We start from the raw sequence: 56,162 nt of genomic DNA, 5'->3' as shown, positions 1-56,162 counted from the left end.
CGTTTCGCCGTGGGCACGTCCATCGCCACGGATCCCGCCGACAGGGGGCCGCTCGTCGTCGCGGCCCGCCGCTGGCACAAGGGCTTCCTGCTGCTGACCCTCGAGGGGGTCACCGACCGCGACGTGGCGGAGGAGCTGCGGGGCACCATGCTGGTCATCGACTCGGCCGAGGTGGCGCCGTCCGACGACCCCGACGAGTTCCACGATCATCAGCTCATCGGCCTGACGGTGGAGACCGCCGCGGGGGAGCCCGTGGGCGAGATCACCGACGTTCTCCACCACGGCCAGGACCTCCTGGTGGTACGCAGGATCGGGGCGGACGAGGCGCTCATCCCGTTCGTCAAGGAACTCGTGCCCGAGATCGACCTGGAGGGCGGTCGGCTGGTCGTCGACCCGCCAGAGGGCCTGCTGTGATGCGGCTCGACATCATCTCGATCTTCCCCGAATACTTCGCGCCGCTCGACGTCTCGCTCATCGGCAAGGCCCGCGAGCGCGGCACGCTCGACGTACGCGTACACCAGCTCCGTGACTGGACCCACGACGTGCACAAGACCGTGGACGACACCCCCTACGGCGGGGGGCCGGGCATGGTCATGAAGCCCGAGGTGTGGGGCGAGGCCATCGACGACGTGACCGGGGACGGCGCGCCGCGGCTGATCGTTCCGACGCCGAGCGGGCGGCCGTTCACCCAGGAGTTGGCGCAGGAGCTGGCGGGGGAGCCGTGGCTGCTGTTCGCGTGCGGGCGGTACGAGGGCATCGACTCGCGGGTCATGGAGGAGTACGGCTCCCGGCTGCGGGTCGACGAGGTCGGCATCGGCGACTACGTGCTGGCCGGGGGCGAGGTGGCGGTGCTGGTCATGGTCGAGGCCATCGGGCGGCTGCTGCCCGGTGTGCTGGGCAACGCCCAGTCGGCCGTGGACGACTCGTTCGCGCCCGGTTCCATGCAGAATCTGGTCGAGGGCCCCGTCTACACCAAGCCGCCCGTCTGGCGGGGGCATGAAGTGCCTGAGGTGCTGCTGTCCGGGCATCACGGAAAAGTCGCCAGATGGCGGCGTGACCAGGCGCTGCGCCGTACCGTACGGAACAGGCCGGAGCTGGCGGCGGCGCTCGACCCGGACACGCTCGACAAGCACGACAGGAAGCTCCTTGAGGAGCTGTCGTTTCGCGTCGAGCGCGAAGATATGGCAAACTGAATCGCTGCCAACCGTCATTTGGTTGGTCTGTCATGCCCGGGAAACGATCCCGGGTTCATCACATCAGCAGGCGTGTCCGCCGCGAGCCACGGCCGGGTGGACCTCCGCGTGCTCGCGAGGACTTGAGGACAGCTCTCATGCACACGAAGATCCAGGAGCTCGAGAAGGCGACGCTGCGCAGCGACGTGCCGAGCTTCCGCCCCGGTGACACGCTCGAGGTTCACGTTCGAGTCGTCGAAGGAAACCGCTCCCGTATCCAGGTCTTCAAGGGCTTCGTGCTGCGCAGGCAGGGCGCCGGCGCCCGTGAGACCTTCACGGTCCGCAAGGTCAGCTACGGCGTCGGCGTCGAGCGCACCTTCCCCGTGCACAGCCCGGTCATCGAGAAGATCGTGCTCGTGACCCGCGGCGACGTGCGCCGGGCCAAGCTTTACTACATGCGCGACCTGCGCGGCAAGGCCGCCCGTATCCGCGAGAAGCGCGAGACGACGGCCGCCAAGTAGCCCGGTCTTTTCGTGGCCCGCGCACTCGCGCGGGCCATTCGGCTTTACAGGGCCGTTTCCTTTATGTGGAGCGACTCGTGCATGGGTGTAACGTCGGTCGAGGCTTGTCGAGCCGAAGCATCATCTAGGCTCGTCAGCGATGACTAGCGAGAGCCAGGAGCACGGCGCGGCGCGCCGCCCTGTCGAGGACGAGGTGGACGTGGTCGCCGAAGAGACTCAGAAGCCAGCAAAAGGCGAGAAAAAGGAGAAGAAGGGGTCGTTCTGGAAAGAGCTGCCCGTTCTTGTCGTCGTGGCCTTGGTGCTGGCCCTGATCATCAAGACGTTTGTGGTCCAGGCCTTCTACATTCCGTCGGAGTCGATGGAGAACACCCTGTTGAAAAACGACAGGGTTCTGGTCAACAAGCTCGTCTACCACACGCGCGACATCGAGCGCGGAGACGTGGTGGTCTTCTCGGGAGTCGACTCCTGGGACGGTGAGTTCCAGATGGAGGAGCCGTCCAACCCGGTCGCGGCCTTCTTCCGCTGGGTCGGCACGGCGTTCGGCATCGTGCCCGGCGAGAAGGACTACATCAAGCGGGTCATCGGCGTCGGTGGCGACCACGTGAAGTGCTGCGACTCCAAGAATCGCATCACGGTCAACGGCACGCCCATCGACGAGGAGAGCTATCTCTATCCGGGCAACGTGCCGTCCGACAAGTTCTTCAACATCACGGTGCCTGAGGGGCGGCTGTGGGTGATGGGCGACCACCGGTCGGTCTCGCTCGACTCCCGATCCCACACCGGTGACGCGGGTGGTGGCTCCATTCCCGTGAGCCAGGTCATCGGGCGGGCCTTCGTGATCGTCTGGCCGTTCAACCGGGCGACCTCGATCGATATTCCGGACACGTTCTCGCAGCCGGCGCTTCAGGCGCTCGGTGGCTCCGTACCGCTGGTCGCCGGGTTCGGGCTGGCCGTACCCTTGGTCCTGGTTCGTCGCCGCTGGAAGGGGAAGAGGCGCTGATGGCCGTCACCAAGAAGGCGGAGGGCGTGGGGAAAGAGAAGAAGAAGGGCGGCTTCCGCGAGACGGTGCTGCTGCTGGTCCTGGGCGTGGGCATCGCGCTGCTGCTGCAGGCGTTCGTGGTCGGCTCGTTCTACATCCCGTCCGTCTCGATGGAGAACACCCTGCTGGTCAACGACCGGGTCTTCGTCAACAAGCTGGCGGGCAAGCCCGAGCGCGGCGACATCGTGGTCTTCAAGGGCTGGAACACCGGCGAGGACACCATCAAGCGGGTCATCGGCGTCGGCGGCGACAAGGTGGTGTGCTGCGACTCCAAGAAGCGCATCACGGTCAACGGCACGCCGCTGGAGGAGACTTCCTACCTCTACCCCGGCGATTACGCTTCCGGCGATAAGTTCAACGTCACCGTGCCGCCCGGAAAGCTCTGGCTGATGGGCGACCACCGCAGCGCCTCGGCCGACTCGCGGGCCCACATGGACGAGGCCGGAGGCGGGTTCATCTCGGAGAACGACGTGATCGGCAAGGCCGTGGTGCGCTACTGGCCGCTGTCCCGGGGGTATCTCTTCTCCCGTCCTGACACTTTCGACAAGGTCAAATAGCGGTCGCTTTCGGTCGCGGTTCGCGGCGTTTGGGGCGTACGCTGCCTCTGTCATGACAGTTGCGTTCCGCCCTCGGCCAAGCGTCGTCCGGCGCGATTCCGGACTCTACGCCTATGAGCGGGCGCTCGCCCGCCGCGGCCTCACCCCCATCGCGGGCGTCGACGAGGCCGGCCGCGGCGCCTGCGCGGGGCCCCTCGTCGTCGCGGCCGTGATCCTGCGCAGGCAGATCGACGGCCTCGGCGACTCGAAGCTGCTGTCCCCGGCGGTGCGCGAACGTCTGTACGACCAGATCGTCCGTGTCTCCCACATCGGATTGGTGATCATCCCGCCGGGGGAGATCGACGCTAAAGGTCTTCACAAATGCAACGTTTCAGGAATGCGGCGGGCTGTCGCACAGTTGCCTTGTGACCCGGAGTACATCCTGACGGACGGCTTCCCGGTGCCGGGCCTCCCGGCGCCGTCGCTGGCCGTGTGGAAGGGGGACCAGGTGGCCGCATGCGTGGCGGCGGCGTCGATCGTGGCCAAGGTGACTCGAGACCGCCTCATGGTCGCGCTCGACGGGCGCTACCCGCAGTACGGTTTCGCGGTGCACAAGGGGTATGTCACACCAGGACACCGGCTGGCGCTGGAAACGCACGGGCCGTGTCCTGATCACCGATACTCCTTCGTCACGGTGGCGAGGGGGATGGGTGAAAATGAAATGGGGGCCGGGGTTGCCTGAGCAGGCGAACCGGGGGACCGGTACGACAGGAGGACCGCGATGAGCGCAGAAGATCTCGAAAAGTACGAAACCGAGATGGAGCTGCAGCTTTACCGCGAATACCGGGATGTCGTCGGTTTGTTCACGTACGTGGTCGAGACTGAGCGTCGGTTCTATCTGACCAACTCGGTCGACCTCGACGTCCGTACCGCGGAGAACGGCGACGTCTTCTTCGACGTGAAGATGCAGGACGCCTGGGTGTGGGACATGTACCGGCCGGCGCGGTTCGTGAAGAACGTTCGGGTGGTCACGTTTAAAGATGTGAACGTGGAAGAACTGGCCAAGGCGGACCTCGAGATGCCCAAGGAGGGGTTCTCGGGGTGACGAGGCGGGGGCCGTACCCTCTCGCAGCTTGACCGGCCGCTGGCGGCATGCCTCTGGACGGGCTCAGCCAGCACGCGCCCCACAACCTCACCACCAGGCGCCACAGACACGCCTCGCGGGCCACACGCGTGCTTCCCACCGAGGAACCGTCGCCGTGGACTGTAACCGCATGTCGTCACCGTGGGACTGCAACGGCGACCCATCACCGTGGGACTGCAACGGTCAGCCGCTGCTGAGGGTTGCAACGGTCGGCCACTACTGAGGACTGGAACGGTCAGCCGCTGCTGTGCACTGCCCCGGCAAGCCGTCACCGTGGGCCGTGCGAGGCGGCCAGCGCCGCGTACCCACGCTCACCGCGCCTTATGGCGCCCCAGAGCGGCCCTATGCCGGCGCTGTGGCGCCCGGATGGCTCACCGCGGCGTACAGCCCCCAAACCGCCACCCGCATCGACCTCTGTGAGCCAGCCGCTAACCCTGGTGCGCCGGTCAGGTCGACTGACGCCGCTGACCACTCCTACGAGCGTCATCCCTCAGGTCCCCAAGCTGCCGTCTTGCAGCGGCCGTTGCGAGCCACTGCTGAGGCCCCTCGTCGCTCGATGAGCGACGCAATCCACCGCCACAAGCCGCGATAACGCACAGCCGCGGCAACCCACGCATGCCCGCAGGCCTGCCCACACCACCCACGGCACCGGGTCGCCCACGGCCCCACGCTGCCCCATGGCACGGTGTCGAGCCATGCCACCGTGCCCACAGCCACACCACCCATGCCCACATGCGATCAGCTGGCCGAAACGCCAGCCACCACAGCCATCGGCACCGCAAGCCCTCACCCGCGAACCGGACCCGCGGCCCCAGCCCGCGGCCCCAGCCCACGGCCCCAGCCCGCTGGCCAGGACCGATGGCCAGGACCGCTGGCCAGGACCGTCGGCCCTCAGCCCGTCGGGCCCTGCCTGACCCGAGCCTCGTCCACGGACCCGTGCCCCCACCGCGTGAGGCCCGTGCGACCGAGCCACTCGCCGACCAGCACCGCCGAGCCTCAGCCCCTCACCCATCCCTGGACCCAGAACCCCGCCCGTCCGCAACCGCGCCCGTCCGCAACCCCGCTATCCACAACCGAGCTCTGACCCACCCCCACCATCCCCAGAACCCCATTCGGCCCCACCCCCACCACCCCTCATCCAGGAAAGTCGGTGCCCGGACCAGCACCAGACCGACGACGGAGGTGGCACATGGCCGCGAAACACGACCAAGACCTCGGCAAACAAGGCGAACAGGTAGCGGTGACCTACCTGGAGGCCGAGGGGATGCAGATAATCGCCCGCAACTGGCGCTGCCGCCACGGCGAGATCGACATCATCGCCGAAGAGGGCCCCACCCTGGTCGTCGTCGAGGTCAAAACCCGATCGGGCAGATCTCACGGCACAGCCCTGGAGTCCGTGAGCCCGGTCAAGCTGGCCAGGCTGAGGATGCTCGCGGCCAAGTGGCTGGCTGCGCAGCCGCGCACGTTCCGCACCGTACGGGTGGACGTGGTCGCCCTTGAGCGTTTCGCCGGTGACTTCGCCCTGAGTCACGTACGGGGGGCGATCTAGATGGCCGTGGCCCGTACGCGCAGCGTGGCCGTGATCGGAGTCGCCGGCCGCACCGTCGAGGTCGAGGCCGACGTGGGCAACGGCCTGGCCGGCATCCACCTCATCGGCCTTCCCGACACGGCGCTCAGCGAGGCCCGAGATCGGGTCAGGTCCGCGATGGTCAACAGCGCCTATCCCTGGCCCGACGCCCGCATCATCGTCAGCCTCTTCCCGGCCAGCCTCCCCAAGCGCGGTTCTCAGTTCGATCTCGCCATAGCCGTGGCCATTCTGGGCGCCGCGGGCGTGATCCCGGCCGAGCGCATCGCGGAGCCGTTCTTCCTGGGTGAGCTCGGCCTCGACGGCCGCATCAGACCTGTGCGCGGCGTTCTGCCCTCCATCCTCGGCGCGGCCAAACATGGTGACGTCACCGTCGTCGTCCCCGCCGCGAACTCAGCCGAGGCCGCCCTGGTGCCCAACGTCAAAGTGATCCCGGTTTCACATCTCCGCCAGCTCGTGGAGTGGCTGCGCAGGGGAGACGACGAGCCCGAGCCCCGGGTCGAGGAGTGCGCTGAGTTGCCCAAGTCCACCGACGGCCCGGCGGTAGATCTTGCGGACGTCGTGGGCCAGCCGGTCGCCCGACGGGCTCTGGAGGTGTGCGCGGCAGGCGGCCACAACCTCTGGATGCTCGGCCCGCCGGGCACCGGCAAGACCATGCTGGCCGAACGCCTCCCCACCCTCCTGCCGGACCTGGAGCTCGACCACGCCCTGGAGGTCACGGCCATCCACTCCGTCGCGGGCGCCCTGCCGCCGAACGCTCCCATGATGAGCAGACCCCCGTTCGTCAGCCCCCACCACACGGCGACATCCGCCGCGATCATCGGCGGAGGCAGCGCGATCGTACGTCCAGGAGCCGTCTCCCTCGCCCACAGAGGCGTCCTCTTCCTGGACGAGGCCCCCGAGTTCCCCCGCCACGTGCTCGACGCCCTCCGGCAGCCTCTGGAGTCCGGCCGCGTGACGGTGTCGAGGTCCGCGGGCTCGGTCACGTTCCCGGCCAGGTTCATGCTCGTCCTGGCCGCCAACCCCTGCCCGTGCGCCCAGGCCGAGGACCAAGGGGATACCTGCAAATGCACCCCCACGATCAAGCGCCGCTACCTGGGCAGGCTCTCCGGCCCGCTCCTGGACCGCATAGACATGAAGGTCACCGTGGTCCGGTCGTCCAGACGCGAACTCCTGGCCGACCGCCAGTTCGTAGAAACGAGCAAGACAGTGGCCGAACGCGTCCTCCTGGCCCGCGAACGCGCCGCCAAACGCCTGACCGGCACGCCCTGGCGCACGAATGCCGAAATCCCCTCCTCCCTGCTCCACTCCGACTACCGCCCGTCCAACGAGGCCATGAAACCCATGACGTCCTGCCTCGACTCCGGCACCCTCACCGCCCGCGGCCTGGACCGCGTCGTACGCGTCGCCTGGACCCTCGCCGACCTGGCCGACAAGGACACCCCGGAGGAGGACGAAACAAATGCCGCCCTCAGCTTCTGGCTAGGAGTGAAGTCCTAACACCCACCCCAAACCCAACCCCACCACCCCAAACCCACGCCGGGCCGCATGCAGCACCGCGACGTGCTTTGGGCACTATGACGTGCTCCGGCACCGTGACGTGCTCCGGCACTATGACGTGCTCCGGCACCGCGACCTGCTCCGCCACCATGACCTACTCCCGCACTACGACCAGGTCCTCATCCCGTTCAGCTCTCACCACCGCCCACCCCCATCCATCCAGGAACCCTCATGCCCAGCTCAATCCCGGAAGAAGCTGTGGCCACCACTGCCACGATCACCACCTCGCCCACGACCACTACCTCGACTGCGGTCGCCACCTCGCCCGCCATTAGCCCCTCGGCTAGGGTCGCCCCCTCGGCCACTACATCGACCTCGGCCTCAATCTCGGCCAGGAGCGAAACTGAGGCCAGAGCCGCGCTCATGAGGGCGGCGGACGTCGGCGACCCCATCATGGGCCGTCTCGTGATGCAGTACGGGGCCTCATCGGCAGTGGAGGCGATCCGCGCCCGCACTCTGCCACCAGAGTTCGTAGCCCAGGAGGTCAAGCGGGCTCAGGAAGCCCACCAAGATCGTCCCCCCGACCTCACCGCCCGTCTCAACGCCTGGCACGCCCGCCTGGCAGCGGCCAACCCAGCAGCAGACCTCGAAAACGGAGAAAGGTCCGGAGCCCGATTGGTCACCCCAGGAAGCCCGGAATGGCCCACCCAACTGGACCAGCTAGGCCCCGGCCGCCCTCTTGGTCTGTGGCTCCATGGCACGGCCGACTTGCGCTTCTCCTGTCTCAAGTCGGTGGCGGTCGTAGGAGCACGAGCCGCCACGTCGTACGGCACCCACATTGCTGCCGAGTTCGGCGTCGGTCTCGGCGAGTCGGGCTGGACCGTCGTGTCAGGCGGTGCCCACGGTGTGGACGGTGCGGCTCACCGAGGAGCCCTGGCCGCCGACGCACCAACGGTGGTGGTCCTGGCCTGCGGTGTGGACATCTGCTACCCGGCGAGCCACGAAGTCCTGTTCTCCGCCGTTAGAGATCGGGGCGTCGTGATCAGCGAATGCCCGCCCGGCGTCCACCCCACCCGAGCCCGCTTCCTCATCAGAAACCGCCTGATAGCCGCCCTGTCGAGGGGGACGGTAGTGGTCGAGGCAGCCCTACGCAGCGGAGCTCTCAACACAGCCGCCCACGCCGTATCGCTCAACAGACACCTGGCGGCAGTCCCTGGCCCGGTCACCTCGAGCATGTCGGCCGGCTGCCACAAGCTTCTCCGCGACCGCAAAGCCGTATGCGTAACCTCTCCGGAGGAGATGGTCGACCTGGTCGGCGTAATAGGCGACGACCTGGCCCCTCAATCCCGAGCACCTGCACTCCCCAGAGACAAACTCAACGAACCTACCCGAAAGGTCCTCGACGCGATCCCCACCCGCGGCGGCGCAGGTCCTGCGTCCATAGCGGTCGCCGCAGGGCTGAGCCTGGACGCCACCCTGAGCGCCTTGGGCGGCCTAGCAGCCGCGGGCTACATAGAACGAACCACAAACGGCTGGCGCCTCCGCAAACAGTTCGCCTCCTACCCCAAAGCCCCCGATTCCGCGGCCCTAGAACCCCCAGCTACCCCCGAGCCCGACGCATCCGACGACCCCCCGTTCCCAGACGACGACTTCCCCCTCGAACCCGAGCAGCACGGTTGGCGCTGAGGCACAAACAATCCACCTCTGAAGGCACTCGGACCGAGCCAATGCGACGGCCGCTATGGGCCGAGAAACTGCTGCCCGATCGGTACAGAGTCCTCGGGCAGGGAATGGCCCGTCAGCTTGGGCAGGGAATGGCCCGCCAAGCCGCCCAGCCATGCGCCAACAGCCGGCCGTGATGTACGGGGATGGCGTCCGACACGACAGAGCCTTGGGAACTGGGCAACGACTTGTCACGTGGGTAACGGCCCGCCATGCTCTGGTCGGCGGTCGGCGGTCGGCGGTCGGCGGTCGGCGGTCGGCGGTCGGCGGTCGGCGGTCGGCGGTCGGTGTGTCGCCATCTGACGGACAACTCCGGTCCGACAAGACCGCCGAGTTCGTCTATGCGGTGGACGGGTAGGGACAATTGTCTGACCTGCCAGGACCGTTTGGTACGAGGCGAGGGTGCCCGTTCGGGCGATGCCATGAGTCACCGTCACTGAGACGTGGAGGCAGGCGAACATACTCCTCTAAGCCGGCCTCTGCGGGACGTAACCCTGCGCCCCGGGCCGCCGCCACGCATTCGAGCCCCGCCCCGCCCGGCGTTCTTGTTTTCGAGGAGCGTACGGGTGCTCCAGAGCGCGTCGTTTCTGAAGCGCTCTCAGCCTTCGGCGACACCCACCGCTGTGTGCCCTCCCCGCCTCAACCACATCATCCTCAGACCGCGCGTCCGCTGGTCCCCGGAGGGGGCGCCCGGCGTCCAGGAGTCGGTGGACGCAGCGGGGCTCAGGGAGGTTTTCTCCATGCTCAAATGTCGGCCGCTTCAACTGGTGAATGTCAGCGGAACGACGAAGATGTCAGTGAAATCAGGGATGTGAACGGCTTTGTCTGTGCTGGTCAGAGCATTGATCACGGGCTGCGACAAAGTCGGGGTTACCGGTTGCGGATCCCCTTCGCGAACCACCGCTCGCGGGGCAGACTGATGTCTGCGGCCATCGCTTTGCTCTCCTTCGGTCTCGACTTAGGCCCTCGAAGGATCAAGCGATGGCCGTCACCATTTCCCAACTCCTCGCTCTTGAACTTCCAACTCCACGCTCGTGAGCGGTCGTCCGAGTTCGCTCGGTCCTATGGCGCAGACCACGATCAAGGCGAGGCGGCACTGCGCCTGTTGCTGTCATGGCCGAAAGGGTCCAGGGCGAAGATGCGCGGCCAGGCGGTGTGACTCCACTCCATGGTGCTGGGTCGGCTCAACGCGGGAAGGCAACGTGAACCGCCCCGACTTTGATGGAGACCTTGGTGTGCCCTGACTCTGGTGGAGTCGTGGTGTGCCCCGGGTTGAGTGGAGGTGGTCCATGCCAGGGTGGAGGGAACCGAGGTCGTTCACCACGGCACCTACGAGAACCTGCAACCTGGCTGACTTCGAACAGGTCTCCGAAGTGCCGTTAACCCGGGCGGGCGGCTGGACATCTGCGGGCCCCGGTCGAGGGCCTGGCCTGGCGCGCAATGGGGTCCTGGGCGCCTCCAGGGCTGGCGAACCTGACGCGAAATGGCCTGAGACAGGGCAGACCAGGTGCTGGTTGACCACATGCAGGGTTGGTTCGTGGTTGAGAGGCGCGGTGTTGTTCTGACTCCGGTGGTTATGTGTTGTTCCTGGGATGGGGTTGAGCTTGAGTGGGGTGGTGAAGTTTTTCCTGCCTGTTGTGACATGGCAGCTACTGGGAGGGATCGGAGTGGGGGTTCTGGGATGAGTGGGGGTGTCGTCGGTCGTGAAGAAGTGGTGGGGGAGTTCGGGCGGCATCTGCGGATTGAGCGGGATCTTTCGCAGCACACGGTGCGGGCCTATCTGACTGACGTGAACTCCTTGCTTGATCATGTGGATGGGCGGCTGGAAGGACTAGACATCGGGGTGCTTCGTGAGTGGCTGGCTGGGCAGTATCGGGCCGGCAAGGCTCGGGCCACGCTGGCGCGGCGGACCGCTTGCGTTCGTACCTTTACCGCCTACTGCTATCGCCGCGGCTGGCTTGCGGCCGATCCGGGGTTGTTGCTGGGCAGCGCGAAGGCGGCTCGGCCGTTGCCTGCTGTTCTAGCTCAGGAGCAGGCGCAGGCCGTCCTGGAGATGCCCTCGGCTGGGGAACCGAAGGAACTTCGAGATCAAGCCCTTCTTGAGTTGCTGTACGCCACCGGTGTGCGGGTGAGCGAGTTGTGCGGGCTCGACGTCGATGATGTGGATCGGGATCGGCATGTCATCCGGGTCCTGGGAAAAGGGCGCAAGGAACGGTCTGTGCCGTTTGGGCTGCCTGCTCTTCGGGCGGTGGACAAGTGGTGCATTCACGGACGGCCGTTGTGGGTTCGGGCGCGGTCAGGGGCTGCGCTTTTCCTTGGGGTGCGGGGTGGCCGAATCGATGCGGGGACCGTTCGGCGGGTCGTGCATGCGCGGCTGGCTCAGGTGGACGGGGCTCCGGACATGGGGCCGCATGGGTTGCGGCACAGTGCGGCAACTCACTTGCTTGAGGGTGGTGCGGATCTGCGGAGTGTTCAGGAGCTGCTTGGACATGCGTCTCTGAACACCACGCAGATCTATACGCATGTCTCGATCGAGCGGCTGCGGGCGGCTTACCGACAGGCGCACCCGAGGGCCTGATGAGAGATAGCGATGATCAAGTACGCGGGTAGGTCGATGGTTGGCTGAATGCGTCGTCGGATGATCTTCTAGTTTGTGTCGGTCGCGGATTTGCGGTGGCGGCCGGACTTCGCGTTGGTGGTTGTGGGGCGGCTGGGCGCTGGGTGCTTCTCAACACGGTGTCGGGCGCCGGTGTTCGCGGGCCCTTGCTCTTCTCCCGTGGTGGCGCGGTGCTGGCCCCTTCGTCGGGGACGGCGGTCTGTTCGAGTACGTCTGTGGCTGCGCAGGGCTGTGATCAGGAGACCTATCCCTAGCAGGGTGCTGAGGCCAATTGCCGATGTCGTGGTGGTGGTCGAGGCCGAGCGGGTCAGGAAGTCGAGCGCCGGGGTGGAGAGAGCGGGGTGGTGTCTCTGGCGTGAGGTGGTGGGAGCGAAGGAGCTGGCGGCTGCCAGGGGGTGGCGTTGGCTTGGCGTGCTGTCGTGACGGCTTGGCAATGGGGTGTCCCGGGGCAGGCTGTGGGTCCCGTGCTTGATCAAGGTGAGGGTGAGTGGGGTGGCGGCCGGGGCCCTTGGCGTTGCTGGTGGTGCAGGGTCGAGGTCGGCTGGGGATCTTCGTGGCTGTGTGGTGAGCGGGCTGGTGGTCTCTCCGACTGGTGGTTGGAGGAGGTGCTCGTGCTCGTCGACATCCCGTTGAGAGTGCTCATGCGGGAGCGGGTTCTCGTCTTCGTGCCAGAAGGGGAGGAGGCGGATGGTCGCCTGGCCCAGGAGCAGGAGGGGATCGAGGTAATGGGTGCCGCGTCGGAGGCCCCAGTGCAGGCAAGATTCCCGGCAGTGGCCTGATGAGGCTTCTACGACGCCGAGCCTGGATCCCGGGGCGACGGGTTCGCCTCGCCGTACGGACGCTTTGACAGGGAGGTACGTCGTACGGAGGCCGCTTTCGTGCTCGACGGTGACCACGCCTTTTCCGGCTACGGGGCCGGCGAAGCGGATTGTGCCGGTGCCGGCTGCCAGGACTGGGGTGGATGGGGCAGCGGCCAGGTCGATGCCGCGGTGTCCGGCAAGCCAGGGCTCGGGCGGTGGGGTGAAGCGGCGCAGCACGCGGGGATGTCCGTCCAGTGGCCAGCGCCATGTGGGTGGAGATGCTCTCGCTGAGGGAGCGGGGAGAAGAAGGATCGCGGCGGCCGCGAAGAGCAGTGTTGTCAGGGCACATTGGGCTGCCGTGAGGGCACGGCGAAGGTGGGGCGACATGGCTTTTTGCGTGGGTGTGGGGGCCTGGCCAGTACGGGGAGGTGTGGGTTCTTGGCTGGGTGTGAGGGCTTGGTGAGTGTGAGGTGGTTCGTCTCCTCGGGGTGGGTTGAGGGGGTGGTGGGGTGGAGATGGTGCGGCATCTTGGGCCGGTTTGGGGAACCGGTGGGTGGGCGGTGGTGGGGTGCCCTGTGTTGCCTTGGGTGGGTAAGGCGTTCTGTTGGGGTGGAGTGTTTGGTGGAGGCAGCCCAGGGTGGGGGCGGCGATGGGGTTGTGGGTGTCGGGCTCTGTGGGGTGGGTGGACCTTCCATGGGTTGTGAGGGTGGTTGTTGATGCTGGTGGGTGGGTTGCCGGGGTGGGAGGGAGAGAGGTCATGGCGCGAGTTTGGTTGAGCGCGCCGGGGTGGTTGGGAGGCGAACGGGGTTCTGGGGATGGAGCGGGCGAGGTGTTTGTGGGCTGTGGATAACCGGCCCGATGGTGGATCGGGGTGGGATGAAGCGCTGCGATGATGGGGCTGCCGGTTCTGGCCTTGTGTAGGTCAGTGGGAGGGGACACGCGCGGGCGGTCCTGGTCGGGCGCGTGTGTGGGGAACCGGCGGGGTTTTACCGGGGCGACGGTTGCCGGGTGGATCGCAGGTGCTGGATCGTCGGCGGATTGCGGAAGGAAATGTGCCGCATTGGCTCCTAGCGTGGCCAACACTTCAAGCCGACAAGGAGCGTCAGATGAAGATTCGGCCGTTCACCATCGCTGTCCCTCAGCCCGACGTCGATGACCTGAAAGTCCGGTTGGCCCGGACTCGCTGGCCGGACGAACTGCCCGGCATCGGGTGGAGCCGCGGGGTGCCGCTGGAGTTTCTGAAGGAGCTGGTTGCGTACTGGGCTGAGAGTTACGACTGGCGCGCTGCCGAGGCGCGGCTCAACGAGTACCCACAGTTCACCACCGAGATCGATGGGCAGCGGATCCACTTTCTGCACGTCCGATCGGGCAACCCCGACGCTCTGCCGCTGGTGCTCACTCACGGCTACCCCAGCGCGTTCGCCGAGTTCACCATGCTGATCGAGCACCTGCGGCAGGACTTTCACGTGGTGGTCCCGTCACTGCCCGGCTTCGCCTTCTCCACGCCGGTGGGCGAGACGGGCTGGGCGATGGCTCGTACCGCTCGGGCCTGGATAGAGCTGATGCGGCGGCTCGGCTACGACCGATACGGTGTCCACGGTGGCGACATCGGCGCCGGCGTCTCCGGTGCGGTGGCCGGCCTTGACGGCGAGCATGTCGTGGGCGTTCATGCGGTGACCGATCCGTACACGGCTGCGGCCACGGCCACGTTCCTGCCCGGTATGGCCGACAGGCTCGACCCGGCGGACCCGGTCGGCCAGTCGGCCCTGGAGCGGATGGCCGAGTTCCGCGCCGACGGCACCGGTTATCTGGCGATCCAGAACACCCGCCCCCAGAACATCGGCTACCTGCTCAACGACTCGCCCGCCGGGCAGCTCGGTTGGATCGCAGAGAGCTTCGAGCGGTCGACCGACCTGCCCTATGACCGGGACCAGCTGCTCACGATCGCCAGCCTCTACTGGTTCACCGGCTCTGGCATCTCCGCCGCTCGATTCCTGTACGAACAGGCCCACTCTTCCGACTGGGGTGCGCCACCGGCCGTGCCGCAGGGGTTCGCGGTGTTCAGCGCTGATCCCACCGTCCGCAAGCTCATCAACCCGCCCGCCGAGGCCCACTGGACGGAGCATGAGCGGGGCGGACACTTTCCGGCCATGGAGGCACCGGAGATGCTGGCAAAGGATCTGCGGGTCTTCTTCGGGGGGTTGAAGTGATCAAACGCCTCTGACTCGACCGCACTTTCGCCCGCCATCTGTTGGTTTCGGAGCTCGGGTTGGGCTTCGTCTGAGGGGTGGCGGGTCAGCGAGGAGCGTAGCGTTTGCAAGCGATCAAGGAGTTCATGGTTTGGGATGGGGGCGGCTCGCTGCTGGGTTTCGCCAGGCGAGTGGGGCGTGGGTGGCGGTGAGGGCGTAGGGGAGATGTCCAGATCCAGATGGCGCTCAGGGCTATGCCTGCTGCGCAAATGAGGATGACCGCGCGTAGGCCGATGAATTCGGCGAGGATGCCGCCGGTTATGCCGCCGAGGGCCAGGACGCCTTGCACTGCGAAGGTCATGGTGGCGTTCACCCGGCCGCGGAGCTCTGGGGAGGTTGCGCGCAGGGTGATGGCGCCCATGCAGGTGGCGAAGGCTACGACGATGCCGCCTGTGATCGTTCCGGTTAGGGCGAGCAGTGAGAGTTTCCACCAGAGGGGGCCGGTCAGCAGGCCTACCGCGAGGATTTCGATGGGGAAGAAGAGCACCGAGACGAGCAGGATGCGGTTCTCGCCGTAGCGCTTGGACAGGCGGGCCGTGATCCAGGCGCCCAGCATGCCGCCGATGCCGCTCAAGGCGATGAGGGCGCCTATCAGGGGCTTGGGGATGTTGAGCGTGTTCACCATGTAGAGCATGTAGATGGCCGTGTACGCCATGGCGAAGAAGTTGATCGTGACGCCTGCACCCAGGAGAGCGCGGAGTACGGGATGAGTGACGCTGGTTCGCAGGCCCTCCATGACGTCGTTCCACATGCCTCGGGAGGTTGCCGGCTCGTTCTTCTCCGGGGTGCGGATGGCGCGGAGCAAGAGGGCTGAGGTCAGGAACGACAATGCCTCCGCCAATACGGCCAGCGGGGCCGTGAAGAGCTGAACCAGGAGACCGGCCAGGCTGGGGCCGCTGACGGACGCCACCGAGTAGGAGGCGTGCAAGCCGGCCATCGCCTCGGTTCGCTGGGGCGGGGCGGCGACTGCTGCCAGGTAGGGGAAGTTCGCCGCCCTGAAGAGTACGCCGGCTGTGCCGATCACCAGGGCCACGGTGATCAGCCATGCGACGCTGAGGAGGTCGAGGAGCCAGGCCAGGGGGACTGTGGCGGCGGCTGCGCATGAGACGAGTTCGCAGGCGATCATGAGGGGGCGGTGCCGGGTGAGCCGGTCCGCGATGGCGCCTGACTGCAGGCCGAACACGAGGGCGGGCACCGAGGCGGCGGCCGTCAGCAGGCCCATCTGGGAGGGGGAGGCGGCCAGCAGGGTTACCGCGGTCAGGGGGATGGCCAGCTTGGATACCTCCGAGCCGGTGACGGAGATCGTTCGGGCGGCCCAGAGGAGGCGGTAGTCGCGCTGTTTTCTGAGGGGGATGGGCGCGTCTGAGCTGCGGTCATCGTGATTGGGGTGATTCGAGTGGGAGGTGCCATCACGAGCTACGTGGTTGGGGCGGTTCGAGCTGGAGGTGCCATCACGAGCTACGTGGTTGGGATGGTTCGAGCTGGGGCTGGGGCCGTTGGAGGTGTCGTCGGGAGCTGCGTGGCTGGGGTGGTTTGAGCTGGAGTTGCGCTCGTGGGAAGTGGCGTCGGGAGTTGCATGGTGGTGGCTCGAACCGGCGGTGGGGTCGTCGGAGGTGCCGTCACGAGCCGCGTGCTTGGGGTCGGGGGTGTGGCGTTGGGGGATGTGGTGCGCACTGGCGGCGTGGTTGTGGTGAGGGGCGCGGTTTTCGTTGGTGAGGTTGCGGTCAGGCATTTGATCCTCGGTCAATGGCGTGGCGGTCTCGGTCATGGCGCCTGCAGCCTCGGATGTGGCCGGCTGGAGGGGTGGACTGAGCTGGCTGGGGTCGGGCTTGGGCGCCGGCCTCGTGGCTGTTACTGGGGTACGCGGCGCTAAAGGGCCGGGTGGGTTGATGGTTGTGGGCGTTTGGGCTTATGTGCGGGGTTGGCGTTTGGTGGTGCTGGGCTGAGCGGGGGTTGGCCTGGTCGTCGGGCCTTTTGGCTGGTTATGGGTTGCGGGGGATGTGGTCTGGGTCGCCGTTGGTTGTGGGGTGCCCAGGCCGTGGGCCCGGGCGAGCGTCGGGCCGGTGGGTTGATCGCGGGTGGTGGGAGCGGCTTTGGCGTTGGTGTTGTGAGGGTGAGGGACGGGGTGCTGGACGTACTGGTTGGCTGTGGGCGTGGCTTGGGGTGATTGACGAGCGTTCTGGCTGGTGCGGGGGGCATGGTGGAGTTGTGAAGGGAACGCTTCATAACTGTGAAGATATCCCTTCATAGTTATGAAGGCAATGCTTCATACCTTGGGGCGGGTAATCTTGGCGGCATGAGTGAGGGGCTCAGTGATCCCAGGGCGATGCGGGCGCTGGCCCACCCGGCGCGCCTGATGATCCTTAATCGGCTGGGTCTCGAGGGCAGTGCCACTGCCACCGAGGTGGCGGAGATCGCGGGGATCACGCCCAGTGCCGCGAGCTATCACCTGCGCATGCTGGCCAAGTACGGGTTCGTGGAGGACGCGCCGCCGCGTGGCGACGGCAGGGAACGGCTGTGGAAGAGCGTGAACAAGCCGATCAGCGTCGGAGTCAAGCCGGGCGACCAGCCGGACGTACGGGATGCCAAGATGGCGCTGATGCTGGCGTTCCGCCGGGAAGCGCATGAAGAGGCGGATCGCGCTATGGCGGCCGTTGAGGGTGAGCCTGATGAGTGGCGGGATGTCACCCGGTTCAACCGAATGCGGATCAGGGTCGACCCGGAGGAGCTGGCTCAGCTCAACGAGTCGATCGAGAAGCTGGTCGAGCCGTACCTCATTGCCAATCGCGATGAGAAGGCCGCGCCGAGCGGGGCCAGGATCGCCGAAGCGCAACTGAACCTTTTCCCGGTCGCGAAGAGGCCGACGCCGGGGCTGCCTACCGAGGATCACGATGCGGCCGGCTGATGTGGAACCGGCAAGGGTGGGCGGAGAGCCTGGTTGAGGCGGTGGTTGACGTGCGGGATTGTGCTCTGGTCCGCGGCTGAGGCGTTGGTTGACGTGCGGGACCGTGTTCTGGTTCTCGATAAGGGTGGGCGGAGGGCCTGGCTGAGGCGGTGGTCGACGTGCGGAATCGTGCTCTGGTCCGCGGCTGAGGCGCGGGTTTGGCCGGGTGGTTTGTGGGGGTGAACTGCCCTGTGCTGGTCGAGTTGCAGGAAGCGGCCGATGGTGGCGCGGTGCATGTCAGATGTTGATGGTGTTTGGTGCCTGGATGACTGAGTGATCACGATGGGGGTGGGTGTGGGGGGAGAGAGCTGGATGTCTGATTGACCGTTGACGGTCAGGCTGGGCTGGTGCGGGAGGTAGACTTTTCGGTGGCCTGTGACCACAGGCCGACTTCGCATGCCCCACTGCGGACCGCGCCATCGGTCCGGGCCATGGGCCCGGCTGGCGGGGTTTCGGGGCATCAGGGCGGCAGACGACGCGCTGCTGCGGCACAACCGAGAACCGCGCCCTTCCGCAGGGCGCCAAGACCTGGAGGACCAGCACATGGCCCCCGTCGTCACCATGCGACAGCTGCTTGAGAGCGGCGTTCACTTCGGTCACCAGACCCGGCGCTGGAACCCGAAGATGAAGCGATTCATCTTCACCGAGCGCAACGGCATCTACATCATTGACCTGCAGAAGTCGCTCTCTTACATCGACCGCGCGTACGACTTCGTCAAGGAGACCGTCGCCCACGGCGGCACCATCCTGTTCATCGGCACCAAGAAGCAGGCTCAGGAGGCCATCTCCGAGCAGGCTGCCCGAGTCGGGATGCCGTACGTCAACCAGCGCTGGCTGGGCGGCATGCTCACCAACTTCTCCACCGTGCACAAGAGGCTTCAGCGGCTGAAGGAGCTCGAGGAGCTCGACTTCGACAACGTCGCGGGCTCGGGGCTCACCAAGAAGGAGCTCCTCATGCGCCGTCGCGAGAAGGACAAGCTCGAGCGCACGCTCGGCGGTATCCGTGACATGGGCCGCGTGCCCAGCGCCGTGTGGGTCGTCGACACCAAGAAGGAGCACATCGCGATCAGCGAGGCCAAGAAGCTTGGCATCCCTGTGGTCGCGATCCTCGACACCAACTGCGACCCCGACGAGGTCGACTACCCGATCCCGGGCAACGACGACGCCATTCGCGCCGTCGGTCTGCTGACCAGGGTCGTCGCCGACGGTGTCGCGGCCGGTCTGATGGCTCGCTCCGGCGCCGCCCGCGGCGACGAGAAGCCGGCCGCCGCCGAGCCGCTGGCCGAGTGGGAGCGCGAGCTCATCGAGCAGGGCACCGGCGAAGCAGCCGCTGAGGCGCCGGCGGAGGCTGAGGCGCCCGCCCCCGCCCCCGCGGCCGAGGCTGCTCCTGAGGCTGCCCCGGTGGCTGAGGCTGCCCCCGCTGAGGAGGCTGCTCCTGAGGCTGACGCCGAGCCGCAGGCCTGACGTCAGCGCTCAGGTACCCGGGTTTCCCAGGTACGGGCCCGTCCCGGTCGGGTGGGTGAAGAGTCCACCAGGCAGGGCGCGCGCCTTGCTCCGGCGAACGGAACGGAACGGCAGGACGAGGGATGTCCCTGGTCCTGCCGTGACCGGGCAAGGAACGGGCCACGAAGACAAGTGAACGGTTGAGCGAGGGGCCGCGGCCTCGCCGGGTGAGCGATCGCCAGGCGAGGACGCTTCCCAGCCAGGCAAGGACCAAGAGCCGGGCTGAGATCAAGGTTCAGGGCCGAGGCTGAAGCTGAGGCTGTGAGCCGGGATCTGGGCCGTAGGTCAAAGGCCTGGGTCGCGGTTCAGGGCCGGGCCCGTGAGGTCATGGTTCAAGGGCTGTGGTCCAGGGCCAGGCCCGTGGGGCCATGGTTCAAGGGCTGTGGTTCAGGGCTGGGTCCGTGAGGTCGCGGTTCAAGGCCCGGGGCCGAGGCCCTGAGCCGGGGTTCGGGCCGGGGCCTGAGGTCTGGGTCGCGGGCTGAGGTTGTGAGCCGAGGTCTGGGTTGCGATCCAGGGTTGGGTCGCAGGCCGGGCCGGTGGTGAGCCGGGCCGTTCCGGGTGACCGGGCCGGGTTGGACCGGGTAGTTCAGCGGGCCAGGGTGGTCGGCCGGGCCGGAGAGGGCGGGTTTGCCCGAACCGGGCGCGGCGGGTCGGCCGGGTGGCGTCGGTGCTGGCTGGTGATGGTCCAGGATGGTAAGCCAGGGCGAGGCTGGGCAGTATGCCAGGCGAGCCGGGCCCCGAAACGCAAGACAGAGGCTGACGCAAGACAAAGGCTTCCGTACGGCAAGCGCCCGCCGTACGAACCAAGGGTGAGCAGGCGTGCCGTTGCCCACCTGATCCACGACGACGACGAAATCCCACAAGGAAAAGCAATGGCTTCCGTGAACATGGCCGATGTCAAGCGGCTTCGCGAAATCACCGCTGCCGGCATGATGGACTGCAAGAAGGCGCTCGAGGAGTCCGAGGGTGACTTCGACCGCGCTATCGAGCTCCTGCGCCTCAAGGGCGCCAAGGACGTAGGTAAGCGCGAGGCCCGCACCGCCTCCAACGGCCTGGTCGCGCTCAAGCAGGACGGCGACTCTGCCGCCGCGCTGCTCGAGCTCAACTGCGAGACCGACTTCGTGGCCAAGGGCGAGCGCTTCCAGGAGCTGGCCAGCCAGGTTGTCGAGCACATCCTCGAGACCAAGCCCGCCGACGTGGCGTCGCTGCTCGAGTCGTCCTTCGACGGCAAGACCGTCAAGGAGCACCTCGACGTCGCCAACGCCGCGCTCGGCGAGAAGATCGAGATCCGCCGGTTCGCAGTCCTCGAGGGCGGCTACATCGGTGCTTACATGCACAAGACCGACCCGGCGCTGCCGCCGGCCGTCGGCGTGCTGATCCAGCTCGACAAGCCGAACGCCGAGGTCGCCAAGGACATCGCGCAGCACGCCGCCGCGATGGCCCCGCAGTACCTCAAGGCCGCCTCCGTCCCGGCCGACGTGGTCGAGAAGGAGCGCAAGCTCTTCGAGGAGATGACCCGCGAGGAGGGCAAGCCCGAGGCTGCCATCTCCAAGATCGTCGAGGGCCGCGTGAACGGCTGGTACAAGGACTTCACCCTCCTCCAGCAGGCCTTCGTCAAGGACAACAAGAAGAGCGTGGGCAAGTACGCCGAGGAGAACGGCGTCGAGGTCCAGGCCTTTGTCCGCTTCAAGGTCGGTCAGGCTTAGGCTTAGGCAAGCAACCGGCCAGGCAGGCCCGCCGCTCAAGGCGGGCCGCCCGGCCAAGGCAAGAAGCTAGCCGACAGCCTGAACTTGATTCACCGAACGAAGGAGGCCGCCGCCGTGCAGGACCACCGGGAGCCAGCCCACGAATCCACACGGACGGCGGCTTCCTCATCTCAAAATCCGCACAACCCGCTCAGATGGAAGCGGGTGATGCTGAAGTTGTCAGGAGAGGCGTTCGCCGGCAGCGAGCCGCTGGGCATCGATCCGGTGATCGTCGATCATCTGGCCGATTCGATCGCCGAGGCCGTCAAGGAAGGCGTACAGGTCGCGGTCGTGGTCGGCGGCGGCAACATGTTCCGCGGCGCCACCCTGTCGCAAGGAGGCATCGACCGCGCCAGAGCCGACTACATGGGCATGCTCGGCACGGTCATCAACTGCCTGGCCCTGCAGGACTTCCTCGAGCGGCGGGGCGTCGAGACGCGCGTCCAGACCGCCATCACCATGCAGCAGGTGGCCGAGCCGTTCCTGCCGCGCCGCGCGATCAGGCACCTCGAGAAGGGGCGCGTGGTCATCTTCGGCGCGGGGCTCGGCTCGCCGTACTTCTCCACCGACACCGCGGCGTCCCAGCGGGCCCTGGAGATCGGCGCGGAGGCGCTGCTCAAGGGAACGCAGGTGGACGGGATCTACGACTCCGATCCACGCAAAAATCCGGATGCGGTCAGGTTCGACCACCTTGATTACGGCGAGGTGCTGCTCCGCGACCTCGCTGTCATGGACGCCACCGCGATCAGCCTGTGCAAGGACAACGACCTGCCGATCGTGGTCTTCGACCTCATGGGCGAGGGCAACATCCTGCGAGCGGTACGCGGTGAGAAAATCGGCACGCTGGTGAGTCCCGCAGGCAAATGAGGGAGCGAGCCCGACACCGCCAGCTAGAAGACAGGGAGCCGCTGTGATCGACGAAACCCTCCTCGAAGCCGAGGAAAAAATGGACAAGGCCGTCTCGGTCGCGAAGGAGGACTTCGCGACCATCCGTACGGGCCGCGTCACCCCCTCGATGTTCAACAAGATCAACGCCGAGTACTACGGCACGCCGACGCCGATCCAGCAGCTGGCGTCGTTCCATGTGCCGGAGGCGCGCATGGTGCTCATCCAGCCTTTCGACAAGAGTTCGATGGGCGCCATCGAGAAGGCCATCCGCGATTCCGACCTCGGTGTCAACCCCACCGACGACGGCCAGGTGATCCGCGTGACGTTCCCGGAGCTCTCCGAGGAGCGGCGCAAGGAGTACATCAAGGTCGCCAGGAACAAGGGCGAGCACGCCAAGGTGTCGGTGCGCAACATCCGCCGCTCCGCCAAGGAAGTCCTCGACAAGATGATCAAGGACGGCGAGGCGGGGGAGGACGAGGTCAGGCGGGCCGAGAAGGAGCTCGACGACCTCACGCAGAAGCACGTCGCGAAGATCGACGAGCTGCTCAAGCACAAGGAAGCCGAGCTGCTCGAAGTCTGAGCGGCGCGCCGCACGGCGGACCGCGTGCCCAGGCAGCAGGCCTACGGTAGTCGCGTTGGGCCGGCCGCCGCAGGCAGCGGTTCGCACCTACGGCGGGTCGTCGCAGGCAGTGGTTCGCACTTGCGCGGGTCGTCGTGGGTGACGGTTCGTGCCTGCGGCGGGTTGTCGCGGGCGGCGGTTCGCACCTGCGGCAGGTCGTCACGGGCGGCGGTTCGCATCTACGGCGGGTCGTCGTGGGTGGTGGTTCGTGCCTGCGGCAGGTCGTCGCGGGTAGCGGCTTGGGCCTACGGTGGTCGCGTTGGGCGGGCCGCCGCAGGTAGCGGGTCTTGAACGGCCCTCGCCCCGAGTGGCGGGGGCCGTGGCTCTTGGAGAAACTCTGTGGAAGAACGTACGGCTGACACCAGCTCGAGCGGCGGCGGCCGTACCGGAAGGAACCTGCCCGCCGCGATCGCGGTCGGTGTGGTGCTGGGCGCGCTGGTCATCGGCACGATCTACACGATCAAGGAGCTGTTCCTCCCGGTGGTCGCCGCTGCCGTGGGCGTCGGCGCGATGGAGCTGATCAAGGCCTTCGCCACCCGTGGGATCAAGGTGCCCGCCGTGCCGGTGCTCGCGGGCCTGGTGGCGATGCATGCGGGCGCGTACTGGGGCGGGCCGACGTGGCTGCTGGCCACGTTCGCGGTGTTCGCGTTGGTGCTCCTGGTCTGGCGCATGTTCAGCGACGGGACCGACGGTTATGTACGGGACGCGTCGGCCTCGGTGCTCACGCTGTTCTATCCCGCCATGCTCGCGGCGTTCGTGCCCATGATGCTGCGGCTCCACGACGGCGACCACCGGGTGCTGATCTTCATCGCGGTGACCGTGGCCAGCGACATCGGCGGCTACTTCGCGGGCGTGCTGTTCGGCCGGCACAAGATGACGGCGATCAGCCCGAAGAAGACCTGGGAAGGGCTCGCCGGATCGGTGATCGCGTGCACGGCCGTCGGGGCGTGGCTGGTGGTCTGGCTGATGCACGGCGCCATCTGGCAGGGCGCGCTGATCGGCGCGCTGGCGGCGGTCCTGGCCACCGTGGGCGACCTGATCGAGTCGATGATCAAGCGGGATCTCGGCATCAAGGACCTGGGCACCATCCTGCCCGGCCACGGCGGTCTGATGGACCGACTCGACTCGCTGGTGACGACGCTGGTGCCGGTCTGGCTGCTGATGACGCTGTTCTTCTAGCTACCGCTGCTGAGCCTCCAGCGTCTCGGTGGTGACCGGTGAGAGCCAGAGCCACCGTACGGCCTCACCCCCGAACGCAAATCCCGACATGTCTGGCATGTGGGGTGCGTTGGCCAGCATCAGGACCCCCGAATACCGCGGCCCCAACGGGAACGTCGAAGGCTCGTGATACCACTTCGCCGTGTGCCCGTGGCCGAGCCACGTGACCGAGTGCCACGGATACTGCGACAGCCACACCAGCAGCAGCGCCGCGTCGCGCGGGTCCTCGCGGGTGGCCACGGCCAGCTCGATCCTGGCGTACGCGCCCGGCTTGTCGATCCACTGCTCGACCGTGGGCATGCGCTGGCAGCTCATCCCCACCGTGGACAGCACGGTGTAGGCGCGGCCCTGATGCGGCGGCCGTTCGGTGATGCCGACGGTGGGCAGCCGCTCGCCGCTGGCGTCCCAATAGCGCCCCGCGGGACCGAGCGCCCCGTCCAGATGACCCATCACGAACTGCTGGAACGACGGCCATGACCCCTCGCTGTGCCGCCAGCCCCAGTAGGACCTGGCGTTGGAGAGGCGGGGCTGCAGCCCTTCGAGAGCCTCCGACAGCGCCCACGCGAACGGCGACTCGCCCACCGCGTCGCGGGCGTAGCCGGGCATGCCCCTGCTCATGTCGGCCCAGCCGGGGATGACCGCCAGCAGCTCCTCGTCCTCGTACAGGGCGACCCCGTCCCCCTCCTCGAACCACAGCGCGGTGAGCTGCCCGAGCGGCCTGCGGCCGTCCGGGTAGAGGGTGTTGGCCCTGGGCATCAGCGGCGGCAGGCCGGCGTTGATGCGGGCCAGGTCGACCACCGCCGGGGCGGGGCGATGGTTGGCCAGCCAGACGGCGCCGTGCACCGTGCCGTCGGGCGAGCACAGGTAAGCTACCGAGGAGTCCTCGTCACGCTCGACCACGAGCGTCCGGCTGCCGTACGGGTTACCGGCGGCGAGAACGACCTCGGCGCCACCCTCGCCAGATGCCGACCGAAAAATCGCCATACGTGATGACTGTAGATCCGGTGGCAGCCACGATGCGAGCCGTACCGTAACCAGGAATGCCACCTCCGATCCGAACGTTCATTACCCTGATTGACAGCCACTCAAAGCAAAGGCAGGAACGTGTCCCAGCCCCCAGGCCAGCTCACCTTCGTCGCGCCCCGGCGGGCCAAGCCCGCACGGCACCTGGCCGACCTGTCGATGGCCGACCGGCGGGCCGCGGTCACCGAGCTGGGGGAGAAGGCGTTCCGCGCCGACCAGCTCTCGCGCCACTACTTCGAGCGGCTCACCACCGACGTCGGCGCGATGACCGACCTGCCGGCTGCCTCCCGCGAGAAGCTGGCCGCGCTCCTGCCCGACCTGCTGACCTCGGTGAGGGAGATGACCACCGACCGGGGCACCACGCGTAAGACGCTGTGGCGGCTGTTCGACGGGGCGCTGGTCGAGTCGGTGCTCATGCGCTATCCCGACCGGGTCACGATGTGCGTGTCCTCGCAGGCCGGCTGCGGCATGAACTGCCCCTTCTGCGCCACCGGCCAGGCCGGCCTCACCCGCAACATGTCCACCGCCGAGATCGTCGAGCAGGTCGTCGCCGGCGCCCGGGCGCTGGCGGCCGGTGAGGTCCCCGGCGGGCCCGGCCGGGTGAACAACGTCGTGTTCATGGGCATGGGAGAGCCGCTGGCCAACTACAAGCAGGTCATCGGCGCGGTGCGGCGGCTGGTGGAGCCCGCGCCGCACGGGCTGGGCATCTCGGCCCGGGGCGTCACCGTCTCCACCGTCGGGCTGGTGCCCGCGATCGGCAAGCTCGCCGACGAGGAGCTGCCCGTCACGCTGGCGCTGTCGCTGCACGCGCCCGACGACGAGCTGCGTGACACGCTGGTGCCGATCAACACGCGGTGGAAGGTGGCCGAGGTCCTCGATGCGGCCTGGGCGTACGCGGCGAAGACCAAGCGGCGGGTCTCGATCGAGTACGCGCTGATCAAGGACATCAACGACCAGGAGTGGCGGGCCGACCTGCTCGGCAAGCTGGTCCGGAACAAGCTCGTGCACGTCAACCTGATCCCGCTCAACCCGACCCCGGGGTCGAAGTGGACGGCCTCCCGGCCCGAGGACGAGCGGGCGTTCGTACGGCGGCTGGAGTTCCACGGCGTGCCGGTGACGGTGCGCGACACGCGCGGCCGCGAGATCGACGGCGCCTGCGGCCAGCTCGCGGCCGCCGAATAGCCCACCCGCCGCGCGTTCCCCGGCCGGAACGGGGCTAGTGAGGTGCGATCGAGCGGGCGGCGAAGCCCTCGATCAGGTCGGCGATCATGGCGGCGCCTCTGCTGTTCAGGTGGATGTTGTCCGTGGTGAGCTGGAGGCCGCGGCCCTTGGAGATGGCGTCCAGGCTGCGGCCGAGCAGGAAGTGCTGCATCGCGGCGGTCTGTGCCAGCCGCCCCTCCGCCTGGTAACGGATGCCGGGACCCCGGCCCTGCTCCTCCAGGTAAGCCGTCATCCGCTCGTTGAGCGGCAGGTACGTGACGCCCTCGGCCGCCGCGACCCGCCGGACGATCTCGCTGTACTCGGTGGCCCGCCGCACCGAGACCGAGTCGAGCTCCTCGCCGATGACGGGCAGGGAGAGCATCGCCACGCGGGCCATCGTCTCGTCCTGGAGGCGGCGGGCGATGGTGGTGAGGTTGGCGGCGTAGGCCTCCGGGGTGGGGTCCGCGGAGAGCTTCCAGCGCTTGCGCAGGGTCTTGGCGAGCGTCCCGCTGAGCGTGGAGTTCGCGTCGTTCGTGCCGATCAGTACGGTCACCACGTCGGGGTCCTGGCCCACGACGTCGTCGAGCCGCTTGACCGTCTCCGACGACGGCTCGTAGTTGACCCCGGCGTTGATCACGGTCGCCTCGGGCAGCCGGGAGCGGAGCATGGCCACGTAGTCGGCGCTCACCTGTGCGCGGGTGATGCTGTCACCCAGGCAGATCATTTTCACCGTTGTCTCCTCTAGGGTGAGTGAGTGCTCACTAACCTACCCTACGCCGGAGCCACACGTACGCCCCCAGGCCGATCAGGCACCAGACCAGGGTGATGGCGCCGAGCTCGGGGAGCTGGTCGAGGAGGTGGCCCCCGTTCGCCGCCTTCATCCAGGCGATGAGCGGGACGGTGAGCCAGTGCAGGGGCGAGGAGCTGAGCAGCAGCATCGCCAGGAACCCCAGCAGCAGCCCCATGATCGAAAGTGCGGGGGAGTTGATGACCGCACGGCTGGTGAGGGCGCCCAGCGCGGTGCCGGTGAGCGCGGCCAGGGCGTTCAGGACGAGAGCGGCGGCCAGCACGCCGCGCGACGGAGCCTGGCTCACGCCGAGCAGCAGCGCCGCGCCCATGCCGAGCGCCGCGAACGCCACACACGTCGCGAACGCCGCCATCAGCCCCGCTGCCACCTCCCTGCCCCGCCCGCCCACCTGGATCGCGGACAGCTCGCGCTGCCGGTCGGGCTCGGTGTCGAGGAGGCTCCTGGCCGCCCAGGCCAGGATGGGGATGATCAGCACGGCGCCGTCCGTGAGGGCCGAGGCCTCGCCACCGCGCGGCGCCCGGCTGCCGTAGAGGATCGCCAGCATGGCGAGGGCCAGGAGGAGCGCCTGGAACATGCGGTGCGAACGGATGTAGGCGGCCAGCCGGAACGTGGCCAGGGCGATCATCCGGACTCCTCGATCTCGCGGGCCAGGTAACCCTCGCCGCGCATCCTGGCGAGGAAGTCGTGGACTTCGGACGCGGGCACCGTGACGGCCACGACCGTCCCCCTGTCCTCGACCGGTTCGAGACCGGGTGCCGTCGTGCTCTCCTTGAGGCGGCCGTCCACCAGCGACCAATGGCGTATCTCGGGCAGAGAGCGCAGACCGCCCTGGTGGTCGCTGACGATGACGATGCCGCCGCGGTCCGCCACCTCACCGGCGATCGAAGGGAGCGCTTCACGGGTGTCCACGTCGAGCCCGGCGAACGGTTCGTCCAGGATCAGCAGCCCGGGCTCCGACATCAGCGCCTGGACCAGGCCGACCTTGTGCGCGCTGCCCTTCGACAGCTCGCCCAGGGCGACGGTGAGGAGGTGGCCCATGTTCAGGCGCTCGGCCCACGGCTCCCAGCGGGCGCCTCCGCGTACCCGGGACATGTGGTGCAGATAGGCCGTGACCGTGAACGGCTGGGCGGTCGGGAAGCGGTCGGGAGCGAAGCCGACCGCCTCGGGACGCCCGGCGATCGTGCCGGTCGTGGGCCGGGTGAGGGCCGCGAGGAGGCGGAGCAGAGTCGACTTGCCTGCCCCGTTCACGCCGGTCAGCTCGATCACATCGCCGGGGGCGAGCTGGGTGTCGACGTCTTCGATGACGAAAGGATCACGTCTTCGGTAGCGGAAGGAGACCTTGGACAGACGCATGGTCTTGTAACGCTATATGTCGGGTCGCATCGCTAGCACAAAGAGCCCCACAATGGAGACGCCCCCAGCACGTTCTCAAGAGGAGTGGGCTTGAATCGCTTTCCACGCGTCATGGGTATGCGTTCAGGCTATGACCCCGCCGAAGTCGACGCCCTGATCGGGCGGATCGAGTCGACCCTGGGCAGGGGCATGCCCACTGTGGAGCCCGTCAGCGCGGACGACGTGCGGCGGGCCACGTTCCGAGCCAAGCGTGGCGGATATGTCGAGACCGCGGTCGACTTCGCCCTGGAGGCGTTCGTGGTGGCGCTGGAGACCCAGGCCAAGCGGCCGGTACGCCTCGCCATGGCCGAGCCGACCGGCGAGATGCTGCGCGAGGAGTGGTTCGAGACCCAGGCGGCCCGGGTCGAACGGGTGGCCTTCCGCCCGGGTCGCATGGGCACCGGCTACAACGAGGACGAGATCGACGCCTTCCTGGACCGCATCGTGGCCACCCTGCGCGGGACGACCGACTTCCCGGTGACGGCCAAGGAGGTGCGGGCGGCGAAGTTCTCGACCGTGCTGTTCCGGTCCGGCTACCTCATCGCGGACGTGGACTCCTTCCTGGCCGGCATCGCGGACGTGCTGGCGCAGCGGCGTTAGGCGTTCTCGACCACGGAGAGCAGCCCGCCGAGGTCGGGCAGTTGCTGCTGGATGATGTTCTCGTCGGCGGGTCGCTCGCCCTGGCGGTTGATCCACACGCGCGGGATGCCGAGGCGGTGGGCGGGGACCATGTCGTGGAAGTAGCTCTGCGCCACATGCACCCATTGAGTGGGTTCGTACGAGCGTCTGAAGGTCTCGAAGTGCGCGTCGGCCGGCTTGTACGCGCCCACGTCCTCCGACGTCAGCACCGCGTCGAACGCCACGGGCAGCCGCCGCCGCGTCTCGGCGATGAGGTCGCGGTCGCAGTTGGTGAGCAGCGCCAGGCGCCAGCCCGCGCCACGCAGCGCCGACAGCTCGGCGCCCACCTCGGGGAACACCGGCCAGTACGGGATCGTCGTGCCCAGCACCTGGGCGTCGTCCTCGTTCAGCTCCACCTTCTCGTCGGCGCAGGCCCTGCGGAGCGCCTCGGCCAGCACGTGGCGGTAGCGGAGCGTCGGGGACTCGGCCTGCACGACGTGCTCGTGCCGGTTGTACGCCTCCAGCAGCCGCGCCCCCTGACCCGGCGCGATCAGCTCGGCGCTGGTGCGGATGCCGTGCCGCCAGTCAACAAGTGTTCCGAAGCAGTCGAACGTTACCCATCGCATAGATCTCATAATGAGGGACATGGCGATATCCGTGCGTCCCATCGAGCCGCAAGATCTCGCGTACGTGACCCGGGTGCTGACCGAGAGCTGGGGCGGCTCGACCGTGGTGGCCCTGGGCCGCGGGGAGCTGGTCGACGCGGCCGCGCAGCCGGGCTTCATCGCCGAGATCGAGGGCGAGCCGGCCGGGATCATCACGTACGCCGGGCGTGGCGACTCCGTGGAGATCATCACGATCGACGCGGTGGTGCCCGGCAGGGGGGTGGGGGCGGCGCTGCTGGACGCGGTGCGCGCCGTCGCGGCCGAGGGCGGGGCGGCCAGGCTCTGGCTGGTCACCACCAACGACAACACGCACGCCCTGCGGTTCTACCAGCGGTACGGGTTCGACCTGATCGCCCTGCGCCGCAACGGCGTGGACCGGGCGCGGGAGCTTAAGCCGGGCATCCCCGCCGAGGCCGACGGCATCCCGATCCGGCACGAGCTGGAGCTGGAACTGCTCCTCTGACCCTCCCGCTCCCCTCGCGGGCCGGTGAGGGCCGGCGGGGTCAGTTGAGGATCTGGTGGAGGGTGGCTGTCAGGCGGGTCGCCGGGTCGGCCTCGCTCGCCGAATCGTCCGAGCGCCAGGCCACGTAGCCGTCCGGGCGCACCAGGACGGCGTCGCAGCCGTACCGCGACTCCCAGTGTCCCTCGACGTCGATCAGCTCCGACCCCACCCGGTACACCCGCACACCCTCGACCGCCACCCGCGCCCACTCCTCCCCGCCGGGCCCGCACAGCAGTACGAACGAGTCGTGGAACAGGTCGTGGACGCCGATCCGCCGCCCGTCGAGGGAGAGCCAGAGGTGCGGGGCCCGGGTGCCGGGACGGGCGTGCCGTGGCACCCCGTCGCCGAAGACCGACTCGGGCGGGGTCCCGGCCATCGCCGTGGACGCGTACCGTTGCCCGAGGACGCACGTGATCGGGTCCACCAAGTCGTCCTCCGGGCCGGGGCCGAACCTGGCGGCCTGGCTGCGCACGGTCACGTCGGCCAGCTCCAGCGCCACCGGGCGGCGCTCGGCCTCGTACGTGTCGAGCAGCGCGTCCGAGGCCTGCCCCGCGAGCACGGCGGCGAGCTTCCAGGCCAGGTTGTGCGCGTCCTGGACGGCCGAGTTGGCTCCCAGCCCCTGGGCGGGCGGCCACACGTGCGCGGCGTCACCGACGAGGAAGACCCGGCCGGAGCGGTAGCTGTCGGCCACGCCGACCGCCTCCGTCCAGGACGCCTTGCTGACGATCTCGACCGGTACGTCGCGGCCGATGACCGCCTTGGCCGCGGCGACGCAGCGCTCGTCGGTGAAGTCGTCGGGCGACTCCTTGTCCGGGTCGTAGAGCAGGGACAGGCCCCAGTGGTCGGGCAGCGCGTGCGAGACGAACGCCGCCGAGGCGGTGCCGCCGGGTTCGCCGACTATCCAGAACAGGGCCCGCTTGGTGATGATCTCCGACAGGTCCGCCTTGATGACGTAGGTCACGAAGTGCCGCAGGGCGCCGAGGCCGGTGCGGGCGATGCCGAGCCGCTCCCTGGTGGCGCCGCCGTAGCCGTCGGCGCCGATCACGTACCGGGCCCTGATCGTGTGCCGCTCGCCGGTGGCGCGGTCCTCCACCACGGCCGTCACGCCGTCGGCGTCGGGCTCGATCGACCGGCACTGCGTGTCGAACCACAGCTCCGCGCCCTTGGCGCGGGCGGCCTCGATCAGGATGGGCTCGACCGTGCTCTGGTCGGCCATGCAGAGCTCGCCCGCGGTCAGCTCGGGCAACGCCCGCGGGGACTCGTCGCCGAACAGCCACTGCCACTCGCCCGCCAGCGTCGCGCAGCGGGCCACGCCGGCCTCCTCGTCGAAGGGCCGGCCCGCCTCCTTCACGCGTTCGTCCAGGCCGAGCGGCCGGTAGATCTCGAGGGTGCGCGGGTTGATCCCCCGGGCCCTGCCCAGGAGCGACACGCCGGGGTGGCGGTCGACCAGGAGGCAGGGCACGCCGTGGTGGGAGAGGAAGAGGGCCGAGGCGAGGCCGGCGTAGCCGCCGCCGATGATCAGGACGGGGGTCTGCTTCACGATGCCTTCTCCAGGGTGCGGGCGGGGTCGTCGACGGTCGGGTGGGTGCCGTTCCGGTGGGCCTGGCGGACGTCGCGTACGTACTCGGGGGAGAACATCGCGGTGATGATCGCGACGCCGCCGCGGCGGACGCGGATCTCGCTGCCGGCGGCCCTGCCGACCAGGCGGATGCGCCGCGCGGAGCCCTCAGTGGGCGCCTGGTGGTCCTTGACCTGGCCCCTGCCGCTCCAGCGCAGGTCCTGGTGCTCGACGGTGGCGTCCTCGGGGACCAGCAGCTTGACCACGCCTCGGTCGAGGTCGAGCCGCAGCTCGATCTCGGCGGGCAGGCCGGGGGAGCGCAGGTCGACGGTGGTCTGGCCGTAGCGGGTGCGGATCTCGCAGCGGCCCGCGGTGGTCCAGTTGCCCAGGCGCCGGGTGACGGCGTGGTCGGTGTGGATGCGTTCGATGTCGCTCATGAGGTTGATAGTTGCAGTGAAACTAGTTTCGCGTCAACTAGTAATTTTGAGGCTATTATTGGCCCATGGCTCTCGATCGTGGCTCGCCGCTCGCTCTGACCGTGCTGGCGCTGCTGCGCCACCAGCCGCTGCATCCGTACGGGATCCAGCGCATGCTCAAGCGGTGGGGCAAGGACCTGGTGGTCAACGTGGGCCAGCGGGCCGGCCTCTACCGGACCATCGACCGGCTGCTGGAGGCCGGCCTGATCAGCGTCCGGGAGACGGAGCGCGACCAGCAGTACCCCGAGCGCACGGTCTACGAGCTCACCGCCGAGGGCGGGACGGCGCTGCTCAAGTGGCTGGACGAGATGCTGGCCACGCCCAAGCAGGAGTTCCCGCAGTTCCCGGCCGCGCTGGCGAACGCGCTCATGCTCGCCCCGGAGGACCTGGCGGCGGCGCTCGAGCGGCGCGAGCGGGCGGTCGCCGAAACGCTGGCCGGGCTGGAGGCGAGCCTGGCCGACGATGCCGACCTGCCGCGCGTCACCATGCTGGAGATCGAATACCTGCGCGAGGTGACGGCCGCGGAGAGCCGGTGGCTGCGCGCGGTCATCGACGACCTGCGGGCCGGGCGGCTCACCTGGTCGCGGGAGTCGCTGGAGGAGGTCGCGGCGGAGCGAGAGTGACCGGGGCGGGCTCGGCCCGCGGCCTGTGCAGCAGGGCCACGATCACCGCGGTCACGGGAGCGGCCAGGAACGCGCCGATGATCCCCCAGAGCAGGCCGCCCACCGCGATCGCCACCAGGATGACCACTCCGGGCAGGTCGAGAGCCTTGCCGTAGACCTGCGGCGCCAGCACGTGCCCCTCGATCTGCTGAATGGCCACGGTCACCCCGACCACGATCAGCGCCACCAGCCAGCCCTTGGCCACGAGCGCCACCACCGCGGCCAGCAGCCCCGCCGTGAACGCCCCCACGATCGGCAGGAACGCCCCCACGAACGTCAGCACCGCCAGCGGCAGCGCGATGGGCACGCCCAGGATCCACAGCGCGAGGCCGATGAAGAACCCGTCCACCGCACCCACGATCGCGATCCCGCGGATGTAGCGGCCGATCACGGAGAAGATCAGGACGCCGGTCTCGGTGATGCGGGCCCTGGCCGAGACGGGCGCGAGCTCCACGAGCCAGTGGAAGAGCCGGTCGCCGCCGTGCACGAAGTACACCGACAGGACGAACGCCACCGCCGCCCCCACCACGATCTCGCCCGCGGTCCTGACCCCGGCCAGCGCGCCCGTGGCGATCTGGCGGCCCTGGGCGGTCAGGTACTCCTTGGCCTGCGCGGCGAGCTTGCGCGGGTCGACCCCGAACCTGGAGGTCAGGTCGTACAGGTTGTCGAGCACCCTGGTGAGGCTGACCCGCAGCTGCGCGACGCTGTCGATGGTGGGCGGCACCAGCAGCGCGATCAGCCCTCCGGCCAGCACGATCCCGCCGACGAAGACGATCGCGGTGGCCAGGGCGCGGTTCACCCCGCGTGACCTGAGCCAGCGGGCCGGAGGCAGCAGCAGCGCCGTGATGAACACGCCGACGATGACCGAGATGACCACCGTGGCGATCTGGTTGAGGCAGAAGCCGACCACCGCGATCAGCGCGACCCAACCGAGCAGCCGCCACGGCCCCATCCCCTGCCCCCTATCGTGCCTGGTCAGAGGCCTTCCCCGAGGGGATGGGGGGCAACCCTGGTCAGGCGGGCGGCGTCAGGTGGGGGCGCTGGGAGCGCTTGTTCTCCTCGTACGTCTCCCGTGCCGCGCCGGTCGTGCCGCCGACCTCCGCGACCGGCACGTCCCACCACGCCTCGGAGGAGGGGGCGTCGTCCGCCATCGGATCGGTGCGTACGTAGATCACCGTGGTCCTGGAACCCGAGCGGGCCTCCTCGAGCGCCTTGCGCAGGTCGGCGACCGACTCGGGGCGCAGCACCGTGGCGCCGAGGCTGGCCGCGTTGGCGGCCAGGTCGACGGGCAGCGGCCCGCCGTCGCGATGCCGGTACGAGGTGCCGAGCCGCTCCGCGCCCACGCTCTCCGACAGGCGGCCGATGGAGGCGAACCCGGAGTTGTCCACCAGGACGACCACCAGCTTGATCCCCTCGGAGATCGCGGTGATCAGCTCCTGCGCCATCATCAGGTACGAGCCATCGCCCACCAGGACGAACACCTCGCGCTCCGGCACCGCCATCTTGACGCCCAGCCCGCCGGCGATCTCGTAGCCCATGCAGGAGTAGCCGTACTCGACGTGGTAGTTGCCGGGCCCGCTCGGCCGCCAGAGCTTGTGCAGGTCGCCGGGCATCGAGCCGGCCGCGCACACCACCACGCCGTCCTCGGCCGCCGCGGCGTTGACCGCGCCGATCACCGCGGACTGGGGCAGCGGCGAGCCCTCCAGCGAGTAGGCCCGGTCCACCGCCGCGTCCCACTCCCTGGTCAGCTCGGCGGCCCGCGCGCGGTAGTCCTCCGGCGCGCCCCTCCAGCCCGCGAACGCCTCGACCAGGTCCGCCAGCCCGTCGCGGGCGTCGCCGACCAGTTGCAGGCCCGACAGCTTGGCGGCGTCGAAGGCGGTGATGTTGAGGTTGAGGAAGCGGGCGTCGGGAGCGAAGATCGTCCGGGAGGCGGTGGTGAAGTCGCTGTAGCGGGTGCCCACGCCGATGATCAGGTCGGCCTCGCGGGCCAGCGCGTTGGCGGCCGTGGTGCCGGTGGCGCCGATCGCGCCCACGGCGAGCGGGTGCCCGTACGGGAGCGCGCCCTTGCCGGCCTGCGTCTCGGCGACCGGGATGCCGTACGTCTCGGCGAAGATCCGCAGCTGCTCCGTGGCCTCGCTGTAGATCGTTCCGCCGCCCGCGACGATCAGCGGACGCACGGCCGACTTGACCAGCTGGGCCGCCCGGAACACGGCGGCCCGCTCGGGGCGCGGCCTGGGGACGTGCCAGACGCGGCGCGCGAACAGCTCCTCCGGCCAGTCGTGGGCCTCCGCCTGCACGTCCTGCGGCAGCGCCAGCGTCACCGCGCCGGTCTCGGCCGGGTCGGTGAGCACGCGCATGGCGGCCAGCAGCGCCGACGGGAGCTGCTCGGGGCGGTTGATCCGGTCCCAGTAGCGGGAGACCGGCTTGAAGCAGTCGTTGACCGAGATGTCGTACGAGCGCTGGTCCTCCAGCTCCTGCAGCACCGGGCCCGCCACGCGGGTGGAGAAGATGTCGCCGGGCAGCAGCAGCACCGGCAGCCGGTTGATCGTCGCGCCCGCCGCGCCGGTGATCATGTTGGTCGCGCCGGGGCCGATGGAGGTGGTGCAGGCCAGGGTGGCCAGGCGGTTGCTGGCCCGGGCGTAGGCGGCGGCCGTGTGGACCATGGCCTGCTCGTTGCGGCTCAGGTGGTAGGGGAGGTCCTCGGTGGAGGTGGCCAGCGCCTGGCCGAGCCCGGCCACGTTGCCGTGGCCGAAGATGCCGGAGCAGCCGCCGAAGAACCTGCGCTCCACGCCGTCGCGCTCGCTCCACTGCTGGGCCAGGAAGCGCACGACAGCCTGGGCGACGGTCATATGGGTCATGAAGTCCTCCCGAACGGCAGTCTCGGGTCTGTGGGCTGGCTTTCCCAGGAGGAGCGGATCCACGCGTGGCGGGGGTCGTCGCAGAAGGCCATCGAGCGTTCCTCCGCCGGGCCCGCCAGGACGTTCAGGTAGTAGAGGTCGTAGCCGGGGGCGGCCATGGCGGGGCCGTGGTAGCCGTACGGGACGAGGACGACGTCGCCCGAGGAGACCTCGGCCAGGGTGTCGATGTGGCCGCGTTCGGAGGAGTAGACGCGCTGGTAGGCGTTGCCCTGGCCGGCCACCTCGAAGTAGTAGATCTCCTCCAGGACCGCCTCGCCGGGGTTGTCGGTGTCGTGTTTGTGCGGCGGGTACGACGACCAGTTGCCGCCCGGGGTGATGACCTCCACGGCCATGAGCTTGTCGCAGTCGAAGGCGCCGGGGGCGCAGAAGTTGTTCACCTGGCGGGTGGCCTGGCCCGCGCCGCGGATCTCGACCGAGACCTGGTCGGCGGGCACGTAGCGGGGCTCGAGGGCGCGGGTGGCGAGGGCGGAGGGCAGGGCGATGCGCCCGCTGCCCCGGAGGGTGACGTGGGAGCCGATCGGGACGTAGGCGAAGTCGCTCGGCCCGCTGAAGACCGAGGGCCGCCCCGTCAGCTCGAACGTCGCGGCGGAGGTGGTGACCGTGCAGGATCCCGACAGCGGGAGGACCAGCGTCTCCTCGTCGCCGGTGTCGAACGAGACCGGCGTGTCCGTCAGGTCCACGATGCGCAGGCCCGAGTACGTCCAGCCCGCCAGGGACGGGGTGATCTCGACGGACCAGGGGCCGTTCGCGGCCTTGCCGAACGGAACGTATGTCATGCGCGGGTCTCCCGTACCAGTGCCGCGGCGTTGTCCACCGCTTTCGCTACGTCGTCATCCGGAGGGTAGAGCAGGGCTCGGCCCACGACGAGGCCGCGTACGCCGGGAAGGCTCAGCGCGCGGTCCCAGTCGGCGTAGGCGGCGTCGATGTCCGGCGGGTCGCCGCCGAGCAGCAGCGCGGGCAGCGTGGTGGCGGCCATCACGCGCTCCATCTCCGCCACCGCCGGGATCTTGAGCCAGGTGTAGGCGGAGGTGGTGCCGAGCGCCTGGGCGACGCTGATCGCGCGGATCACGGCCTCGGGGGACAGGTCGTTGCGCAGTGCCCCCGACTCGGAGCGCCGCGCCCAGAAGGGCTCCACCATGGCCGGCAGGCGGTGGCGGGCCAGGTCGGTGACGGCCCGGGCGCAGGACTCCAGGGTGGCCACCGTGGCGGGGTCGGCCGGGTCGATGCGGAGCAGCATCTTGCCGCCGTCCAGGCGCATCTCGTCGATCGAGGCCGCGTCGAAGCCGGTGAAGCGGTCGTCCACCTCGAAGACCGAGCCCAGCAGGCCGCCCCGGTTCATGGAGCCGAAGGCCAGCTTGCCCTCCAGAGCGCCCAGCAGGAGCAGGTCCTCCATGACGTCGGGGGAGGCGAGGATGCCGTCCACGCCGGGGCGGGAGAGCGCCACCTGGAGGCGGTCGAGCAGGTCGGCGCGGCTGGCCATGGCCATCGGCCGGTCGCGTACGCCCAGGGCGCCGCGGGCCGTGTGGTCGGCGGCGATGATCAGCAGCCGCTCGCCCTCGCCGGGCAGGCCGCGCCGCTGCCGCCGGGCCGCGGCCTCGGCGATCTCCTCCGGCCGGGTGGCCCGGATCTGGGTGAGCCGCTCGTAGCCGGAGGTCCTGGGCAGGGTGAGGTCGCTCAAGAGCCCGCTCCGTTCAGCAGGTCTTCCACCTCGGCCGTGGACGGCATGGCGTCGGCACAGGCCAGCCGGGCGGCCACGAACGCGCCCGCCGCGTTGGCGAAGCGCACCGTCCGCTCCAGCGGCCAGCCGCGCAGCAGCCCGAGGCAGATCGCCCCGCCGAACGCGTCACCCGCTCCGATGCCGTTGACCACCTTCACCTCCACCGGTTCCGCCACCACGCTCTCCTCGGAGGTACGCGCGAGAACCCCCTCAGGGCCCATTTTCACGATCGCGACCTTCACCCCGGCGTCCAGGAGCGCCTGCGCGGCGGCCTCCGGGTCGCGCACGCCGACCGCGTTCTCCACCTCGTCGAGGTTGCCGACCGCGACGTTCGCGTACGGGAGCGTCCGCCGCGCGGCCTCGTGGGCCGCCTCCCGCGACTTCCACAGCGACGGCCGCCAGTCGAGGTCGAACACGGTCCACCCCGACGTGCGCGCCGACAGCGCGGCGGCATGGGCGGCGGCGCTCGGCTCCTGGCTCAGCCCGGTCAGCGAGAACCAGAACAGGCTCGTCTCCGCGATGGCCCCGAGGTCGAGATGGGACGGGGAGATCTGCAGGTCAGGCGGATGCTCGCCGCGGTAGAAGTAGATCGGGAAGTGGTCGGGCGGGAAGATCTCGCAGAACGTCACGGGGGTCGGCGGGCCCTCGACGGTGCTCACGAAGGCGTCGTCCACGCCGAACCCGCGGATCGCCCTGCGGACGAACTCTCCGAAGGGGTCCGCTCCCACGCCGGTGATCACGGCGGAGCGCAGCCCGTGGCGCGCCGCGGCGACGGCGACGTTGGTGGGGCTGCCGCCGAGGAACTTGCCGAAGGATTCGACGTCGGCCAGGCCGACACCGGTCTGCAGCGGGTAGACGTCGACGCCGGAGCGCCCGAACGTGATCAGGTCGTACAAAGCACCTCCAGGATGGAGCTTACCTTCGACACTATGGCATATTGTCATGACATTCGGATGTCCGCTATGTAACCTAATGTCCCTCGGCTCAAACCCCCGGGCGACGCACAACGCGCCTGTTCGGACGGTTGGCTCCCGGCCCGCTGAGCAAAGACACAGCGTGTGAGCACTCTCCGCAAATTTGGCCAGGCCTTTACGTCATATGGATGTCATGACATATTGGCCCATGGTGTTACCTCCTTACGGACCTGTCGGAGGGTTTGGATGGCATTGCGGAAACGGTCGATAGGTGTGGTCGCGGTCATCACCGCGGCCGGGCTGGGGCTCGCAGCCTGCGGCCAGTCGTCCGGCGGCGGCGGAGGCGGTGACGCCATCGAGCTGACGATCACCCAGAACGCCATCGCGGGCGGGAAGAACGCCGCCGGCGCCAACTTCATCGCGAACTGGGTGATCCCCAAGTTCGAGGCGGCGCAGAAGGCGAAGGGCAAGAACGTCAAGGTCAAGTTCGTCCCCAGCGGCGTCGACGACGAGCAGTACAAGACCAAGCTCTCCCTGGACCTCAAGTCAGGCAAGGGCGCCGACGTGATCGACATCGACGGCATCTGGGCCGGCGAGTTCGCCGAGGCGGGCTACCTCAAGCCGCTGGCGGACCTGGTCGGCGCGGACGCCGACAGCTGGGACGGCTGGTCGCAGATCCCCGAGGCCGTCCAGGGGCTGGCCACGTTCAACGGCAAGAAGTACGCGCTGCCCGTCGGCACCGACGGCCGGGTGCTCTACTTCAACAAGACGCTCTTCCAGAAGGCCGGGCTGCCGGCCGACTGGCAGCCGAAGAGCTGGCAGGAGGTCCTCGACGCCGGGACGAAGCTGAAGTCCTCCGGCGTGCCCGTGCCGATCCAGATCAACGCCGGCACGGCGATGGGCGAGGCCACCTCCATGCAGGGCGTGCTGCCGCTGCTCGCGGGCGCGGGCGGCGAGGTGCAGAAGGACGGCAAGTGGGCGGGAGCCTCCCAGCCGCTGAAGGACGCGCTCGGCCTCTACCAGAAGATCTACGGCGGCGGCCTCGGCGACCCCAAGCTCCAGCAGGAGGCCAAGGGCCGCGACAAGTCGTTCCAGCAGTTCGCCGAGGGCAAGATCGGCATCCTGATGGAGGGCGACTACTTCTGGCGCGGCGTCGTCAACCCCGCGACCGGCGTGGCCAAGATGGCCGACCGCGACCAGGTCGTCGGCTATGCCATGATCCCCGCGATGGAGCCCGGCAAGGGCATCCGCGGCCAGGACTTCGTCAGCATGTCGGGCGGCGCGCTGCGTACGGTGAACCCCAACAGCAAGCACCCGAAGGAGGCCTTCGAGCTGGCGACCTTCACGCTCTCGCCGGAGGGGCTGAAGGAGGAGACCAAGGACGGCAACGTCCGCATCACGCCCCGCACCGACGTCAACAAGGAGATCCTCGCCGGTGAGCCGCTGCTGACGTACATCTCGGAGAAGGTGCTGCCGCTGACGGCCTACCGGCCGCCGGTGGCCGTCTACCCGCAGGTGTCGGTGGCGCTGCAGGAGGCCACGGCCGCGGTCGTGGGCGGCACGGCGCCCGACCAGGCGGCGGCCGACTACCAGAAGAAGCTCGAAGGAATCGTCGGTGGCCCTGGCAACATCGCCTCCTGAGGCCACCGAGGCCGCCGCGCCGAGCCGTTACAGCTCGGACGCGGCGGGCCTGGGCAGGCTGCGGGCAGGGGTCTTCGTGGCCCCCGCCCTGCTGCTCGTCGCCGCGTTCCTGGTCTTCCCCGCGCTCTGGGTGCTCTATCTCGCCCTCACGAACTACCGCCTGACCGGCGCCGCCGCCGCGGAGCCGCAGTTCGTGGGGCTCGGCAATCTTCTTGACGCGGCCGCCAACCCCGAGTTCTGGAGCTCCACCTGGCTGACCGTCGAGTTCGTGCTGGGCTCGGCGGTCATCGGGCAGGTCGGGCTCGGCTTCACCATCGCCTGGCTGCTGCGCGACCGGCGGGGCCCGCTGAAGCGGCTGGTCGAGGGCCTGGTCATCCTGGCCTGGATCCTGCCCGGCGCGATCGTGTCGTTCCTGTGGGTGGCACTGCTCGACCGCGACGGTGGCACGCTCAACGCGCTGCTCGGCATCCAGGGCTTCGCCTGGCTGCTCGACCACCCGATGCTGTCGATCATCGTGTTCAACATCTGGCGCGGCACCGCGTTCTCGATGATGCTGTACGGCGCCGCGCTCGGGAACGTGCCGCCCTCGCACCTGGAGAGCGCCCGGCTGGCCGGGGCCTCCGGCTGGCAGCAGCTCAGAGACGTGGTGTTCCCGCACATCAGAGGACACGTCCTGACCAACCTGCTGCTGATCAGCCTGTGGACGTTCAACGACTTCACCCCGTTCCTGCTGACCGCCGGCGGCCCCGACGGCAAGTCCGAGGTGCTGGCCGTGCACGTGTACAAGGTCGCGCTGCAGAGCGGCGAGCTGGGTTACGGCGCCGCGGTCTCCGCGATCATTCTGCTGATCAACCTGGTCGTGGCCGTGTTCTACCTGCGGCTGCTCCGGAGTAGGAAATGACCCGTTTCGTACTGGGCCGGATCGGCTTCTACACGCTGATCGCGGTACTGCTGGCCTTCTTCACGATCCCGCTGCTGTGGCTGGTGACGGCGCCCTTCACCTCCGACCCGACGTACGAGGTCAAGGTCCCCGACTTCACCCTGGACAACTTCAGGGCGGTGGCCGAGCATCCGTACGCGCTGCCGTCCCTCTACAACTCCCTGGTGCTGTCCGTCGGCACGGCCGTGCTGGTGGTGATCCTGGCGGCGCTGGCCGCGTACGCGCTGAGCCGGGTGCGGCTGCCCGGCCGGGACGCGCTGCTCTACGCGTTGCTGCTGCTGTCGTCGATCATCACGGGGACGGCGGCCATGGTGCCGCTGTTCCAGCTCGCGGTCGAGCTCAACCTCATCGACTCGCAGCTCGGGCTGATCCTCATCCTGACCGGCGGGCTGCTGCCGGCAGCGATCTTCATGCTCAAGGACTTCATGGACTCCACGCCGAAGTCGTACGAGGAGTCGGCGCGGGTCTTCGGGGCCACGCCGCTGCAGATCGTGCGGCACGTGGTCGTGCCCCTGGTGCGGCCCGGCCTGGCGACGGTCGGGGTCTGGGCGGTGGCCAACGTGTGGGGGAACTTCCTCATGCCGTACCTGCTGCTGAGCGACGTCGAGAAGCAGCCGGCGGCGGTGATCACGTACACCCTCTACACCGAGGGCGGCCAGGCCAACCTCAGCATGTTGTCCACGTTCGGCCTGCTGTACTCGGTTCCCGTGGTGCTCATGTACCTGTTCGTCAGCAAGAAGTACGGCTTCCGCTTCCACGGAGGGATCAAGCGTTAATGGCCGGAATCGAACTACGCGGGCTGACCAAGGTCTATCCCGGCGGGGTGAAGGCGCTCGACTCGCTCGATCTGGCCATCCCCGACGGCGAGTTCTTCGCCCTGCTCGGCCCCTCCGGCTGCGGCAAGACCACACTGCTGCGCACGATCGCCGGCCTGGAGACCGCCACCGGCGGGGCCGTGGTCATCGGCGACCGGGACGTGACGGGCGTGCAGCCCGGCGGCCGGGACGTCGCCATGGTCTTCCAGGACTACGCGCTCTTCCCGCACATGGACGTCACGGACAACATCGCCTACCCGCTGCGCATCAAGAAGGTCGCCAAGGGCGCCCGCCGTGACAAGGCCGCCGAGGTGGGGGCGCGGCTCGGGCTCGAACAGCTCATGGACCGGCGGCCGGGCCAGCTCTCGGGCGGGCAGCAGCAGCGGGTGGCGCTGGCCAGGGTGATGGCCACGCAGGCGCAGGCGTTCCTGTTCGACGAGCCGCTGTCCAACCTGGACGCCCGGCTGCGGCTGGAGGCGCGTACGTTCCTGAAGAAGCTCCAGCGCGAGCTCGGCGTCACCACCGTCTTCGTCACCCACGACCAGGCGGAGGCCCTGGCCATGGCCGACCGGATGGCCGTCATGGAAGCCGGGCACATTCGGCAGATCGGCACGCCGGCCGAGGTCTTCCAGCGGCCCGCGAACACGTTCGTGGCCGGATTCATCGGCTCGACACCCATGAACCTGCTCGACGGCGTCGTACGAGGTGACACGCTGGAGGTGGCAGGGTGCAAGGTGGCGGTCCCGGCCTCGGCCGAGGGACGGCTCTCCGACGGGGAGAAGATCGTGTACGGCGTGCGACCCGAATACCTGGCCTACTCGCCCGAGCCCGGCGGGGGCGCGCTGGGCGGCAAGGTGGCCATCGTGGAGAACCTCGGCGCGTCCCACCTGGTGACCCTCGACGTCAACGACGTGACCGTGCAGGCCGTCGTGCCCGAGGGGAGCGAGCCCGAGATCGGCGACGACGGCTACGCGACGCCCCGGCGCGACCGCGCCCTCGTCTACCGGGACGGGGAATTGGTTTGAGAGGGCACTGGAGCCTGGACGACCGGCTGGAGCGGATCCTGCGGGAGGTGCCCTTCGAGGTGCCCGCGGGGACCGCCGCCGTGACCGTGCGGCTGGCGTACGACCGGTCGCAGGGTGTCATCGACCTCGGCTGCGGCGCTCCTGACGGCTTCCGCGGCTGGTCGGGCGGCGCGCGCGACGAGTACACGATCACCCCGGACTGGGCGACGCCCGGCTACCTGCCGGGCGAGCCGGAGGCGGGCACGTGGCACGTGTGGCTGCGGCTGCACCGCATCCCGCCGCAGGGCCTCGACTACTCGCTGGAGATCACCACCTCGGCCGTCGCCCCCGCCGAGCCGGTGGCCGAGGAGCCGCCGCACGGCGAGCGCCCGCCCCGGCGGGACGTGCCCTCCGTCGACGGCCTGCGGTGGTTCGCGGGTGACTTCCACGCCCACACCCTGCACAGCGACGGCAGCCTGACCATCGCCGAACTGGCCGAGCTGGCCCACGGGCGCGGCCTCGACTTCCTGGCCGTCACCGACCACAACACCGTCAGCCACCACCCCTGGCTGGGCAAGATCGACCGTGGGATCACGCTCATCCCGGGTCAGGAGGTCACCACCGACCGGGGCCACGCGAACGTGTTCGGGGAGGTCGGCTGGGTGGACTTCCGGCAGCCGGCCGACTCCTGGGTCGAGCACGCCGAGCGCGCGGGCGGGCTGATCTCGATCAACCACCCGCTCGGCGGCGACTGCGCCTGGCTGCTGCCCATCACCCGGCGGCCCCGGATCGCCGAGGTCTGGAGCTCCGGCTGGTGGGACCGCCGCTGGGGCGCGCCGCTGGCCTGGGCGGACGCCTGGCGTGACGACGTGATCGCGATCGGCGGCAGCGACTTCCACCGTCACGGCTCCGACGGCCTGCCCGGCGGGCCGACGACGTGGGTGCTGGCCGAGGACACGAGCACGGTGCTGGACGGCGTCCGCGCCGGGCGCACCGCCGTCTCCACCGGCCCCGACGGCCCGCTGCTGCTCAGGCTGGGCGACGAACTGCTCGCCCTGGACGCCGACGGCCTGGTCCTGGTACGCCCCGACGGCACCCGGCAGGTCGTACGCGGGGAGCGCGTCCTGCTGCGCGCCCTTGACGGACGCCACCGCTTGGAAACCTACGAGAACGAGGTGATCGCGCTATGCGAGTGAAGGTTGCGAACGCGCCCGTGAGCTTCGGGGTCTTCGAGTTGGCCACCGAGCCGCCGCCGTTGAGCGCCGACGAGATGGTCCGGGCGCTGTCCGAGGCCGGGTACGAGGGCATCGACTCCGGGCCGATCGGCTACCTGGGCACCGGATCCGGGCTCGCCGACCGGCTGGCCGGGAACGGGCTGCTGCTCGCGGGCGGCTGGGTGGACCTGCCCTACGGCGACGCGGCGGCGTACGAGGCCGGGCTGCCCGCGCTGGAGGCCGCGCTCGACGTGTTCGCCGCCGCGCCGCCGGCGCCCGAGGGGTTCGGGCCGCGGCCCACGCTGGCCTGCTCGGGGTCGCCGGAGCGGTTCGCGCGCCCGGGTGGGAGCGTTCCAGGATTGGCGGCGTCCGAGCGGGCGGGCTACGCGGCCCGGGTGCAGAGGGCGGTCGACCGGTGCCGCGAGCGCGGGCTGGAGCCCGTGTTCCACCACCACCTCGGCACCTACGTCGAGACCCCCGACGACGTCGAGCGGCTGCTGGAGCTGACCGACGTGCAGCTCTGCCTGGACACCGGTCACCTGCTGCTGGCCGGGGGCGAGCCGGTGAGCGCGCTGCGCGACTGGTCGGGCCGGGTCGGGCACGTGCACATCAAGGACGGCGACACGAAGATCCTCGCCCAGGCCCTGGCCGACGGCGTGGACCTGCGCGAGCTCATGGGGCGCGGCGGGTTCGCCCCGCTCGGTGAGGGCGAGCTGGACCTGCCCGCCGTGGTGCGCGTCCTGGACGAGATCGACTACGCGGGCTGGGTCGTCATCGAGCAGGACACCCTGCCCGGACGCCGCACCGTCGCCCAGAACATCGCCGACCAGGCGGCCAACCGCCGCAGGCTGGAGGACTTGGGACTGTGAGAATCGCGCTGGTGGGATGCGGCGCCGTCACGCAGGCGGTCTATGTGCCGTTGCTGTCGAGGCGGCGCGACCTGTTCGAGGTGGTCGCGGTCTGCGACCTGTCGCGGACGCTCGCCGACGCGGTGGGTGACCGGCTGGGCGCCGCCGGGCGCTTCACGTCGGTGGCTGAGCTGCTCTCGGCCGGGGGCTTCGAGGCCGTGCTGGTGCTCGCCTCGGGCTCGCACGGGGAGACGGTCGGCCGGGCGCTGGCCGGCGGGTACGCCGTGCTGTGCGAGAAGCCGCTCGCGCTGACCAGGGCCGAGGTGGCCGGCCTCCCCGAGGGGCGGCTGATGGTGGGCTACATGAAGCAGTACGACCCGGCCGTGCGCCGGGCCGAGGAACTGCTGGCCGAGCTGGGCGGACCGGAGGCGATCAGGTCGGTCGAGGTGACCGTGCTGCATCCGAGCGGGGAGTCGCAGCTGGCGTTCGCGAACCTGACGCAGGCGCGGGACGTGGATCCGGGGCTGCTCGACTCGTTGCGGGCCGCCGAGCGCGACCTGGTCTCGCGGGCGCTGGGGGAGTCGGCGCCGGAGCAGGTACGGGCGCTGTACGGGGTGGCCTTGGGATCGATATGCCACGACTTGTCGCTCTTGAGGCGCTTTACCGGGTCACCTGCGGAAATTTCGTACGTTGAGGCGTGGGGGCCCGCGCCGGGGTCCATCGAGATCGCCGGGCCCCTGCCCGCCCGGGGGCGGTTCTCCATCCGCTGGCACTACCTGGAGGACTACCCGGCCTACCGCGAGACCGTGGCCATCCACCACGACAAGGGCTCGCTGGAGCTGGTCTTCCCCTCGCCCTACCTGATGAACGCGCCCACCACGCTCACCGTGGTCTCCGGCGCCGAGAGCCGCACCGAATACCGGGACGTGACCGAGGCGTTCGAGGTACAGCTGGCCGCCTTTCATGCTTTCGTGAACGATGGCAAGCCGCCCCTCACCGACGCGGGCGGCGGGCTGGAGGACATCGTGACCGCCCAGCGGATCGCCGCTCGTTACGCCGTACAGCATGATCTGCCCATCGGAGGGGAGGCCATGAGCGAGCGGAGCGAGCGACCAATCAAACACAGTAGCGTCGCGCTCATGCGACCGACGGAGGAGGGCGCATGAGCGCCGAGATTGTCGTCGTACCGCACACGCACTGGGACCGCGAGTGGTACGAGCCGTTCCAGCGCTTCCGGCTGCGGCTGGTGGCGCTGCTCGACGAGGTGCTCGACACCATGGAGCGCGAGCCCGCCTACCACTTCACCCTCGACGGGCAGCTGGCCTGCGTGGACGACTATCTGGAGGTGCGGCCCGAGAACCGCGACCGGATCGCCGCGCTCGTCGAGTCGGGGCGGCTGGCGGTGGGGCCGTGGCAGATCCTGCTCGACGAGTTCCTGTGCTCGGGTGAGAACATCGTGCGCAACCTCGAGCTGGGCATGAGCCGGGCGGACAAGCTCGGCGGGGCGATGCCGGTGGGATACCTGCCCGACATGTTCGGGCACACGGCGCAGATGCCGCAGATCCTGCGCAAGGCCGGGCTGCTGCACGCGTGCGTCTATCGCGGGGTGCCGTCCTCGGTGACCACGGACGCCTTCGCCTGGGTCGCGCCGGACGGGACGGCGCTGCGCACCCAGTACCTGCCCGCGGGCGGCTACGGGAACGGAGCGCACCTGTTCTCGGACTCGGCCGGGCTGGCCGAGCGGGCGGCCGCGTTCGTCACGACCATGCGGGAGTGGCACGGGCCCGAGGGCGCGCTGCTCGCCATGTACGGCACGGATCACTCTGCGCCGGTGCGCGGGCTGCCGGAGATGGTGGCGGCGATCGGCGCCCGGATGGACACCCTGTCCGGATATATCGGGAAATATTCCGGTGAGGTGGACGGACTGCCGCGCGTCGAAGGCGAGCTGCGCTCCCACGCCCGCGCCAACATCCTGCCCGGCGTCATCTCGGTCCGGGCCCACGTCAAGCAGGCCATGGGCCGCGCCGAGCGGATGGTCGAGCGCTACGCCGAGCCGCTGGCCACCCTCTGGGGCGCCGAGTGGCCGGGCCGCTTCCTCGACATGGCGTGGTGGCGGCTGGTCGACGCCAGCGGCCACGACTCGGTGACCGGCTGCGGCGTGGACGACACGGCCCAGCAGGTGGCCGCGCGCATCGCCGAGGCCGAGCACCTCGGCCAGGCCGTACGCGACATGGTGACCGCCCGGCTGGCCGCATCAGTGCCCTCCGACGGGGTGCTCCTCGTCAACCCGACACCCGCCACGCGCAGGGGCGTCGTGGTCGTGGACGTGGCCGGCACCGACCCGCTGGTGGACCCCTCGGGCGCGCCGGTGCCGGTGCAGCCGCTGGAGTACGCGCCCACGCTGCTGCTGGACGAGGAGATGGACGCCGCCACGGCGCTGACCTTCGTCCACGGCACCGAGCTGTACGGGCAGCACATCACGGCGTGGTCGGTGGAGGGTGAGACGCTGACGTTCACGGTGGCGCGGGAGACGTCGGCCGTGTTCGACCTGGACGACCTGCGCGCGGCGACCGGCGGCGTGCGGCGGGTGCGCATCCTCGCCGAGCCGAGGCGCACGGTCGCCGCCCTGGTGGAGGTCCCGCCGCTGGGCCACACGAGCATCCGGCCGGTGCCCCGCGAGCAGGTGCAGGTGTCGCCCGCCGGCGAGGGCCGGCCGGCTCCGGCGCCGGTGCGCGGCGACGAGGAGGTGCTGGACAACGGCCTGCTGCGGGTCACGATCGCCGGCGACGGCACGCTGACGCTGGTGGGCGCGGACGGCACGACGGTCACGGGAGCCGGGCGCATCGTGGACGGCGGCGACGTCGGCGACACCTACAACCACGCGCCTCCGGCCGACGACCTGCTCGTGTCCGAGCCGTCGTCCGTCGAGACGGAGCTGATCTGCTCTGGTCCGCTGGTGGCGGCGGTGGACGTACGGCGTACGTATCGGTGGCCGGCATCGGGGGACGGGATCGACGGCGCGCCCGAGCTGCCCGCTCCCTCGCGGGCCCCGCGGACCGAGGAGATCGTCGTCACCACCCGCGTCGAGCTGCGGGCAGGCGAGCCGTACGCACGCCTGCGCGTCGAGTTCGACAACCGGTGCGCGGACCATCGGGTTCGGCTGCACGTGCCGATGCCTGCCCCCGCGACGGAGTCGCACGCCGAGGGCCAGTTCGCGGTCGTCACCCGCGGGCTCACCTCGGAGGGCGGCTGCGGCGAGACCCCGCTGCCCACCTTCCCCGCCTCTTCGTGGGTGGCGGCCGGAGGCGTGGCGGCGCTGCTGGAGCACGTGACGGAGTACGAGGTGGCGGACGGCGAGCTGGCCCTGACGCTCCTGCGTTCGGTCGCCTACCTGTCCCGCAACCGCAACGCCCTGCGTCCCGAGCCGGCCGGGCCGCAGCTGCCGACCCCGGCCGCCCAGTCACGCGGGATCCGCTCGGTGAGCCTGGCGCTGATGCCTTACGCGGAGTCCTGGCAGGAGGTCGTGCCGCAGGCCGAGACCTTCCGCCACGACCTGCTCGTGGTCCCGGGCCAGGGCGACCGCGCTTCGGCGCTGCCCGATCCCGCGTCCGGGCTGTCGGTGACGGGCGACGGCGTGGTGATGACCTCGCTGCGGATGCGTGACGACCGGCAGGAGCTCAGGGTCGTGGCCCTCACGCCGGCCGCCACGGAGGCCGTCATCGAGGGCGCCTTCACCGAGGCCCGCCACGCCGACCTGCGCGGCCGCCCCGGCGATCGGCTCCCGGTCGCGGACGGCGTGCTCCGCCTGGCGCTGAAGCCGTGGGAGATCGCGACGGTTCAGCTCTCCGGATAGCCGCCTCAGTGCCTGCTCGCGCCTCGGTTCAGCTCTCCGGATAGCCGCGGAGCCGCCCCAGCGCCTGCTCGCGCGCCTCCCTGGCCAGGTCCTCCTCGGACCGGGGCAGGCCGAGCGCCAGCGCCCGGTCCAGGTCCGCCAGCGCGCCGCGGAAGTCGCGGAGCGCGATCCGGACCTGGCCCCGGCCGTAGAGTGCCCGGGCGGCGTTGCGGTCCAGGTCGAGCGCGTCGTTGAAGGCGGCTTCCGCGTCCGCGGGCGAGCCGGCCCGCCAGAGCGCGTGGGCCAGGAGCGTGCGGGCCGGGACGTCTCCCGGCATCCTGGCCACCGCCTGCCGGCCCAGGTCCACCGCCTCGTCGGGGCTGCCCATCGACAGGCAGACCTCGGCGAGCGCCGTCAGGACCCGTACGGTGGCCAGGGCGTCCTGCTGGCTCTCGAACTGCGAGCGCGCCGCGGTCAGCGTCTCCCTGGCGGCCTCCAGGTCGCCCTCGACCCTGGCCACCTCCGCCTTGAACGCCAGCAGGTTGGCGAACTGCCGCTCGTCGCCCTGCTCCAAGGAGCGGCTGGCCGCCACGTCGGCGAAGCGGCGGGCCGAGATGAAGTTGCCCTCACCCAGCGCGGCCTCGGCGGCGGCGCGGAAGTCGGCGGGCGTGTGCTCCTGCGGCCGGTCGCGGGCAGGCGTGACGTGGTGGGCGGTGCGGATGGCCTCGACCAGGCGCTCCTGGCCGAGCTGGTACCACAGGCTCCTGGCGCGCTGCTCCTCCGTGAGGATGTGCCGGGCCACCAGGGCGTCCACCACGGCGTTGGGCATGTCGGCGGTCTGCGTCAGGCCGCGGTAGGCGGTGCCGCGCGTGCCCCGCTCGGTGATGAAGGTCGTCTCGATCCAGGCGCGCAGCTCCGGCTCGGACACGCCGGTCTCCAGGCTCACGTCGCGGACCGCGCGGTCGAAGTAGGCGGCGAGGATCCCGGCGAGGTCGCCGAGCTGGGCGAGCAGCTCCGCGGTGATCGTGTCGTCGTAGTCGCCCAGGCCGGACCAGAGCGCCGCGCACGCGATCTGCAGCTCGAAGGGCGAGACCCGCTCGCTGACGATCTCGACGCTCTCGCCCAGCCGGTCGGTGTAGGTCGTCTTGCGCAGCCGCTCGACCAGCCGCTCCGCCACGCCGGGCGCGTAGCGGTGGCCGCTGTGCGAGGCCGGTCTCGTCACCGCGGCCACCGCGGACGCCTGCCCCAGGCCGTCGAGGCGCACATAGGCGAACGGCTGGGGGCTCAGCAGCCCTTCGTAGCCGCTCAGCGTGGCGAGCTGGTCGTCGCGCACCAGGAGCAGCAGGTTGAGCGGCAGGTCCCGCAGGGCCTGGGCCAGCTCGCCGATGAGGCGGTCGCGCTCGGGCAGCCGGGCGGGGAAGGCCGTGAACAGCTCCTCCATGTGGTCGATCGCGGCCAGCACCCGGTGCGGGGCGGCGCCGGCGAGGATGCTCTCCAGCGCCGAGCCGACCGTCTGCCCGGGGTCGGGGGTCTGGCGGGCGGGGGTCCAGCTGCTGATCAGGGTGAAGCGGTAGCCGCCCGGCCCGGACGCGTGCGCGAGCGGCCAGGTGGGCTGGTGGATCAGCCGTCCGACGGGCAGGGTCAGCGTGCGCGGCTCGTCGTCGAGCAGCGGGAGGACCCCGGCGTGCAGCAGGGACGTCTTGCCGACGGCGGCGGGGCCGTGGAGCACCACCACCCGCTCGGACAGCCAGGCGTCCCGCAGGTGGCGGGCCTCCTCCGACCTGCCGTGGAACAGGGCGGACTCGGTGCGGCGGAAGGGGCGCGGGCCGACGTACGGCTCGGGATTGCTGGTCATGGCGTCCCCCGGAGTCCGGCGGCAAGCTTGTCGTTGAGCGAGCGCGGGGTCTCCCACAGGATGCGGATGCTCTGGGCCTGGAAGTAGCGCGCGAGGTATTGGCGCTCCTCGGCGGAGTGGTCGTCCGGGTTGAGCTGGATGCTCGTGTGCTCCCTGCGCATGGTGCCGGGCAGGCCGTGCAGCAGGGTCCGGAACATGACGTGGAACGTCCAGTCGCGCAGGCCGTAGCCGATGAACAGCAGCGCCTTCGTCCGCAGCGCGGTGCGGACCGGGAAGGGCAGCAGCGTCATCGGGTGTCCGCCGCGGAGGGCAGCGGACGACGCGTTGGTGTGCCTGCCGTCCTGGGCCAGCCTGACCAGGAAGTCGAGGTAGTCGTCCTCGATGAGCACGATCGAGTGCGGCTCCTTGTGGTGGCCGTGCAGATGGAACACGAGTGGCCGCTCCACGCACGGGGTGAAGGCTGGTTCACGAAAAGGGCTCCCGGTCCAGTCGTCGGAAGACATCGCATACCACGGACACAAGTCCCAAATGGGCTGTTTCCTCGCCTGCTGCAGCGCCAGGAACATGAAGTCGTCGTAGTTAGTGGTGATGTACAGGGGGAGAGGGTAGCGGGCCAGCACCGCGTGCACCGGGAATTGGTCCGTCCGGTCGGGCGGGGTCGCGTTGGCGAACTCGGCCCTCAGGAATTCGCGTTTCGTCCTGGTTGCGTCACGATAGACCATCGTGGTCGCGTATTGCATCACGCGTGCCAGGTTGTCGGAATCCGCGTACGGGTAGTTGATCTTGCCGGCCCATTTCGCGGCGAGCTGACCACCGAGCGGGAGCCGCTCCGCGCTGGCTCCCGCGCCGAGAAAGGGGATGCAGTCACCATTGTTGAGATCCCCGATCAGCAGATCCCAGGCGGCCTCGTTGTCGCGGTCGATGCCACCGGCGTGCACGCGTCACCGCCTTCCGGTCATGGCGGCGAGGTGCGGAACCCTTCAGAGGGTCCATGAAAGGGCCGCCGCAGTCAATAGCCGAGAATGGCCGCATGGTGGCGCGGCGTCATCTCCGACATAGCCCAATATATGTTAGTAATCCCGGCAAAGAGCCCTTTAGGTGACGGAGCAAACCGCCATAAAGGACGGTCCGCTTCAGCGGGAAATGCTCTTTCCGCTGGGTGCGGACGCGACCTGCGGCGGGCAGATATCGCATTAGGATCGGTGGCGAAAGCCGAATAGCGACCAGTGGCGGTGATCGTGATGGAGGACGTCGCGCGGCAGGAGCGCCGCCCCACCCTCTGGGGGCGGGAGATCCCGTTCCGCAACCGCTGTTTCACCGGTCGTGAGCGTGAGCTCGCCGAGCTCCACAGCCGGCTCGCGCAGCACTCGACCGCGCTGGTCGGCCAGCCGCCCCAGCCGGTCTACGGCATGGGCGGCATCGGCAAGACCGAGATCGCCGCCGAATACGCGCATCGCCACGCGGAGGACTACGACCTCGTCTGGTGGATCAGGGCCGAGCAGGAGGAGACCATCGTCAACTCGCTGATCGGGCTGGGCCGCAAGATGTCCCTCGACGGCTTCCGCCCCGACGACCGCGACTACACCGCCAGGCTGGTCCTGTCCGCCCTCGCCAACCGCGAGCTCTACGAGCGATGGCTGCTGATCTACGACAACGTCGAGAGCGCCAACGCGGTCCAGCACTACCTGCCCAGCGGCGGCGGCCACGTCATCATCACCACGCGCGACCGGCACTGGCGGCGGGCGATGGACCTCGACGGGATCGAGGTGGGGGAGTTCCTTCCCGACGAAACGGTCAAGTTCTTTCATAGGCGGGTGACCGCCCTGGCTGACCCGGGTAGGTCCGGCTCCGTGGAAGCCGAGGCCGACGCGAAGGAGCTGGCCAATCAGCTCGGAAACCTCCCGCTGGCCGCCGAGCACGCCGCCGCGTATCTGAACGAGACCGGCACCAGCATCTCCGAATACCTGGAGTTGTTCCGCGACAACGCGCACGCGCTGCTGGCCAGCTCGGTCGACATCAAATACCCGCAGACCGTGGCCACGACGTGGAGCGTCTCGCGCAGCAAGATCTCGCCGGAGGCAGACGCGCTGTTCAAGCTGCTGGCCAGCCTCTCCGCCGAGCCGATCGCCGAGGAGCTGCTCGTGCAGCCCGCCGTGGCCTCCAAGCTGCCGCCGCCGCTCGACCGGGTGCTGAGCGGCGTGACCGAGTTCCGCAGGGCGGCCAGGGAGCTGGGCCGCTACTCCATGCTCAAGCTCGACGGCGTGCGCAACGTCGTGCAGCTGCACCGCGTCGTGCAGGCCGTGACCAGGGACCGCATGGTGCGCGAGGACCCGGAGGCCGCGGCCCGCTTCCAGGAGGCCGCCCACCTCCTGCTGGCCGCCTCCGATCCCGGAGCGGTCGATCGCGAGGACAGCGAGCAGATCTACCAGCGGTCCCTGCAGCACCTGGTGCCCTCGCGGGCGGTCGAGTCCGCCGACCGCCTGGTCCGCAAGCTGATCATCAACCAGGTCGAGCAGCTCTACCGCCGCGGCGGCCACCAGGAGAGCCTGCGGATCGGCCTGCCGACGCTGGAGCTGTGGCGGCAGCGGTTCGGCCAGGACGACAAGCAGACCCTGGCCCTGGCGGTCCAGGTCGGCAACGCGTTGCGCACCGCCGGCCAGTGGGAGGAGAGCCTGCGCCTGCACGCCGACACCCTCCAGCGGCTGCGCGACAACTTCGGCGAGCTGGACGCCGTCTACCTGAGCTGCGCCCGCGTGCACGACGTCGGGCTGCGGCTGCTCGGCCGCTACGCCGACGCGCTGGACAACGACCTGAGGCTCCTGCCGCTCTTCGAGCAGCAGCTGCGCCCCGACCACCCCGACACGCTGCGGATCCGCAGCAACGTGGCGGTGAGCCTGCGCTGCCTGGGCCGCTTCCAGGAGGCCCTGCGCTACGACGACGAGACGCTGGCCGAGCGGCAGCGCATCTTCGGCCCGGTCGAGCACGCGACGCTGAGCTCGCAGTTCGGCCGCTCCCGCGACCTGCGCGGGCTGGGGCGCTACGAGGAGTCCCTCGATCTGATCCGGCGGATCAGCAACGCCATCGACCGCAAGAACCAGCCATGGAACCAGTTCCGGCTCCTGGTCGCCATCGACTTCAGCGTGGCACTCAACCGGGTCGGCCTCTACGAGGACGCCTTCGTCCAGGGCGTCAAGGCCTGGGAGCGGCACAAGTCGACCCTCGGCCAGGAGCACCGCCAGACGCTGCAGTCGGCCACCAACCTCATCAACGACTACCGGCTCACCGAAGACCTGGCAGGCGCCCAGCGGCTGGGCGAGGAGACGGTGCTGAGCCTGGAGAAGGTGGCCGGCCCCGACCACCCCAACACACTGGCGGCCTACAACAACCTGGCCATCGTGCTGCGGGTCAGGAACAATCCGGGCGGCGCCCGCGGGCTGAGCGAGCGGGCGGCCGAGGGGATGAAGGCCCTCCTGGGCGACACCCACCCCAACACCCTCATCGCCATGTCCAACCTGGCCAGCGACCTGGCCGCGCTGGGCGAGGTGGGGCAGGCCCGGAGGCTGGGCGAGACCGTGCTCGAGCGCAACCTCACGACGCGGGGCCACGACCACCCCAACACCCTGGCCGCCATGGCCAACCTGTCCCTCGACCGCAACGCCGACGGAGACAAGGACGGCGCCCAGAGCCTGCGGGAGAAGATGCTCGACGGCTACCAGCGCTCGATCATGCCCGACCACCCGCACGCCCGGCTGGCCGCCCAGTACGGCCGGGTCAATCTGGGCATCGAGCCCATGAACGACTGACGGCCTAGATCGAAAACCCGGGATTGGTGCTCAGCCAGCGCGCACGGTGCCCGTCCCGGAGCTCGGCCGCCCGCCGTTCGGCCGAGGCGGGCACCGGCTCGTGCAGCCACTCGCCGAGCCGGCCCAGCAGCCCGTTCACCAGCACCTCGCCCGGCCCGGTCAGGCCGCCCGAGCCGCTCGCGCGGGTCAGCGCCTCGAACGCGATGGCCCGGCGGTAGGCGAACTCCGCCTCCGCCCGCTCGACGGCCGGGTTCGCGTGGCGTTCGGCGCGCCAGAACGCGGTGATCGCGAAGTTCGCGAAGCAGCCCTGCAGCAGCGCGCCGAGCGGTCGCGGGTCGGAGCGCCAGGGCGCGTACCAGCGGCGTCCGTCGTCGGGATCGGTCAGCTCGACCATGTCCTCGACCGCGCCGAGCACCAGGTGCCACACCTCGTGGACCAGGCTCTCCGCGAACGCGATCGGGTCGGGCGGCGGCGAGAGCGCTATCGCCCCGTACGCCCAGCCGGACGTCGCGCTCGCGGGCCGCGCTCGATCACGGCCCTCCAGCGGCACCAGCGTGGTGAAGACCGCCGAGATCGTCCCGGCGGCGTGGTGATGCCGTTCGCACAGCACCTGCCAGGCGCGGCCGAGCTCGCGCTGCCACCACACCGGGTCCGCCTCGCCCCGCCTGCCGAAGCCCGCCAGGTACGGGTCGACCGCGTCGAGCCTGACCGCCAGCCCCAGCCCGTTCGCCTGCGCGTGCAGGGACGGGATCGGGACGAGACCGGACTCCGCGAACGTGCCGAGCCCCGGGACGAACGCGCCGGGGCCCAGCTGCGGCCGCCGCCCGGCTCGCAGCGCCGCGCCGGCGCTGAAGGAGACGAGATAGCCGAGGTCCGGATCCTCGCCGTCGCGCAGCCGCCGCAGGCAGTCGACCGCCCAGCAGCCCACCTGTGGGAGCACCAGCAGCTCCGCCATGAGCCGCGGATCGCTCTCCTGCAGCTCGGCCAGCGCGCGGAACGCGGCATCGGCGTCCGTCCCGCGCACCTGCCGCCGCACGGCCTCCACGAGCAGCTGATTCCTGTGGAGCTGGATCTCCCGGAGCCGGGTCAGCAGCTCGGAGGTGAGGTCGTCGTCGACCAGGCGGTGGCAGATCTCGTACGTCTCAGCGGCCGAACACTCGTTCAGCCATCGCACGGGACGGCACCGTTGTTGGCATCCTCCTGCCACAGCCGATCCCACGGCCCCCTTCGCCCGAGGATCTTGCTCACCAGCCCGTCGAGGGTGGCGTCGTCGAGTTCGGTCAGTTGGAGCAGCGTCATGTCAGTCAGCTCCGCAAGCCCGGTGCCAACCGCGTGAGCCGGTTCCCCCATAGAGAGTCCCTCCTAGGCTGCTGCCGAGATCATACGACGGCGCTTTGCCCGAATGAAATGCCGGTGAATACGGCTCGGTTTTCGGCCGGTGCCAAACCCGGGTGACGACCTGCTTGTGGCCACCCACAACACACACCGTGTGACTTCGTTGGTTCTACAATTGCCGCAGGTCAGAGGCATGACGAACACTGGGCCGCATGAACCTTGGCCCTGTCGACTCCTCTCAGGTCCCGCGTTTCGCCGGGCTCGCCACCTTCGCCCGCCTGCCCAGGCTCGACCAGGTCGAGCGGGCCGACGTGGCGGTCGTGGGTGTGCCGTTCGACACCGGCGTGTCCTACCGGCCCGGCGCCAGGTTCGGCCCGGCCGCGGTCCGGGAGGCCTCCCGGCTGCTGCGGCCGTACCACCCGGGGCTGGACGTCTCGCCGTTCGAGCGGGCGCAGGTGGTCGACGCCGGTGACATCGCGGCCAACCCGTTCGACATCGGGGCGGCCATCGAGAGCATCGAGGGCGCGGCGGACTCGATCGACGCCAAGCTCGTCGCGATCGGCGGCGACCACACGATCGCGCTGCCGCTGCTGCGGTCCGTGGCCAGGAAGCACGGCCCG

Annotated in this window: 51 protein-coding genes (2 of these 51 cut by a window edge); 32 read left to right on the top strand and 19 right to left on the bottom strand. The window is 69.6% G+C overall.

What is annotated here, in order from left to right:
- The 9 genes from rimM to AB0L65_RS27770 all read left to right on the top strand — a co-directional run.
- Positions 1-414, top strand: the 3' portion of a protein-coding gene (gene rimM, locus AB0L65_RS27810) for a ribosome maturation factor RimM (RefSeq protein ID WP_364251064.1). Its footprint begins 87 nt before the window's first position; the window shows 414 of its 501 coding nt (coding positions 88-501); the start codon falls outside the window, past its left edge; its stop codon occupies positions 412-414.
- Positions 414-1,193: a tRNA (guanosine(37)-N1)-methyltransferase TrmD gene (gene trmD / locus AB0L65_RS27805; RefSeq protein WP_364250704.1), complete on the top strand. Its 780-nt coding sequence runs from the start codon at positions 414-416 to the stop codon at positions 1,191-1,193. The genes rimM and trmD overlap by 1 nt, the downstream gene beginning before the upstream one ends.
- Before the next feature lie 137 nt (positions 1,194-1,330).
- The gene (gene rplS, locus AB0L65_RS27800) at positions 1,331-1,693 is read left to right on the top strand and encodes a 50S ribosomal protein L19 (protein WP_364250701.1); all 363 of its coding nucleotides are present in this window, start codon (positions 1,331-1,333) and stop codon (positions 1,691-1,693) included.
- Positions 1,694-1,886: 193 nt separating this feature from the next.
- On the top strand, positions 1,887-2,693 hold the full coding sequence (gene lepB / locus AB0L65_RS27795; protein WP_363962933.1) for a signal peptidase I: 807 nt from the start codon (positions 1,887-1,889) through the stop codon (positions 2,691-2,693).
- Positions 2,693-3,289, top strand: coding sequence for a signal peptidase I (lepB, locus tag AB0L65_RS27790; RefSeq protein ID WP_364250698.1), 597 nt, complete (start codon positions 2,693-2,695; stop codon positions 3,287-3,289). The genes lepB (AB0L65_RS27795) and lepB (AB0L65_RS27790) overlap by 1 nt, the downstream gene beginning before the upstream one ends.
- A 52-nt stretch (positions 3,290-3,341) precedes the next feature.
- The gene (locus AB0L65_RS27785; RefSeq protein ID WP_350730342.1) at positions 3,342-4,010 is read left to right on the top strand and encodes a ribonuclease HII; all 669 of its coding nucleotides are present in this window, start codon (positions 3,342-3,344) and stop codon (positions 4,008-4,010) included.
- Positions 4,011-4,049: 39 nt separating this feature from the next.
- The gene (locus AB0L65_RS27780) at positions 4,050-4,373 is read left to right on the top strand and encodes a DUF2469 domain-containing protein (protein WP_026215037.1); all 324 of its coding nucleotides are present in this window, start codon (positions 4,050-4,052) and stop codon (positions 4,371-4,373) included.
- A gap of 1,228 nt (positions 4,374-5,601) precedes the next feature.
- A complete protein-coding gene (locus AB0L65_RS27775; RefSeq protein ID WP_364250695.1) occupies positions 5,602-5,961 on the top strand; it encodes a YraN family protein in 360 nt (119 codons plus the stop codon).
- Entirely contained in the window at positions 5,962-7,497 is a 1,536-nt protein-coding gene (locus AB0L65_RS27770; RefSeq protein WP_364250692.1) for a YifB family Mg chelatase-like AAA ATPase, read from the top strand.
- A gap of 188 nt (positions 7,498-7,685) precedes the next feature.
- Here AB0L65_RS27770 and AB0L65_RS27765 read toward each other — a convergent pair whose 3' ends face one another.
- Positions 7,686-7,922, bottom strand: a complete 237-nt coding sequence (locus AB0L65_RS27765) for a hypothetical protein (RefSeq protein ID WP_364250689.1) — start codon at positions 7,920-7,922, stop codon at positions 7,686-7,688.
- Between AB0L65_RS27765 and dprA the strand changes: the two genes are divergently transcribed.
- Together dprA and AB0L65_RS27755 are read left to right on the top strand one after the other, a co-directional pair.
- A complete protein-coding gene (dprA, locus tag AB0L65_RS27760) occupies positions 7,921-9,183 on the top strand; it encodes a DNA-processing protein DprA (protein ID WP_364250686.1) in 1,263 nt (420 codons plus the stop codon). The two genes, AB0L65_RS27765 and dprA, sit on opposite strands and share 2 nt — an antisense overlap.
- A 1,717-nt stretch (positions 9,184-10,900) precedes the next feature.
- On the top strand, positions 10,901-11,797 hold the full coding sequence (locus tag AB0L65_RS27755) for a tyrosine recombinase XerC (RefSeq protein ID WP_364250683.1): 897 nt from the start codon (positions 10,901-10,903) through the stop codon (positions 11,795-11,797).
- A gap of 68 nt (positions 11,798-11,865) precedes the next feature.
- Here AB0L65_RS27755 and AB0L65_RS27750 read toward each other — a convergent pair whose 3' ends face one another.
- Positions 11,866-13,023, bottom strand: a complete 1,158-nt coding sequence (locus tag AB0L65_RS27750; RefSeq protein WP_364250680.1) for a peptidoglycan DD-metalloendopeptidase family protein — start codon at positions 13,021-13,023, stop codon at positions 11,866-11,868.
- 632 nt (positions 13,024-13,655) lie between these two features.
- On the opposite strand from AB0L65_RS27750, the gene AB0L65_RS27745 reads away from it, so the two are divergent.
- Positions 13,656-14,846, top strand: coding sequence for an epoxide hydrolase family protein (locus AB0L65_RS27745; protein ID WP_364250677.1), 1,191 nt, complete (start codon positions 13,656-13,658; stop codon positions 14,844-14,846).
- A gap of 85 nt (positions 14,847-14,931) precedes the next feature.
- On the opposite strand, the gene AB0L65_RS27740 is transcribed toward AB0L65_RS27745, so the two are convergent.
- Entirely contained in the window at positions 14,932-16,653 is a 1,722-nt protein-coding gene (locus AB0L65_RS27740; RefSeq protein ID WP_364250674.1) for an MFS transporter, read from the bottom strand.
- 528 nt (positions 16,654-17,181) lie between these two features.
- Between AB0L65_RS27740 and AB0L65_RS27735 the strand changes: the two genes are divergently transcribed.
- The 6 genes from AB0L65_RS27735 (at position 17,182) to AB0L65_RS27710 (ending at position 23,763) form a co-directional block, all read left to right on the top strand.
- Positions 17,182-17,790: a helix-turn-helix domain-containing protein gene (locus tag AB0L65_RS27735; RefSeq protein WP_364250671.1), complete on the top strand. Its 609-nt coding sequence runs from the start codon at positions 17,182-17,184 to the stop codon at positions 17,788-17,790.
- 582 nt (positions 17,791-18,372) lie between these two features.
- On the top strand, positions 18,373-19,293 hold the full coding sequence (gene rpsB, locus AB0L65_RS27730) for a 30S ribosomal protein S2 (RefSeq protein ID WP_364250668.1): 921 nt from the start codon (positions 18,373-18,375) through the stop codon (positions 19,291-19,293).
- A gap of 911 nt (positions 19,294-20,204) precedes the next feature.
- Positions 20,205-21,038 carry a translation elongation factor Ts gene (gene tsf / locus AB0L65_RS27725; protein WP_364250665.1) on the top strand — a complete coding sequence of 278 codons (834 nt, stop codon included), beginning with the start codon at positions 20,205-20,207 and terminating at the stop codon, positions 21,036-21,038.
- A gap of 207 nt (positions 21,039-21,245) precedes the next feature.
- The gene (gene pyrH, locus AB0L65_RS27720; protein WP_219912434.1) at positions 21,246-21,944 is read left to right on the top strand and encodes a UMP kinase; all 699 of its coding nucleotides are present in this window, start codon (positions 21,246-21,248) and stop codon (positions 21,942-21,944) included.
- A gap of 43 nt (positions 21,945-21,987) precedes the next feature.
- Complete coding sequence (frr, locus tag AB0L65_RS27715; RefSeq protein WP_192790776.1) at positions 21,988-22,545, top strand: ribosome recycling factor; 558 nt, start codon at positions 21,988-21,990, stop codon at positions 22,543-22,545.
- Positions 22,546-22,923: 378 nt separating this feature from the next.
- Positions 22,924-23,763 carry a phosphatidate cytidylyltransferase gene (locus AB0L65_RS27710; protein ID WP_350739047.1) on the top strand — a complete coding sequence of 280 codons (840 nt, stop codon included), beginning with the start codon at positions 22,924-22,926 and terminating at the stop codon, positions 23,761-23,763.
- On the opposite strand, the gene AB0L65_RS27705 is transcribed toward AB0L65_RS27710, so the two are convergent.
- On the bottom strand, positions 23,764-24,786 hold the full coding sequence (locus AB0L65_RS27705) for a suppressor of fused domain protein (RefSeq protein ID WP_364250662.1): 1,023 nt from the start codon (positions 24,784-24,786) through the stop codon (positions 23,764-23,766).
- A 120-nt stretch (positions 24,787-24,906) separates the two neighbouring features.
- On the opposite strand from AB0L65_RS27705, the gene rlmN reads away from it, so the two are divergent.
- Complete coding sequence (gene rlmN, locus AB0L65_RS27700; protein WP_364250659.1) at positions 24,907-26,007, top strand: 23S rRNA (adenine(2503)-C(2))-methyltransferase RlmN; 1,101 nt, start codon at positions 24,907-24,909, stop codon at positions 26,005-26,007.
- Between the two features lie 34 nt (positions 26,008-26,041).
- Here rlmN and AB0L65_RS27695 read toward each other — a convergent pair whose 3' ends face one another.
- The 3 genes from AB0L65_RS27695 to AB0L65_RS27685 are packed head-to-tail and all read right to left on the bottom strand — an operon-like array spanning position 26,042 to position 28,186.
- A complete protein-coding gene (locus tag AB0L65_RS27695) occupies positions 26,042-26,749 on the bottom strand; it encodes an SGNH/GDSL hydrolase family protein (protein ID WP_364251061.1) in 708 nt (235 codons plus the stop codon).
- 37 nt (positions 26,750-26,786) lie between these two features.
- Complete coding sequence (locus AB0L65_RS27690) at positions 26,787-27,458, bottom strand: hypothetical protein (RefSeq protein ID WP_364250656.1); 672 nt, start codon at positions 27,456-27,458, stop codon at positions 26,787-26,789.
- Positions 27,455-28,186, bottom strand: a complete 732-nt coding sequence (locus tag AB0L65_RS27685; RefSeq protein WP_364250653.1) for an ATP-binding cassette domain-containing protein — start codon at positions 28,184-28,186, stop codon at positions 27,455-27,457. The genes AB0L65_RS27690 and AB0L65_RS27685 overlap by 4 nt, the downstream gene beginning before the upstream one ends.
- A gap of 84 nt (positions 28,187-28,270) precedes the next feature.
- On the opposite strand from AB0L65_RS27685, the gene AB0L65_RS27680 reads away from it, so the two are divergent.
- Positions 28,271-28,825, top strand: coding sequence for a DivIVA domain-containing protein (locus tag AB0L65_RS27680; protein WP_364250650.1), 555 nt, complete (start codon positions 28,271-28,273; stop codon positions 28,823-28,825).
- Here AB0L65_RS27680 and AB0L65_RS27675 read toward each other — a convergent pair.
- Positions 28,822-29,469 carry an HAD-IA family hydrolase gene (locus AB0L65_RS27675; RefSeq protein ID WP_364250648.1) on the bottom strand — a complete coding sequence of 216 codons (648 nt, stop codon included), beginning with the start codon at positions 29,467-29,469 and terminating at the stop codon, positions 28,822-28,824. The two genes, AB0L65_RS27680 and AB0L65_RS27675, sit on opposite strands and share 4 nt — an antisense overlap.
- Positions 29,470-29,488: 19 nt before the next feature.
- Between AB0L65_RS27675 and AB0L65_RS27670 the strand changes: the two genes are divergently transcribed.
- Positions 29,489-29,971 (top strand): GNAT family N-acetyltransferase, encoded by a 483-nt coding sequence (locus AB0L65_RS27670; RefSeq protein WP_364250645.1) that lies wholly within the window; start codon positions 29,489-29,491, stop codon positions 29,969-29,971.
- A gap of 40 nt (positions 29,972-30,011) precedes the next feature.
- Here the strand turns inward: AB0L65_RS27670 and AB0L65_RS27665 are convergent, their stop codons facing one another.
- Positions 30,012-31,550 carry an FAD-dependent monooxygenase gene (locus AB0L65_RS27665; RefSeq protein WP_364250642.1) on the bottom strand — a complete coding sequence of 513 codons (1,539 nt, stop codon included), beginning with the start codon at positions 31,548-31,550 and terminating at the stop codon, positions 30,012-30,014.
- Positions 31,547-32,005 carry a hypothetical protein gene (locus AB0L65_RS27660; RefSeq protein WP_364250639.1) on the bottom strand — a complete coding sequence of 153 codons (459 nt, stop codon included), beginning with the start codon at positions 32,003-32,005 and terminating at the stop codon, positions 31,547-31,549. The genes AB0L65_RS27665 and AB0L65_RS27660 overlap by 4 nt, the downstream gene beginning before the upstream one ends.
- A 65-nt stretch (positions 32,006-32,070) precedes the next feature.
- Between AB0L65_RS27660 and AB0L65_RS27655 the strand changes: the two genes are divergently transcribed.
- A complete protein-coding gene (locus AB0L65_RS27655) occupies positions 32,071-32,667 on the top strand; it encodes a PadR family transcriptional regulator (protein WP_364250637.1) in 597 nt (198 codons plus the stop codon).
- On the opposite strand, the gene AB0L65_RS27650 is transcribed toward AB0L65_RS27655, so the two are convergent.
- The 5 genes from AB0L65_RS27650 to iolC form a co-directional block, all read right to left on the bottom strand.
- Positions 32,618-33,658, bottom strand: a complete 1,041-nt coding sequence (locus AB0L65_RS27650) for an AI-2E family transporter (protein ID WP_364250634.1) — start codon at positions 33,656-33,658, stop codon at positions 32,618-32,620. The two genes, AB0L65_RS27655 and AB0L65_RS27650, sit on opposite strands and share 50 nt — an antisense overlap.
- Positions 33,659-33,719: 61 nt before the next feature.
- Positions 33,720-35,555, bottom strand: coding sequence for a 3D-(3,5/4)-trihydroxycyclohexane-1,2-dione acylhydrolase (decyclizing) (iolD, locus tag AB0L65_RS27645; RefSeq protein WP_364251058.1), 1,836 nt, complete (start codon positions 35,553-35,555; stop codon positions 33,720-33,722).
- Between the two features lie 5 nt (positions 35,556-35,560).
- Positions 35,561-36,400 carry a 5-deoxy-glucuronate isomerase gene (gene iolB / locus AB0L65_RS27640; RefSeq protein ID WP_364250631.1) on the bottom strand — a complete coding sequence of 280 codons (840 nt, stop codon included), beginning with the start codon at positions 36,398-36,400 and terminating at the stop codon, positions 35,561-35,563.
- The gene (locus AB0L65_RS27635; protein WP_364250628.1) at positions 36,397-37,302 is read right to left on the bottom strand and encodes a deoxyribose-phosphate aldolase; all 906 of its coding nucleotides are present in this window, start codon (positions 37,300-37,302) and stop codon (positions 36,397-36,399) included. Before AB0L65_RS27635 ends, iolB begins: the two co-directional genes overlap by 4 nt.
- On the bottom strand, positions 37,299-38,237 hold the full coding sequence (gene iolC / locus AB0L65_RS27630; protein WP_350739009.1) for a 5-dehydro-2-deoxygluconokinase: 939 nt from the start codon (positions 38,235-38,237) through the stop codon (positions 37,299-37,301). The genes AB0L65_RS27635 and iolC overlap by 4 nt, the downstream gene beginning before the upstream one ends.
- A 264-nt stretch (positions 38,238-38,501) precedes the next feature.
- Between iolC and AB0L65_RS27625 the strand changes: the two genes are divergently transcribed.
- From AB0L65_RS27625 to AB0L65_RS27590, 8 genes are read left to right on the top strand one after another with little or no spacing between them, the layout of a single operon-like run.
- Complete coding sequence (locus AB0L65_RS27625) at positions 38,502-39,896, top strand: extracellular solute-binding protein (RefSeq protein WP_364250625.1); 1,395 nt, start codon at positions 38,502-38,504, stop codon at positions 39,894-39,896.
- Entirely contained in the window at positions 39,871-40,797 is a 927-nt protein-coding gene (locus AB0L65_RS27620) for a sugar ABC transporter permease (RefSeq protein WP_364250622.1), read from the top strand. The genes AB0L65_RS27625 and AB0L65_RS27620 overlap by 26 nt, the downstream gene beginning before the upstream one ends.
- Positions 40,794-41,612, top strand: a complete 819-nt coding sequence (locus AB0L65_RS27615) for a carbohydrate ABC transporter permease (protein WP_364250619.1) — start codon at positions 40,794-40,796, stop codon at positions 41,610-41,612. The genes AB0L65_RS27620 and AB0L65_RS27615 overlap by 4 nt, the downstream gene beginning before the upstream one ends.
- On the top strand, positions 41,612-42,676 hold the full coding sequence (locus AB0L65_RS27610) for an ABC transporter ATP-binding protein (protein ID WP_364250616.1): 1,065 nt from the start codon (positions 41,612-41,614) through the stop codon (positions 42,674-42,676). Before AB0L65_RS27615 ends, AB0L65_RS27610 begins: the two co-directional genes overlap by 1 nt.
- On the top strand, positions 42,673-43,851 hold the full coding sequence (locus AB0L65_RS27605) for a CehA/McbA family metallohydrolase (protein WP_364250613.1): 1,179 nt from the start codon (positions 42,673-42,675) through the stop codon (positions 43,849-43,851). Before AB0L65_RS27610 ends, AB0L65_RS27605 begins: the two co-directional genes overlap by 4 nt.
- Positions 43,842-44,738, top strand: coding sequence for a TIM barrel protein (locus AB0L65_RS27600; RefSeq protein ID WP_364250610.1), 897 nt, complete (start codon positions 43,842-43,844; stop codon positions 44,736-44,738). Before AB0L65_RS27605 ends, AB0L65_RS27600 begins: the two co-directional genes overlap by 10 nt.
- Positions 44,735-45,883, top strand: coding sequence for a Gfo/Idh/MocA family oxidoreductase (locus tag AB0L65_RS27595; protein ID WP_364250607.1), 1,149 nt, complete (start codon positions 44,735-44,737; stop codon positions 45,881-45,883). Before AB0L65_RS27600 ends, AB0L65_RS27595 begins: the two co-directional genes overlap by 4 nt.
- Entirely contained in the window at positions 45,880-48,570 is a 2,691-nt protein-coding gene (locus AB0L65_RS27590; protein ID WP_364250604.1) for a glycoside hydrolase family 38 C-terminal domain-containing protein, read from the top strand. The genes AB0L65_RS27595 and AB0L65_RS27590 overlap by 4 nt, the downstream gene beginning before the upstream one ends.
- 28 nt (positions 48,571-48,598) lie before the next feature.
- Here AB0L65_RS27590 and AB0L65_RS27585 read toward each other — a convergent pair whose 3' ends face one another.
- Positions 48,599-50,404, bottom strand: coding sequence for a tetratricopeptide repeat protein (locus AB0L65_RS27585; protein ID WP_364250601.1), 1,806 nt, complete (start codon positions 50,402-50,404; stop codon positions 48,599-48,601).
- Positions 50,401-51,342, bottom strand: a complete 942-nt coding sequence (locus tag AB0L65_RS27580) for an SIR2 family protein (RefSeq protein ID WP_350738981.1) — start codon at positions 51,340-51,342, stop codon at positions 50,401-50,403. Before AB0L65_RS27580 ends, AB0L65_RS27585 begins: the two co-directional genes overlap by 4 nt.
- Before the next feature lie 303 nt (positions 51,343-51,645).
- Between AB0L65_RS27580 and fxsT the strand changes: the two genes are divergently transcribed.
- Positions 51,646-54,207, top strand: a complete 2,562-nt coding sequence (fxsT, locus tag AB0L65_RS27575) for an FxSxx-COOH system tetratricopeptide repeat protein (RefSeq protein WP_364250598.1) — start codon at positions 51,646-51,648, stop codon at positions 54,205-54,207.
- A gap of 4 nt (positions 54,208-54,211) precedes the next feature.
- Here the strand turns inward: fxsT and AB0L65_RS27570 are convergent, their stop codons facing one another.
- Together AB0L65_RS27570 and AB0L65_RS27565 are read right to left on the bottom strand one after the other, a co-directional pair.
- A complete protein-coding gene (locus AB0L65_RS27570) occupies positions 54,212-55,381 on the bottom strand; it encodes an HEXXH motif-containing putative peptide modification protein (RefSeq protein ID WP_364250595.1) in 1,170 nt (389 codons plus the stop codon).
- Entirely contained in the window at positions 55,369-55,506 is a 138-nt protein-coding gene (locus AB0L65_RS27565; RefSeq protein ID WP_350738974.1) for a hypothetical protein, read from the bottom strand. Before AB0L65_RS27565 ends, AB0L65_RS27570 begins: the two co-directional genes overlap by 13 nt.
- Positions 55,507-55,754: 248 nt before the next feature.
- On the opposite strand from AB0L65_RS27565, the gene speB reads away from it, so the two are divergent.
- On the top strand, positions 55,755-56,162 hold the beginning of the coding sequence (speB, locus tag AB0L65_RS27560; RefSeq protein ID WP_364250592.1) for an agmatinase. It continues 525 nt past the right edge of the window; only the first 408 of its 933 coding nucleotides appear in the window; it begins with the start codon at positions 55,755-55,757; the stop codon falls past the right edge of the window.

The organism is Nonomuraea sp. NPDC052116, from assembly GCF_040680035.1.
In the GTDB taxonomy this organism is placed as follows: Bacteria; Actinomycetota; Actinomycetes; order Streptosporangiales; family Streptosporangiaceae; genus Nonomuraea; species Nonomuraea angiospora_A.
This window is presented reverse-complemented; position numbering and strand designations above follow the sequence as displayed.

Excerpts from the sequence above, each read along its gene's own strand:
- trmD (WP_364250704.1), top strand. The coding sequence starts at position 414 with ATGCGGCTCGACATCATCTCGATCTTCCCCGAATACTTCGCGCCGCTC.
- rplS (WP_364250701.1), top strand. The coding sequence starts at position 1,331 with ATGCACACGAAGATCCAGGAGCTCGAGAAGGCGACGCTGCGCAGCGAC.
- lepB (WP_364250698.1), top strand. The coding sequence starts at position 2,693 with ATGGCCGTCACCAAGAAGGCGGAGGGCGTGGGGAAAGAGAAGAAGAAG.
- AB0L65_RS27785 (WP_350730342.1), top strand. The coding sequence starts at position 3,342 with ATGACAGTTGCGTTCCGCCCTCGGCCAAGCGTCGTCCGGCGCGATTCC.
- AB0L65_RS27780 (WP_026215037.1), top strand. The coding sequence starts at position 4,050 with ATGAGCGCAGAAGATCTCGAAAAGTACGAAACCGAGATGGAGCTGCAG.
- AB0L65_RS27775 (WP_364250695.1), top strand. The coding sequence starts at position 5,602 with ATGGCCGCGAAACACGACCAAGACCTCGGCAAACAAGGCGAACAGGTA.
- AB0L65_RS27770 (WP_364250692.1), top strand. The coding sequence starts at position 5,962 with ATGGCCGTGGCCCGTACGCGCAGCGTGGCCGTGATCGGAGTCGCCGGC.
- dprA (WP_364250686.1), top strand. The coding sequence starts at position 7,921 with ATGAGGGCGGCGGACGTCGGCGACCCCATCATGGGCCGTCTCGTGATG.
- AB0L65_RS27765 (WP_364250689.1), bottom strand. The coding sequence starts at position 7,922 with ATGAGCGCGGCTCTGGCCTCAGTTTCGCTCCTGGCCGAGATTGAGGCC.
- AB0L65_RS27755 (WP_364250683.1), top strand. The coding sequence starts at position 10,901 with ATGAGTGGGGGTGTCGTCGGTCGTGAAGAAGTGGTGGGGGAGTTCGGG.
- AB0L65_RS27750 (WP_364250680.1), bottom strand. The coding sequence starts at position 13,023 with ATGTCGCCCCACCTTCGCCGTGCCCTCACGGCAGCCCAATGTGCCCTG.
- AB0L65_RS27740 (WP_364250674.1), bottom strand. The coding sequence starts at position 16,653 with ATGACCGAGACCGCCACGCCATTGACCGAGGATCAAATGCCTGACCGC.
- AB0L65_RS27735 (WP_364250671.1), top strand. The coding sequence starts at position 17,182 with ATGAGTGAGGGGCTCAGTGATCCCAGGGCGATGCGGGCGCTGGCCCAC.
- rpsB (WP_364250668.1), top strand. The coding sequence starts at position 18,373 with ATGGCCCCCGTCGTCACCATGCGACAGCTGCTTGAGAGCGGCGTTCAC.
- tsf (WP_364250665.1), top strand. The coding sequence starts at position 20,205 with ATGGCTTCCGTGAACATGGCCGATGTCAAGCGGCTTCGCGAAATCACC.
- pyrH (WP_219912434.1), top strand. The coding sequence starts at position 21,246 with ATGCTGAAGTTGTCAGGAGAGGCGTTCGCCGGCAGCGAGCCGCTGGGC.
- AB0L65_RS27705 (WP_364250662.1), bottom strand. The coding sequence starts at position 24,786 with ATGGCGATTTTTCGGTCGGCATCTGGCGAGGGTGGCGCCGAGGTCGTT.
- AB0L65_RS27695 (WP_364251061.1), bottom strand. The coding sequence starts at position 26,749 with ATGATCTGCCTGGGTGACAGCATCACCCGCGCACAGGTGAGCGCCGAC.
- AB0L65_RS27690 (WP_364250656.1), bottom strand. The coding sequence starts at position 27,458 with ATGATCGCCCTGGCCACGTTCCGGCTGGCCGCCTACATCCGTTCGCAC.
- AB0L65_RS27685 (WP_364250653.1), bottom strand. The coding sequence starts at position 28,186 with ATGCGTCTGTCCAAGGTCTCCTTCCGCTACCGAAGACGTGATCCTTTC.
- AB0L65_RS27675 (WP_364250648.1), bottom strand. The coding sequence starts at position 29,469 with ATGCGATGGGTAACGTTCGACTGCTTCGGAACACTTGTTGACTGGCGG.
- AB0L65_RS27670 (WP_364250645.1), top strand. The coding sequence starts at position 29,489 with ATGGCGATATCCGTGCGTCCCATCGAGCCGCAAGATCTCGCGTACGTG.
- AB0L65_RS27660 (WP_364250639.1), bottom strand. The coding sequence starts at position 32,005 with ATGAGCGACATCGAACGCATCCACACCGACCACGCCGTCACCCGGCGC.
- AB0L65_RS27655 (WP_364250637.1), top strand. The coding sequence starts at position 32,071 with ATGGCTCTCGATCGTGGCTCGCCGCTCGCTCTGACCGTGCTGGCGCTG.
- AB0L65_RS27650 (WP_364250634.1), bottom strand. The coding sequence starts at position 33,658 with ATGGGGCCGTGGCGGCTGCTCGGTTGGGTCGCGCTGATCGCGGTGGTC.
- iolD (WP_364251058.1), bottom strand. The coding sequence starts at position 35,555 with ATGACCGTCGCCCAGGCTGTCGTGCGCTTCCTGGCCCAGCAGTGGAGC.
- iolB (WP_364250631.1), bottom strand. The coding sequence starts at position 36,400 with ATGACATACGTTCCGTTCGGCAAGGCCGCGAACGGCCCCTGGTCCGTC.
- AB0L65_RS27625 (WP_364250625.1), top strand. The coding sequence starts at position 38,502 with ATGGCATTGCGGAAACGGTCGATAGGTGTGGTCGCGGTCATCACCGCG.
- AB0L65_RS27615 (WP_364250619.1), top strand. The coding sequence starts at position 40,794 with ATGACCCGTTTCGTACTGGGCCGGATCGGCTTCTACACGCTGATCGCG.
- AB0L65_RS27610 (WP_364250616.1), top strand. The coding sequence starts at position 41,612 with ATGGCCGGAATCGAACTACGCGGGCTGACCAAGGTCTATCCCGGCGGG.
- AB0L65_RS27600 (WP_364250610.1), top strand. The coding sequence starts at position 43,842 with ATGCGAGTGAAGGTTGCGAACGCGCCCGTGAGCTTCGGGGTCTTCGAG.
- AB0L65_RS27590 (WP_364250604.1), top strand. The coding sequence starts at position 45,880 with ATGAGCGCCGAGATTGTCGTCGTACCGCACACGCACTGGGACCGCGAG.
- AB0L65_RS27585 (WP_364250601.1), bottom strand. The coding sequence starts at position 50,404 with ATGACCAGCAATCCCGAGCCGTACGTCGGCCCGCGCCCCTTCCGCCGC.
- fxsT (WP_364250598.1), top strand. The coding sequence starts at position 51,646 with ATGGAGGACGTCGCGCGGCAGGAGCGCCGCCCCACCCTCTGGGGGCGG.
- AB0L65_RS27565 (WP_350738974.1), bottom strand. The coding sequence starts at position 55,506 with ATGACGCTGCTCCAACTGACCGAACTCGACGACGCCACCCTCGACGGG.